This window comes from Bacillus sp. FSL L8-0199, from assembly GCF_038005705.1.
Classification (GTDB): Bacteria; Bacillota; Bacilli; order Bacillales; family Bacillaceae_G; genus Bacillus_A; species Bacillus_A cereus.
In genome coordinates, this window is sequence record NZ_JBBOTS010000001.1 from 3,773,086 (window position 1) to 3,830,756 (window position 57,671).

Consider the following 57,671-nt stretch of genomic DNA (forward strand, 5'->3'; position numbering starts at 1 on the left):
TCATTTCAAATCCTGTAAATTTATTTTGTATATCATATTCTTCACAGGTACCCATAAACGAATTAGACGGTACTTTAGTAATTAAATGGAAAAGTTCTACTTTGATATTGAGTTTACTACAGTAGCATATTTACATATATATCCTTTAATTGGTATGATTTACTTGTTCGCATAAAAGGGGGGAGATTTTTGAGTTTAAATATGTATTTAGGGGAAGTACATGCCCAAACACAAAGTATGAATGCTGTATGTACGGCTACCATTCAAGGTATGGAACAAGCGATTCAGTCGATTGACGCTTTTGCAATGGATACTGTGTTACAAGGGCAAACATATAGCAGTGCAAAATCATTTTTTGTACAAACCTTTCGTCCTTTAGCACAAGGAATCATTTATCTGTGTGAAGAGTTAATTCGTCAGAATGATGCTTTTCCAAGTCAATTCCAATCACAAGTCGCTTCCACGGATGTCGTTGAACAAGAGTTACTAGAACAAATTCGAGAAATTGACCGAATGAAAACAAGTATAGAAGCCATCAATCAAGCTGTGCCACTCCCGGGTATGGACGCTATGGCGAATCTTTTTACTGTCATGAGGAAAAAACTGCAAGAAAAATTAGAACATCTATATGAATTTAATTATACTTCTAGTAATAATTATGATACTGCACTCCAACTAGCCGCTAGCATTGCGATGGGTTTAGCGGAAGTTCAAAGTGGAAAAGGCTTTAGTCCTGCAAGTGGTACATTTAGTACGCAAGGGTTGAATATGGAGTGGATAACTTCTATCCAAGCGATTACAGAAGAAAAAAAACGTCATTCTGAAGGAAGTAATATTATAGAAGAATCGTTGTTCGATAAATTTAAAGATACTGTTGAAAATAACGTAGAAGCGATAGATCATTTGTACGAAAAGTTTATTCGACAGATAGAAAACACTCCTATTATCGGGCAATATTATAATTACAAAAAAGGGCAGAATGAAGCGGTGTTAGATGAACTTAAAGGAATATTAAACACAATTTTACATCCAATAGATAGTGTTGAGGGTGCTGTGTATGCTCTTTCTCATATCGACGAAACATTTGCTGCTGTAGAACAAGCTATTTCTGATTCGTGGAATCAAGATGTTGTAAATGGAGATTGGAATAGCAGAGCTAAATGGTATGGAAATGTAGAGATGCAAGTTAAATTAGCAATCGCTGAATTATTCGTAGGAACAAAAGGTGTAGATAAAGTTTCAACGTTAGGCAAAACCTCAAAACTTAGTGAAAGTGTAAATTTTATACACGGCACTAAAAACGTAATAACTTTAGATAAGTATAAGCAAAGCGTTGACATGTTGAATAATATTCTAATACCAAAAAATCAATTTGCTTATACAGGAAGAAATATTGTAGACTCTTTCTCAGATAGCAATGCCCTTAAACAATCTAAAGAAAAATTATTGACTCATCAGTTTGCTGAAAGTACAGCTGAAGTTAATAAGGCAACAAGCGGAGCTGACTTGGATTTTAGAAAAGTAAATATTCAAACCAATGAAATTGGAGAAACTTTAGCTACTAGAAAGGAAATTCGAGCGTATAAAAAGGAATGGGGAGAATTAGGTATAAAAGTTAATATAGATAAAAAAGGAACAATTCTTCCAAACAATGTAGAAGCAGCGTTTGATTTTGTTAATGGAGATATATATTTAAAGAAAAAACCATCCGTCATAAATATGCATCATGAGGGTTTTCATGCAGAGCAGTGGTTAGATATAGGAAAAGAGCAATATATGAATCTTAGTAGGTTAGAAAGAGAAGAATATGTATTTGAACAAGTAATGAAAAATAAACATTTATTTGATAAAGCTTCTATTGACCATTCAATAGAATATATCGAAAGATTAAGATTGAAATATAAATAAAAGGAGAATTTTATATGTCTTTAGATAAGTATAAAAATATGTCTGATGAAGAGTTTAAACAATTGTCTACTGAAGAATTTCAAAATTATATAAAATTAAAGCAAGAAGATTTTTCAAGACATTATAGGAAAATAAATGAAATTACTGTAGATGTAATGTTAAAGCCTCAGGAAGCAATAGAAATTGCTAAACATTATCATAAGAAAAATAAATTAGATGGAGTAGTTAATGAAGATATCAACCAGCTTTTCTTTGATGAGGCTTATACATTTAAAATTGTGAAAGAAAATAGAAACAATGATGATATAAGACCAGCTTGGAGAATATTAGTGGATTTACCAAAAAACCCTTTTCTTATGGAGGACTATACACTAATTGTGTCTGATAGAGATAAAAAAGTAATGGGTATGCTCGATCCAAATGGGCATCCAGTATTTAAAGGCAATGAATTTACAGATGAAGATATCGAATATATTATGAGCGATGAGGATTCTAAAGATTAATCAAGGTAATAATTTAGTGAATAGTTTTATAAATAGAATAATTGTCTTTTTTAATTAATTTTTATGCTATTTTGCTAGATTCTAAGGGCAAAGAAAGAAGAATTTAAAAGAACAAGATAAATGGAAGAAAAATTTTTATATCTCTATTTTTTATATAATGATACATTTATTAACATCAACTAGGAGGAACATTCCTTGAAAGTTGTACGCTCTATATTTAAAGGCTTTCGTTTAATAGGTTTAATTGTAAAGCCCGTACTTAAAGCATTATCTAAAAGTAAATTTTAAATCTCATAAATATTAAAATCCCCTTCTGCATATAGGTGCAAAAGGGGATTTTTTTCAAATTATTCTATTCGTTCTACAGACAGTACTCATAGATAAATAAGAAACGGTGTATATTTACCCTAACATTTATAAAGATGAAAATCAATATATAATTATCTACATATAGAACCAGATAATAATTTTGTTCATAAAACTATTCTTTTCTATGAAATATTTAGTCTATGCATAGACTTCACTTGCCGTTACATAGTATCCCTTTGCTATTGTGTAATTTATATGTGGCCTCATTATTAATATGCAACATTGCATATTAATACAATATATATAAATGTTGTATTTTACATTTAACCCCTGTAAAATTTAGGGTGTAAAAACCATTATAGGAGATGTGATTATGAAGAAAATTTTAACTTCACTTATGCTAATTGGATTAGTAGTATTTGGCTTTATTTTACCAAGCAATAATGCAAGTGCAGCTGAAAACACGCCACTTGTCGACAAAGTGCAAATTACTAACATCGGAAACAATGAGTATATCGACTATGGGCAAGGTAAAAAGTATCGAGTTTATGCATATAAAAACACAACATTCAAAGGATATGCATATGACGCAAATGGACAAGCAGTACCTGCTGGTACAACTTTTTACATTTACTTCGATGGCGCACTAAATTTTGCTAAAAAAGATATTTTATGTACTGTAGGAGCAAATGGCGCATTTGAAGGTTCAGTGGAAATGCCTAGTGGTAAGGGGAATTATTCTTTCTGGGCTTCAAGATCAACACACTACTACGATATTGTGACTCTTGGTTATTACAATGGTCCTAACAAAACTAATCCGATTTCAAAAGCAAATGAAAAAACAGTTTATCATTACGCTCAGGGAGTATATCATCCATAAAAAAGAGCCAGCCTATAAGCTGGCCTTTTTTTATTTTATAGAAATATAGACGTTATAAGTCGTAATGTAGTAAGTTTTTCCTTTTAAATCGTGTTCTTTATATTGCACGGATGCTTTCGGTTTAACTACTGATACGTTGTAATGCTCAATACCGTGCAATTCGCTAATAAAGAAGTGTGTCAACGCACTAATCAATCCGTTTTTACCAGCACCCCTTGCCATCATCCAGAAGTGTTGATCAAAATAAACATCCTCATATTCATCAAACAAAAACACAAATGCTATTAAAAATTTCTGAAAGGAATTTAATTTGAAATGCCACTTTTCTATGAAAGTTACACATTTATGAATTAAATCCACATCAAAATGTAAATCATTACGGGTTAATATATCTTGCTTTAAATAATGAATAAGCATGATACGTTCCTTATTTAATACTACTGTTCCTGTTTCATATAATTCTATATATTCACTTACATACTTATGGGAAATCATATTAAATCACTTGCCGAATACTTCTTAATTTCTTTTTTATTACTTCCTTCTGGCAATAAATCTGTTAGTTGTTTAATGACTCTTTGATATGATTGATCGCGGGTATTATATAATCGGGCAACAGGTCGCTCTCTTTCATACGGCTCTGTTTTATCAGATTGTGAGAACATTTCATAGTCACCATTCTCAGATATATCTATCCACATCTCATTTAATAAAACTCGTAGTCTTGCTGCCTGAATAATTAACCCCTCAACCACTTTCAACTTACTAGGTGGGATGTCTTTAAATAATCTTTTTAAACGATTTTTTTCTTTGTTAACTAGCACCTCACGTTCATCTATGTCCGCCATAATATCACCTCGATTCAATCATATTTTTATGTTGGGTAGGGGTCCTATGCGATACTGCTCAAAAATCTGGAAAAACGACCCCCTCCTCCGGTGCCCCTTAGAGCAATTTTTGATGAAATATTTTAAGGGGGGGTGTTATTACCGAATCATTTTTACCACTTTTCATCGTTTTCCCATTTGTTTATCTTTTTTACAAATACTCTGCCATGTTCTTTATTATGACAATCCACACAGACTGTTTCTAAGTTATCTATTTCTAATGCAAGTTCTGGATGATGTTCAAGCTCTTTGATATGATGGACAACCAACTGTATCTTCTTACGCTTTGCACTCTCACTGTATTCATTGGTGTCTGTTTGTAATCGACCGTTTCGTTTACATTCCTGGCACTCATAGTTATCACGCTTCTTTACTTGCTCACGTATACTCTTCCACTCACCACTGTCATAGAACTTACGCTTCTGTTGTTTGGTTTTATATTCTTTCATCATTCATCCGTTACTAAGAACTCCTCCATTGTTTTATCGAGCAAACTAATCATCGCTTCTCTTCTTTGCTTTAGCATTGTGTTGTCTTCCATTGTACTAAAGACTGGAATTACACTCTTTATTTTCTTTTTATCAATTCGTTCACAATATCCTGCCCGACCATCATCATAAATGCACCAATTACAAACACTCGTTCCCGTTCAGTTAATTTGGTTAGATCCATCCTTCATCCTCCTTCAAAATTAGAAAAAGCACCCGAATGGATGCTTTTTCTAATTTTGACCATAGAGCATTCTCTTAATTGATTCATTACGAAGTTTATCTTGATCATTGGAAATGTTACCGTTTAGCTGAATATTTTCTCCTAATAAAAGAGGATTAATAAGTCCCTCTGTTTTTTTCTTATTTTCTTGAATTTTATTCAGTTTTGCTTCAATATCTTCAATTTTACGTTGAAGTTCATCCTTATTTTCTTTTGGATTTTTCTCTGTTGTTCCTTTAAAATCTATCACTATATTTTCTAGTTCTTCAGTTGAATTATTAATCCATTCTGACTGTTCTTCAAGAATACTTCTTAATGAAGAAATTTCATCCTTAATTGTCACTAATTCAATAATTTTCCCATCAATTTTTTCTAAGCTACTGTTTACTTGGAGACTTTGCTGTGATGATTCTTTTGCCTGAAAAAACGCATAAACCATAGCCATTATTGCTAATAATATCGAAGCAAGGCTAGAAGCGAAAGAAATCTGATCAATAAGTACTTTCCCATTAGTCGTATATCCTGTAACAAAAATAGCTATCATTCCCATTAAAAGTAACAATAATATTATTATTCCATTCCCCATAATAACCTTTTGTATGAAATTACTCTTCTCTAATTCACTCATATCATTAAATTCCCTCTCTCTTTATAAGTCTATATTAAGATTATAAGAAATGACTATTTATTTCAATATATCATCTCTCCACTAAACCTCAACTTAACGAGAAACTCACACACTATAGCTTTATAAATTAAAGTGATATTTTCATCTTTAATTACTTCTCCAAACTAAAAAAGCAACTATATGTTTGCTTTTTTAATAAGTATTAATTTATAACTCAATTACGATACATGAGGTTTTATTCTTCTTCCAATCCCCTAACGCTACATCAATCTACTTGCTCATTATTAAGTAACTAGAAGAAGAGCAAAAGCTCTCCTTAATAACAGTAACATTCAATCAGTACCATCTGCTGGTTTCGGATTTTATGTGCCGTCATTATAAAACCGTTTAGACAACATAAAGAATATAAAAGGAATTTTTATGAGTTGTGTTTTCCGCCACTTCTCACAATACAAATATATCACGCTGATTCCAAAACAATCGGCACATTTCCTGCCAAAAAACGGTCACAACTCTGCCACTCTATTTGAGTCAAACGACTTTAATATCAGAGCAGATTTAAGTAGTTGAAACAATTTAAGTACCTCTGTCTTAGTAATAGAATCGTAATCATGATACCCATGTGCAATTGAATTACGATTAAGATTTCGACATAAGTCATCTGGTATTCTAACAAATGTGTTTTTATACGTCCTAAGTACAGATAGTGCAAAAATTGTATTCAATTCTTCTTTTTCTACATCATTATCATCGTTATAATTTTCAGGTTTTATTTTATGATATAGTCTCTTCACGTTTGGTTTATGATTAACTGATACCTCATCCTTTTTTATTTTCCCCATGTACCACAATGTAAAAATGTGCTCAAATGCTGCAAAAAGCGGCATTGTGCATAATTTATAAAATCCACCTTTATACACTTCATAAGTTTCTTCAATTAAAGTTGCATGAAGTTCATATATAGGATCTTGAACTATTTCTGCTATATACGATTCAAGATTTGCATCTATATATTCCGTTAAATCCTCAGTTGTTATTTCGCCATCCAATATATTAGACATAATATCTATATCTAAGCACCAAAAATTCTTTTCATGTTCAATTAGTATGCTTTCTATTTCTTTGATTTGCTCTGCTATTGCCTCACGTATAGAATCCCAATCAATATTGTTATACACTTCTATAATTGGTTGAATTTGCTCAGCCAACTTCCTTTGTGCTTCTAGCACTGGTCTTATTTGTTCATAAGCTTTTTTTTGCGATTCTGCTATTGCATTAGCCATTCCATACAATTCTGGTTGTATCTGTTCATACATGTTTTGTCTTGCTTCTAACACTGGTCTTATTTGTTCATAAGCTTTTTTTTGTGATTCTGCTATTGCATCAGCCATTCCATACAATTCTGGTTGTATCTGTTCATACATTTTCTGACTTGCTTCTAGCACTGGTCTTATTTGTTCATAAACGTTTTTTTGTAATTCTGCTATTACATTAGCTAATTCAGAGCCTTCAAGTGTTTTAGATAAATCAAAATCTTGATTTTTTGCTTTCTTTACACCATCTTCTTCATCAGATTTCTTTTTCTCTTCCATTAACTAACACCTCTCTTTATCTAAATATTCTATCATCAAAACAATAAAGATAATACTATCTCTATTAAGTTACCCATATCTTATATTGTGTGTAACTGACCTCTTCGCTGAATCCCTTGGTATCATTGATTTCATTTAATTTTCTCTTTTGAGTTACATAGTACGAAAATTATGAGTAACTGTATAGGGATACCACCAGCATTTTGCAAAATAACCTACGCTATGCGGAAAAATAAAATAAGCTGCCCATATGGACAGCTTATTTACATAATTATCGTTATCAAAAGTAAAATTCAACTCGAAAATAGCTAATTTTATCAGTTGTTGAATGTTTGAAAAAAATTAAACCAATGATATAGTTGAGATCCTTTGGCAATTTCTTGCTGTGATGACTATCATAGTGACTTTTTCTCCAGCAACAACTATTAGTAGCTAATTACTATAAGAACTTATTTTTGAAATTTGCTATTTTTTAGAAAGTGTGTTAATTTAAGAAAGACCTATTTTTGTTTGACTTGAGATTAAGAATAGATTTTGTTTTTCGTCTAAGGTATTTGAGCAAGGGTAGTAACATATGTGTGGGTATCCACACTAGGAGGCAACAATTATGGAACAAGGTAAAGTAAAATGGTTTAATGCAGAAAAAGGTTTTGGATTCATCGAGCGTGAAGGTGGAGAAGACGTATTCGTACATTTCTCAGCTATCCAAATCGACGGTTTCAAATCTTTAGACGAAGGACAACGTGTAACGTTTGAAGTAGAAAAAGGACAACGTGGCCTACAAGCTACTAATGTTCAAAAAGCTTAATATTAGCTGATGAAAGACCCTCTTGTAGGGTCTTTTTTTATTTTATTACAATATTCCGGATACAACTTTTTCAAGGGGATTTTGGGTGCTTAACTTTTAATAAAAAAGAAGATGTTAGAAATCATAGTTTTAGCATTATGGGCTTTTTCTTTTAGTTATCTTGCAATTATATTAGGAATACCCAAAAACAGATTGTATATCGTTGTAGGATTTTCAATCTTATTTGTTGGTGGAATTTTGATTGTGCATCTATTTCAAAATAAAAATAAAAATGGAAAATAATTTTGTTTGATTGTATATCTCATACATGTCTCATTATTGGTAGTTAATACATCTAGAAGTCTACAAAAATATCCTCCAGTCAATTACTCTGGAGGATATTCATATTTACATACTCACTCTTAAAAGAAGCCACACAAAATGAAACCTCTTTAGCTCCCAAAAGGCTTACTCTTATCTATTAATAACTGTACATCGTCTTGCTCCTCTACAGATTAAACGCTCGGCTTCTCTTAATGAAATTGGAACAAGTACAGCTTCATCAACATCGTCTTCTACATCAAAAACCGCAAATGCTTCCCCACCCACGATTAAAACACAAATGAATTCTACTTCTAAATCATCATGAGACCTAGGAATACAATTAGAAATAGTACAACGTTGAATACCCCCTGCTAACAATGTTCTAGCTTCTTGCTCAGATATTCGAATAAAAACAAATTCCTCTATGGCTACATTTCCAAATTCCACTTCAATTTCTACTAGAAGAAAGAATCTGTTTCTAATTCTCACTATACAATTTGCCCCAATTGAAATAATATCTTCATTCATTCTTTTCACCTCCTTTAATACTATATAATTCATAAAGAGGTGAAATGGTGTGGACAAGCAAACAAAAGAGTTGTTTTTTTTTGAAATGTGAGACATCAGTTAACAACTATCATCAAAAAAACAGAAAAAACAACCTACACAACTGGAAGTTTTTTCTGTTTTTAGTCTGTATACGATATTCAAATTTAGTTAACATAACGTCTCATTATTGGTAGCAAGAAACCTTCTTTTTTTGTTCTATGGATCTATGCATTTTTTATACATTCCTATCCTAGCGAGGTTTTAGGGTTCCTGTTTGTTACTGGAACTGTATAAAATCTTGCACACTCTTAACGTCGTTTTTTCCAAAATGCTGTGATACCCCTAGACTAAAAAAGAAATAAGCAATGATTAGATTTTAAACCTAGTCATTTCTTTATCCATTGCATCTTGGTTAACACCTATATAACGTAATGTGACCTTCTCTGAAGAGTGATTGAATATCTCCATGAGTAATGCTATGTTTTTCGTTTGCATGTACATGTGATACCCATATGTTTTTCTTAACGTATGTGTTCCTATTTCATCTAACCCGAACTCTGCCGCTGCTCCGCTTAATATCTTATATGCCATGCTACGACCAATTGGACGATTATTACCTTGTCTGCTTTGCAATAAATACTCATTGTCTTGTCTTTCTATAATAAACCATTTAAGTTCTCTTTTCAGTGCTGCAGTAATTTGTATTCGTTTCTGTTTCCCTGTTTTCTTTTCCCGCATAGATATATGACTGCCTTTAACATCCCCTACTTTCGATTTCAAAATATCTGAGATTCTAAGACCTGTATTAATACCCATAATGAAGAGAATGTAATTACGTAAGCTCTTTTCCTTAAAATACTCTTTTAACTGCTGTATTTGCTCTGGATTACGTATTGGTTGAACAAAATTCATTATTCATTACCTCCATTTTCTTCTGCCTCATATACTTCTAATCTAAGAGCAAAAGCTAAATTATAAAACGCTCTAGACTTCCAACGGCGATAAGTGCGTTCAGCCATTCCAATTTCGTTATAAATCATATAATCACACACATCTTCTTCTAAATAACGCTTATTAATAATATCCCTTTGAATCTTTCCCGATCGACCATTACCTAAACGAATTAAAAACTGATTGATACGGAATGACATATCTTTTAGGTACTGTTCGCGTTCGCTACGCTTTAAATGTTCTAAAGCTACATCTTCTAATCGATTTACTACCGTATTTGTAGGACCATGATATCGCACCTCATATGAAGGTGTTACTTTCATTTCTTCCCGAACCATACCAAACTGTTTATAAATCCTTACTTCTTCAAGTAATCGTTCTAGTTTTGATTGAGTAGCTGCACGATCTATTTTAGATAAGAAAGTTAATTGATCCATATATACAAACGCTCCTTGTCTATTTTTCAAATAAAAAAGCGGACACTAAACTACAGAGCAATCTCATTAATGCTCTTTGCAGTTCAGTGTCCGCTGGTTCTTCCAGTAGGACAAAATGTGTAATTGGGATTATGATATTATCTTTTCATATTTTAGTAACTTTTTATTAACAAAGGATTATTTTGTTTAAATTCTCATAAAACACTTTTTAAATTCCTCAACATTGGTAATAGCTATATAATAAAAAAGATTAAATGTTAGGAGTGCTATAAATGTCTGATATAATTAAGCTCTGTATTGTAATAGTCGTTGCCTTATTTTTAATGTTTTCCATAATATCAGAGTTTAAAAAACCTCAAAAAGATATGTTTTGGTTCTCGATTGACGTAATGTTTCTTCTTGTAGCTTTTTTATTAATAAAAGACTATATCGTCAAACATGTAACGTAATTACCTGAATAAAAATCAATATTTCGTCAATCCTATAAATACAGTTTCTTATTCCCTTCATATCCGAGGGTTTGGCTGTTAGCTTTTGTTAGCTGCTCTTTTTATGTTTTACACGAATAAAATTCTAAGTATTTTCCGATACTATGGAAGAATTTAAAAGGTAGTTTTAAATTCTTCCACTCTTGCTCTCTTGGTCGAGAGGCGAGCAGTTAGCTTTTGTGCTATCTGCTCTTTTGTTTCGTCCCTCCTCCTTTTTCTTAAAGACATCTTTACTCCTTCTAGAATAAAGTCAATAATTCAGCATATAATATCTATGCATCTAGATCATTACCTTTGTGTCGAGTAGTTAGACTGGGCTAGCTACTCTTTTATTTGTGACAAAATGAAAGTTTTTTAAATCATTATTATTTCCACATAATACTGTTAATTCTGCTTATACTATAGCTGTAACTTAAAGTTACATATCATTTACTTGTAGGGCCTAATTTTCTTTTGTACAACAAGTAGTTAGTTAACAAAACTAACTGCTTTGTTGTGTAAAATGTAGTTTTTATATAAAGTTTTCTCAATATCTATATTATGGAAATGAATTACCTTTTATGGTAGCGTATTGGTAATCCCATAGAGTTCTATTGTTCCATTAAAAAGGACCCATACCCCTTTTCGGGTCCTTTTTTAATGTTTTCTAATAAAATAGCGTTTTTATTAGAAATGTTTCACACTCATAAAAACATCACATATAATACCCTGTACCCCTTACCAACAAGAGGGATAGGCATTTTACCCAGAGCACTTCTATAAGTGCTCTTTTTATTTCACGATTAAATAACGATTTTATTTAAACTTGCACACACACACTAAAAACATACATACGATATAATCGTGGTCATCTTTTCAATCAATTCTTGGTCGTTGAGCGTCTTTCTTCCAAGGCGCTCTGTTTATATTCAGGATGTTATTGAGCTTACTTTACATCATTCTTTATCTCTTTCAGTTGCTCCATTTCTTTCTTTACCGATTCATCTATCATTCTTTTTTGCATGTCAGCTTTTTTGCTTTCTTCAGATCTAAACCCCAAATAGAATAGCCCACAAGTAATAACCGAACCTACAACGCATCCTAATAAGCCCCTCCAAACGGACTGATAAATACTCCTTAATACGAGGGATTTTAAAATCTTGCTCTTTTTCTAATTGCAAACAGGTTTCATAGAAATCAACTAGAAAATCCTGGTCCTTCACAGATTGAATCTCTTTTAAAACACACTTTTCAATGTTTACATTTTTAATTGGATTGAATTTCAACCAATTGATTAAGAACAATTCTTTTGTTTTTTGGTTGTAATTAATTTTTCCATACTCAGCAAAACGTTCTAATAGCTTCATAACAGTTTCACGGTTATATCCTGTATCAGTTTCAATGATACGAAGTGGAAGCTCATAGATTCCTGATTGAGACGTCTTACTGTTTGTCATCAAATATAAGTAGAAATACTTCTCCTCCGGTGTAAGATCTAAAACAAATGAATCCTGCCAAAATGAAACGTGTACTGGTCTATAAACTGCCATATTATTCATCCTCCCGTTTACATATCGCGAATCCGTCCTCTACACGTAATAAGCGATAATTCTTGTATCCTATTTTGAGATATTGTTTTACTAAGTAAATTAGGTGTTGCTCTGATGTTGCTTTTTGAAACACTTCAGGATTCAGCAACACTCTATGTAATGATTTGTCTAAAAGCATGTAGCACACTCCGTTGTTATACGAATGCTAATTTGATATAATTAATCCTAAGATCTTTGCAAGACCGTTTGTCTATCACTCTGCCAAGTGATAGATCTTTTTTATTTTCTACGTGTTACTAACGAAGCGTTAACTTCTCTTGCTCTTAAATCTTTAATTACTACACGATAACTCATAGACGCCTCATGTTCCTCTTTTGTATCACGAAGCATTTTAAATTCCCTTATACATCGCTCCAGCTCTTCTTCCCAGTGATTTGATTCTTCGGTTGATTCTGCATTAAACATGTTATAAATACATTCACTCATACAGTTACGAAGTTTATTAGCGAATGAGAAATCTCCTGGAAGAACTAGATCATGAAGATAATTGTTTTTATCATTCATAAATTACATCTCCTTTCTAATTAAATTAATGCTGTACGCATCGTTACAACCAGAAAGGAACATTGTAGAGGTATGGGAGGAACAATCCCTTTCTGGTCATAACGACAAGCACAGTGGCTTGTCCAAATGATTTATATAATGTTATAATTGCTTTACGATATTTTTCAGAGCTACTGTTGTCTAGACGGTAGCTTTTTTATTTACCCATTTATGCTTCAAAATAAATGATGCCTCTATAATTTTGATTCGAATCCCCAATAATTTCTTCTCTTGCTTTAACTCAACTGTTTTTGAATCTTCATTAAGTAATTCTGCTATTTTAATTTCACCAGTTAGTTTTGCATCATAACGAATTAATTCCTTATATTCTTTTAAACTAGGTTTCTTATAATCTACTGTCATTTTCCTTCCCCCTTTACAGCACCTTTGTTAAATTCATTAAGCTATCCACCGATTGAATAATAACGTTCTCCGCCATAGCCTTTTGCAACCAACTTCTTTGTATTTGTTCCATAATGCCAAAATGAACTTGTTCAAGAGCTTGAACTACACATTGAGTAGCTTGGATTGTATCGAAGATTTCTTTTGCATGAACTGCATATTCATGTTTCTTTTTTTCATCATGCTTCCATGACCTTGTTGTAACTTGTAAGTTCATGATTTCCTTTGCTGCCGCAATCCCCTCTTCGGCCTGTTTAATGTAGTTCATCAATTGTAGATTTAAATCTTGAGTTAAGCGTGGATCTGTAGGAGGTAACCCAACACCATAAATATGTTTGATTGCTTGTTGATTCAACTTTGCCCCTGTTGCATGGCACCAATCCATCGCAAGTTCAAATTCTGGTTTAGAAAGTCCAGATTCAATACGGGTTAATCTTTCATGTGTAATACCAAGGTACTTAGATAGCCCTTTCTTCGTTTTCAGCTGAACATTGTCACAACATTCTCTGGCATTCTGTAATAATTCTCCTATCGCTGAATTGCAGTATGTGCTTGTTCCCATATCTGTTCGCCTCCATATTTAGTTTTCAAATGGTTACAATGAACTTAGTACATATGTAACTTGTCTACTTTTCGTATAAAAAGAGAGGAACTATTCCTCAACGTTTGCTTTTACTTGTATCTCTTTGATGATGGCCCAACCAGCCTTGTAATATGCTTGACGGATTTTATCAATATCCTTTTGTGATTTTGGCTCAGGAGCCACAACATGGACTTTCGTTTTTCCAAATTCATAAGTCGCCGCATATTCTTCTTGTTGGCTCATGGTGTCACCTCTTGAAGTGCTTTCTATATTTGTATGCCACTAATTTGTTAGTACTGCCATATTAGTTGCTAACCATTTCAAAGCAGACCAATCATCGAAATATTAAAGCATCGGAAAACGACGAAGAATCTTAAATGCTTTCTTAAATCAAACATGTCATGACTTTCGCTACCTCAAATAGCCGTTTCTACTTCTTATATATACATTTCTCGTATATGAATTAACTATATAAGGAGGTCTAACCATGAAAACCGCAATCTACCTACGTAAGTCCCGTGCCGATCTCGAAGCTGAAGCTCGCGGCGAAGGCGAAACATTAGCAAAACACCGCACTACCCTGCTGAAAATAGCAAAGGAAATGAACTTAAATGTTCTAGCCGTCCGTGAGGAAATTGTTTCTGGTGAGAGCTTAGTGAAACGACCTGAGATGTTAGCATTGCTTGAAGAAATTGAAGATAACAAATATGATGTTGTTCTTTGTATGGATATGGACCGTTTAGGTCGTGGTGGTATGAAAGAGCAAGGAATCATTTTAGAGACGTTTAAACGCTCGAATACGAAGATTATGACACCTAGGAAGACTTATGACCTTAATGATGAGTGGGATGAAGAATATAGCGAATTTGAAGCGTTTATGGCTCGTAAGGAGTTAAAGATTATTACACGACGTATGCAACGAGGTCGTGTCGCCAGTGTAGAGGCTGGGAATTATCTAGGTACACATGCACCATTCGGATATGATATCCATCGCTTAAATAAGCGTGAACGTACTTTAACGATTAATCCAGAAGAAGCTTCAGTTGTAAGAATGATATTTGATTGGTATGCAAACGAGGATATGGGCGCTAACGCAATCCGAAGCAAATTAAATGATCTTGGCTACAAAAGTAAGCTAGGTAATGAATGGAACCCCTACAGCATCTTGGATATATTAAAAAACAATGTGTACATCGGAAAAGTGACTTGGCAAAAGAGAAAAGAAGTAAAACAGCCTGATGCCGTAAAAAGAAGTTGTGCTCGTCAAGATAAATCAGATTGGATTATTGCTGATGGCAAACATGAGCCAATCATACCGGAAAGTTTATTTGAACAAGTACAAGAAAAATTAAACTCAAGATATCACGTTCCTTACAATACGAACGGAATTAAAAATCCTCTAGCTGGCATTATTAAATGTAGTAAATGTGGTTATAGCATGGTCCAACGTTATCCGAAGAACCGAAAAGAAATGATGGATTGTAAACACCGTGGCTGTGAAAACAAATCAAGTTACACTGAATTAATTGAGAAGCGTTTACTCGAGGCATTAAAAGAATGGTACATCAATTATAAAGCTGATTTTGAAAAACATAAGCAAGATGACAAATTAAAAGAAACACAAGTTATTCAAATGAATGAAGCTGCATTACGCAAGCTTGAAAAAGAATTAGTGGATGTCCAGAAACAAAAAAATAATTTACATGATTTATTAGAACGTGGCGTTTACACAGTCGATATGTTTTTAGAACGCTCGAATGTAGTTTCTGACCGTATAACTGAAATTACTTCCACTATGGAAAACTTAAAGAAAGAAATTAAAACCGAAATTAAGAAGGAAAAAGTCAAGAAAGATACAATACCTCAAGTGGAGCATGTTCTTGATTTGTACTTTAAAACAGATGATCCCAAAAAGAAAAACAGCCTCCTAAAGTCGGTTTTAGAAAAGGCTGTTTATAAAAAGGAAAAGTGGCAAAGGCTCGATGATTTCGAACTTGTGCTTTACCCTAAGCTCCCTCAAGATGGCGACATATAAGCGTTTATGCTTTGTCGTCACCTTGTTGGTGTAATTAGATTTACTCCATTAAGCCCTAGAGCATCATTCGTCGAAACAGCCAATACGACAGGCTTGCCATTTCTTAACGTCGCTTTCGCTGCCATTAATACTGGAGAGTCTGTCATTGCATTTGCAAATTTACTCATAGAATTCCCTGTTAGTGGTGCAATTACCATACAATCTAGTGGAATTTTAGGTCCTAGTGGTTCTGCACCAACGATTGAATTAATTGCTTTAAAACCTGTTATTTCTTCAATCTTCTTAATCCACTCTGCTCCCTCTCCAAATCTAGTATTTGTTGATTGAACAGTGTAAGAAACAACAGGACGTACTTCTGCTCCCTCAGCAATTAATTTTTCTAAATGAGGCATTACTTCTTCGTACGTACAATGTGAACCTGTAAATCCGAAACCAATTCGTTTCCCCTTCAAACTCATTTCTTTTCCTCCTCCTTTGCAATTGCATCTGCTGCTAATAACTGAGAAAGAACATTTGCTAAAATTTGCCCAGCCGTTTTTGGGGCAACAATACCTGGTAATCCAGGTGCTAGCAATGCTTTGACTCCTCTTTTTTCCGCATATCTAAAGTCAGTACCGCCTGGTTTAGAAGCTAAATCAATCACTAACGTATGAGCTGGCATTTTTGCAATAACATTCGCTGTTACAACGAGATGCGGAATCGTATTAATTACAATATCGATATTTCCTACTTCTTTCTCTATGTCTTGCATATGAAAAGGAGAAAACATCATTTCTGTAATACGTGCAATATGTTCAGATCGTCTTGCTCCAACTTTGACATGGGCTCCTAATGATTGAAATGCTCTCGCAACACTCATTCCTGTTCTCCCAAATCCTAGAACCATTACATTGGACCCATGAATTGTATAGTCGGTATGTTGAATTACCATCATTAATGTACCTTCTACCGTTGGAATAGAATTGTATATTGCTACATCATCACGATCAAATAATTTAACAAGTTTTCGATTCGTAGTAGATACGAGATTTTCCAAGTAAGGTGTACCAATACCTGAATATATAGTAAAGTGTTCTGGTGTATTTTCAATTTGTTCTTTCGTTATTGAAACTTTTTCATTTGAAAAAATAGTATCTACTTCTCCTTTGGCATTTGTACCGGCAACCGGCAAAATAATTGCGTCTACAGAAGTGAAATCTAAATTTTGTATACTTTCTTTTGCTGCCCCTGTGAAACCATGATCTAACTGATCAAAACCTATCAAAGAAAGTTTCGCATCCAATTCAACTAGCTTACGAATTACTTCTAGCTGCCTTGCATCTCCTCCTATGACAGCAATATGCATCTCAGTCAACATTCCCTAATTCACCTTCTTTTTCTGTCATTTATAAGAAAAGTGCCTACTTTTTCTTTTTCCTCCACATCATATGTAATGTACGAGTTTATGGTGATTGAAAATCCAAATGCACATATGATTTATCAGGTTTCTATGTAGATACAAAAAAAGATGACCAAAATGGCCATCCTTCACTCCGAATTTGAACGATCTATACTATCACAAAGAAGCATATCGTGTCCGACTTTCTTTATTTGACTCCATGCCACTCTTACTTCTTGTGGTTCCTTTTTAAAACCTCCCCACTTCCCTACAGGTATTATAAGTGTTTGTATTTGTCCGTCTTTCTCATTAATCTCTAAATCCATATAACCTAGGGCTCCCATTTTTTCCGCTTTTTCTATATCTACAACCTCTTTACCGCTTAATTCACTTAATCGCATACTCACTCCACTCCCCTACTAAATTTTTCATTTGCATTGTCTATAATTAGTACCTATTCTATATGTATAAAAAAAATAACCTTCTCTCATTTAAAAAGAGAGAAGGTTATTTTCAGATACATCGTAAAAGTTGATTATAGTTTTATTCCTTTTGGAAGTTTTCCATCTGGACTAATTAATGCTGCAGAGAATTCATCTGTAAACATGTTACGAATTAACCCATCTACATTTTCTTTTGTTACAGTGTTTACACTTTCGATAATCTCATCAAGTGAACGATGCTTACGAAGTAGCAATTCATTTTTACCATTACGGCTCATACGACTATTCGTACTTTCTAAACTTAACATTAAGTTTCCTTTTAATTGCTCTTTACTATTAATAAGCTCTTTTTCTGTAATACCTGTATTTTTCAATGTTTCTAATGTTTCTTGCATTGTTTCATACAGTGTATCTAATTGTTGACTACCTGTTCCACCATACAGTGTTAACATACCTGTATCTTCATAAGAAGAATGGTAAGAAAATACTGAGTAAGCTAACCCACGTTGCTCACGTACTTCTTGGAATAAACGGCTACTCATACTACCGCCTAAAACGTTATTTAATACAATTAAGTTATAAATATCTTCGTGTCCCATTTGTAAGCCTTTATATCCTAAACATAAATGAGCTTGTTCTGTTTCCTTTTTACGTGCTACTTTGTTAAAATGGAAAATTGGACTATGTACTTGTTCACGGTTTGTTGTTCCTTCATAACTACCGAAATATTGCTCTACCGTTTGTAAGAAGGCTTCATCAATATTTCCTGCAACTGAAACAACTACATTTTCAGGTGTATAATGATCCTTAATATATTGGCGTAGCGTATCACCTGTAAACGTATCAAGTGTTTCTTCTGTTCCTAAAATAGGATATCCAAGCGGATGCGTTTCATATGTTGCTTTCGTTAACATATCATGCACAATATCGTCTGGAGCATCTTCGTACATTTTAATTTCTTCACATACGACATTCTTCTCTTTTTTCAATTCTTCTTCATCAAATGTTGAATTAAAGAACATGTCAGCTAATACATCTAAAGCATATTTAGCATGTTCATCTAGCACTTTTGCATAGTAACAAGTGTACTCTTTTGAAGTAAAAGCATTCACTTGCCCACCAATACTATCAAATGATTCTGCAATTTCGCGTGCACTACGTGTTTCTGTCCCTTTAAAGAACATATGCTCTAAAAAGTGAGAAATCCCGTTATTTTTTTCATTTTCATTTCTTGATCCCGCATGGATCCAAATACCAATCGCAACCGATCTTACAGTTGGTATATTCTCCATAACTATTCTTACACCATTTTTACAAGTATATTTTTTAATCAAAAACTTTCCTCCTACTGCCAGTTTCTCTAAATAAGTGCTATTATTTAATGATAACAAGTTTAAGGATGAATGTCATGCAAATGTATTTAATCCACACGTTTTTCATCCAGTAATTCTGTTATATTCCCTACTTTATATCCTTGTTCCTTCAATTTTTTAATCATTGTATCTAATGCTTCTGCCGTTGACGAAGTAGGATGCATTAATACGATAGCACCTGGGTGTATTTTTCTCATTACTCTCTGCAATAGTACATCTGGCTCAGGTCGCTTCCAATCGATTGTATCGACAGTCCACATAATCGTTCCCATTTGGAAATCATCAGCGATTTTCACGACTTCATCCCGAAAACTTCCACTCGGCGGGGCAAACCATCTCACCTTTTGATTCGTAGCAGCTTCAATCATTCGATTTGTTTTTTGTAACTGCTCTCGTATTTCATCAGACGATAGCGTTTTCATATTAGGGTGCGTATAAGAATGATTTCCGACTTCTTGATTTGCATCGACAATCATTTTTGCAAATCGTAAATTTTCTTTCACCCAACGTCCTTCTAAAAAGAAAGTCGCCTTCACATCATGCTTTTTCAATATTTCTAATATACGAGGCAAATACTCGTTTCCCCATGCCACATTTATTGTTAATCCCACCATCTTTTTATTCGGATGCCCCCTATAAATTGGAGCAGGTGATAAATCTTCTAAGTGGACACTCGGTGATACTTCCTTAAATTCAAGGTGTTTTTGATCAAATTCCTTTAGCTTCTTCATATTGTTATAGGATGCTTCCATATCAACTTGTCTTCCATTATATCCTGGTGTTGCTTTCCATATCTTATCAATCATCGCATTTTGAGGTGCAATCTCATATTGTTTTGCATGCTTTTGAATTTCTTCATATAAGTTATCCTGTGCAAAAACAGAATAAGAGCCTAAACTGACATATAAAGAAAATATACATATGTATGCCAATATACGAACTTTCATATAAACCCTCCCAAATTAACTATATAAAAAAACATTTTTCTTCTTATCTTTGTTAATTTGAGCGTTATAATGAAAACTATACCTATACTGACATAAAAATATATATAAATCATATTTTTACATAACAAAAAAAGCCAGTTAAACTGGCTTTCGCTTATTGCTGCTCTTGTTTGTTTTCTTCTTTAGCAGCTTCTTTTTCTTGCTCTTCTTTTAGCAATACTTTTCTAGATAGATTAACACGACCTTGCTTGTCAATCTCGATAACTTTAACCGTAATTACGTCACCGATTTTTACAACGTCTTCTACTTTACCTACACGCTCAAGTGCAAGTTCAGAAATGTGAACTAATCCATCTTTACCGCTGAATAATTCAACGAAAGCACCGAATTTCTCAACACGTTTCACTTTTCCTTCGTAGATTTCACCTACTTGTACTTCGCGAACGATATCTTCGATAATTTTCTTAGCTTTGTCGTTCATTTCTTGGTTTATTGAAGAAATGAATACTGTGCCATCTTGCTCGATGTCAATTTTAACGCCAGTTTCTTCAATAATTTTATTGATTTGTTTACCGCTCGGTCCGATAACGTCACGGATTTTATCTGGATTAATTGTCATTGTAATAATCTTTGGAGCGTACGCTGATAATTCAGTGCGTGGCTCTGGAATAACAGATAACATATGATTTAGAATGTGCACACGACCAACTTTCGCTTGTTGTAATGCCTCTTCTAAAATCTCACGAGATAGACCATCGATTTTAATGTCCATTTGTAGTGCAGTTACACCTTGTGCTGTACCTGCTACTTTAAAGTCCATATCACCTAAATGATCTTCCATACCTTGAATATCAGATAAAATTGTGTAATGCTCACCAGTTTTAACTAGACCCATTGCAATACCTGCAACTGGAGCTTTAAGTGGAACACCAGCATCCATCATTGCTAAAGTACTACCACAAATACTTGCTTGTGAAGTAGAACCATTTGATTCTAAAACTTCAGATACAAGACGTACTGTGTATGGGAAATCTTTTTCAGATGGAATTACAGGCTCAAGTGCGCGTTCTCCTAGTGCACCGTGACCGATTTCACGACGACCTGGTCCACGCATTGGTCTAGTTTCACCAACACTAAATGATGGGAAATTGTAATGGTGCATAAAGCGTTTTGATTCTTCTACACCAAGACCATCTAAAATTTGCACATCGCCTAATGCACCTAATGTACAAATACTTAATGCTTGTGTTTGTCCACGAGTGAACAAACCAGAACCGTGTGTACGAGATAAAATGCCAACCTCTGATGCTAATGGACGGATTTCGTCACCTTTACGGCCATCTGGGCGGATTTTTTCAACTGTAATAAGACGACGTACTTCTTCTTTTACAATTTTATATAAAATCTCATTTACTTGTCCTAATGTATCAGCGTCAGCTTCCTGCGCTTCGTAATGCTCAATAACACGCTTTTTCACTTCGTTAATTGCATCTTCACGTGCATGTTTCTCATGTACTTGAATTGCTGAATGCATATCTTCTTCAGCCATTTCACGTACAGCTTGGTTAAGATCAGCGTCAACTTCATAAAGTTTCACTTCTGATTTCTCTTTACCTACAGCTTGTACAATCTCTTCTTGGAATGCAATTAGACGTTTAATTTCGTCATGACCAAACATAATTGCTTCTAACATTGTTTCCTCAGGCACTTGATCTGCTCCTGCTTCAACCATGTTAATTGCATCTTTCGTACCAGCTACAACAAGGTGAATATCACTTTGTTCTTGCTGTTCTACTGTTGGGTTGATAACGAATTCGCCGTTAATACGACCAACTGTTGCACCCGCGATTGGACCTTCAAATGGAATATCTGAAATCGATAACGCTAATGAAGAACCAAGCATAGCTGCCATTTCAGAAGAACAATCTTGATCAACACTCATTACGATGCTGACAACTTGTACTTCGTTACGGAAACCATCTGCGAAAAGTGGACGGATTGGACGGTCGATTAAACGACTTGCCAAAATTGCTTTTTCACTTGGACGACCTTCACGTTTAATGAAACCGCCAGGAATTTTTCCGACTGCATATAAACGCTCTTCATAGTTTACTGTAAGTGGGAAGAAATCTACATTTTTTGCTTCTTTTGATGCAGTTGCTGTAGATAGAACCGCTGTATCGCCATATCTTACTAATACTGCTCCGTTCGCTTGTTTTGCAAGCTGACCAGTTTCAACTGTTAGCTGGCGACCAGCTAAATCTATCGAGAAGACTTGCTTTTCTTGACTCATTTAAGTACCCCTCTCAATTTAAAGTATTCAATTCTTCTATGTAAATGGATAGTATATCACAATATTCTACCTCTAGTATTGCCTAAAATTAAGTAAGCTATAAAGCGTAGAAGATATATTTTTACCTAACAAAAAAGCGGGAATATTCCCGCTTCTTTGACTATCGACGTAAGCCAAGCTTTGTGATTAATTCACGGTAACGTGTGATATCGCTATTACGAAGGTAAGTTAGTAAGTTACGACGTTTACCAACCATCTTTAATAGACCACGACGTGAATGATGATCTTTCTTGTGAGTACGTAAGTGCTCGTTTAGAGTGTTAATTTGCTCCGTTAGGACAGCAATTTGAACCTCTGGAGAACCAGTATCAGTCTCATGAGTTCTAAATTGTGCAATGATTTCATTTTTACGCTCTTGTGTTAAAGCCATCCTATTTCACCTCCTATTAATTAAACCCCCAATTACCTAGCAAGCGTCGGTGAGTCGCAATGCCAAGCAATGGTTGTCATAAAGTACATAACATAGAATACTACTTTTCATTTGAAAAAGCAAGTATATTCTTTTCGCTCACAAAATATTCTTGGGCTGTTTTCTTATCTTTTGCGATTTGTTCAACTAACTCATCAATACCGTTGAATTTCTTTTCTGCTCTTATACGCATATGCCACTCTACTGTAACATTTTGATCGTATATATCTTTGTTAAATTCAAATAAATGCACTTCAATTGATAATTGACGCTCATCTTCTTTAAAAGTCGGTTTATATCCAATATTACATACACCATCGTACCATTCATCGTGAACTTTTAATCTCACTGCATAAACACCTACAGGTGGCAATAAATACTCATCACTTAAACCTACATTAGCTGTTGGAAAACCAATTTGACGTCCACGTTTGTCGCCGTGTATAACTGTTCCCGCTACAGTATAGGCTCTACCTAAAATAGATGGAATTTGCTCCATTTCGCCATTTCGAATTAACTTTCGTAATGCTGTAGAACTTACTTTCTCTTCTTGAAATTCAACTTTTTCAATCACAGTCTGTGTAAACTCCCCTCTTGCATGAAATGGTAAAGTCTCCATCTTTCCTTTTCCTAAACGTCCATATGAATAATCAAACCCTGCTACTACATGCTTTACATTTAAACCAATAATATAATCATCTACAAATTGTTGCGGTAATAACCCTGCAAATGATTCATCAAATTTAATTACATATAATATATCGATTCCTAAGCTTTCGACTATTTTTTCTTTATCGCGCATCGGTGTAATATACTCCACATGCGCATCCTTTTTTCCTAAAACAACAGATGGATGAGGATGAAATGTCATAACTGCACTTTTATATCCTCGGTCGTCCGCTATTTTTTTCGCAGTTCGAATTACACATTGATGTCCTAAATGAATGCCATCAAAAAATCCTAATGCCATTACAGTAGGTGGTAATTCTAATTTATTTTGTTCATGTGGATGAGTTAAATGAATAAGTTTCACGCTTGAATTCACCTTTTTCTGTAATAATCCTTCCAATAATTCATTATAGCTTTAGTTCTTGATTATTCACAAGTACTTTCATCGGCTTTAACATACCAGGATGTTTCGGATGATGTTCATAAATTGCTAAGCAACGATCATTTTTATCAAACACTGTAATAAATGGTGCTGTTATTTCTAATTCATTTTTTAAGAACATACCATTCTTTATTTTCTCTGCTTGCTTTTCATCTACAACCATTTTTGGAAACTTACTTAATGCTTCATCAATTGAAATGAAGATAGACTCTACTGTTCCATTTTGCACGTTTTCTTCAATTTCTTCAAATGATATGCAATCTTCTAATAAAAATTCACCAGATGCCGTTCTTATAAGGTGCGACATATGTGATGGGAAACCAAGTTTTTCCCCGATCATTACAGCTAACGTTCTTACATATGTTCCTTTACTACACGTTACACGGAAACGGAATGAAATATTTTCTCCTTCAAAAACTTCACGATCATCAAGTAATATGAATTCATGAATTGTAATTGTACGAACTGGACGTTCCACCTCTTGCCCTGCTCTTGCATATTCGTATAATTTTTTCCCGTTTACTTTTACAGCCGAGAACATTGGTGGCATTTGTTCAATCGTGCCTGTTAATTCCGCAAGGACTTTCTCTACTTCCTTACGAGTAATAGTACGATCTACATTTTTCGTTTCAACAACCTCACCAGAAGCATCTTCAGTTGTCGTTGAAAACCCTAATGTTACTTCACCTTCATATGTTTTCGTTTCACTTGTTAAAAATTGTGCAATTTTCGTTGCTCTTCCAACGCAAATTGGTAATACTCCTGTTACATCAGGGTCTAATGTTCCCGTATGACCAATTCTCTTTTCTCGCAATATCTTTCTTAATTTAAATACACAATCATGTGATGTCATGCCTTTTGGCTTATGTAATAATACTACACCTTCCATATATGTTCACCTCATCATAATTCTCTCGTAGTAAATATCCAAAACTTATTTTGCATTGAAAAAATGGATAGACAAATGTCTATCCATTATTCTTCACGTTTACCGTCTTTATTAATTTCATGTAAAAGTGTATCAATTCGATGACCATATCCGATAGACTCATCAAACTCAAAGGTAATTTCTGGTGTTTTACGAAGACGAATACGTTGGCCAATTTCTGAACGAATAAAGCCTTTTGCCTTCGCTAAACCTTTTAAAGTATTTTCTTTCTGTTCTTCATCACCTAAAACAGAAATATATACTTTAGCAATTTGTAAATCACCACTCACTTGTACATCAGTTACTGTAACAAATCCAATACGTGGGTCTTTAATTTTACGACTGATAATGTCGCCTAATTCTTTTTTCATTTGCTCGCCCACACGGTTCGCACGTAATTTCATAACTCTTCACCTCATTCAATACCATTCCAAATGTGTTATTGTACGTTCAATTTCAGGAAATGAATCGATGTACTCAAGTACACGATTCATTTCTTTCTCACAGATAACACGATTTGAGGATACGGAAACAATTGCAATTTCTGTACGTTGCCATACATCTTGGTGCCCAACTTCAGAAACAGCTACATTATAGCGCTGTTTTACACGAGTTAACACACGTTGTAAAATTGCACGTTTCTCTTTTAAAGAATGCACATCGTAAATCATACACTCGAATGAGAGTGAAGCGATAATCATCGCTTCACTTCTTCCATAATGTACGCTTCAATGATGTCCCCTTCTTTAAGATCATTATATCTCTCAATTGTAATACCACACTCATAGTTTTGTGCAACTTCTTTTACGTCGTCTTTGAAACGTTTTAACGTATCAAGTTGTCCTTCGAAAATTACTACGCCGTCACGGATAATACGTACGCCACTATCACGCGTAATTTTACCGTCTGTTACGTAACAACCTGCGATTGTTCCAACTTTTGTTACTTTAAACGTTTGACGAACTTCTGCTTGACCGATTACTTTTTCTTCGAATTCTGGATCAAGCATACCTTGCATAGCTGCTTCAATCTCTTCGATTACTTTATAAATAATACGGTGTAAACGAATATCAACGTTCTCTAATTCAGCTGTACGCTTCGCGTTCACATCTGGACGTACGTTAAATCCAATTACAATTGCATTAGATGCAGAAGCTAAAATGATATCAGATTCTGTAATCGCACCTACACCAGTGTGAATGATTTTAACTTTTACGCCTTCAACATCAATTTTACGAAGTGATGCTGCCATCGCTTCAACAGAACCTTGTACGTCTGCTTTTACGATTAAGTTAATTTCTTTTACATCGCCCTCTTGGATTTGTTGGAATAAATCTTCAAGGCTTAATTTAGATTTCTCACCACGTTGTGCAACTAACGCTTCTTGTGCACGTGATTCACCAATTTGACGAGCTTTCTTCTCATCAGCAAATGCCATGAAACGATCTCCAGCCTGTGGTACTTCGTTTAAACCAGTAATTTCAACAGGAGTTGATGGACCAGCAACTTTTACACGACGACCAATATCACTTACCATTGCACGAACACGTCCGAATGAAGTTCCAACAACGATTGGATCTCCAACTCGAAGCGTACCATTTTGAACAAGTAATGTCGCGATAGTTCCTTTACCTTTATCAAGCTGTGCTTCGATTACTGTACCAGTTGCATAGCGGTTTGGATTTGCTTTATATTCTTCTACTTCACTTACAAGAAGGATCATTTCTAGTAAGTTGTCAATGCCTTCGCCTTGAATTGCAGAAATTGGTACGAAAATAGTATCTCCGCCCCAAGCTTCTGGAACTAATTCATATTCAGTTAGTTCTTGCATTACGCGATCAGGGTTTGCAGCTGGTTTATCCATTTTATTCACAGCAACAATAATTGGTACTCCTGCTGCCTTCGCATGGTTAATTGCTTCAACCGTTTGTGGCATAACACCGTCATCCGCTGCAACAACAAGGATTGTAATATCCGTTACTTGTGCCCCACGAGCACGCATCGTTGTAAATGCTGCGTGACCAGGTGTATCTAAGAATGTAATCTTCTTATCGTTTACTTCAACTTGATATGCACCGATATGCTGAGTAATTCCACCCGCTTCGCCTGCAGTTACTTTTGAGTTACGAATAGAATCCAGTAATGTTGTTTTACCATGGTCAACGTGTCCCATGATTGTAACTACAGCTGGACGTTCTTTTAAGTTCTCTTCATCATCTTGCTCATCAATGAATGTTTCAAACTCAGTCTCGCTTACAATTACTTCTTCTTCTACTTCAATACCGTAGTCGTTAGCAATTAACTCAATTGTATCTTTATCCAAGTCTTGGTTAATTGTTGCCATAATTCCAAGCATGAAGAGCTTCTTAATAATTTCAGATGGCTCTTTGCTTAATTTTTTAGCAAGATCTCCTACTGTAAGGCTTCCAGAGAAAGTAATTTTATCTGGTGTTTCTACAATTTGAGTTTGTTGTCTACCAGCAAAGTTCTCTTGACGTTTGTCTTCGTTTCCTTTGCCTTTTTTCTTTTTCTTATTGCTGTTCTTTTTACTGCGAACAACTTTTTCTTCTACTTCAAACTCATCTGCAACAGAAGGTTTTTCAGTTTGATATTCATTATCTAATTTATTTACTACTTCATCGTCTAACATTGTCATATGATTCGAAACCTCGATATTCATTTCTTTTAGTTTTGTCATAAGATCTTTACTTGAGATATTATGTTTTTTTGCATATTCATGCACTCGAATTTTACTCATACCTTCACCCCCGGTAATTTGTATCGAGCATGCTACGCAGCTTTTTCGCAAAGCCTACATCTAACACAGCTACAACGACTCGCTCATCTCTCCCAATCGCATGCCCTAATTGTTGTCGATTTTCGACCTTTCTCATTGGTACGTTGTAGTACGTAGTTTTATCTGTGATGCGTTTTGTAGTATTTACTGACGCATCTTCAGATAGCAATACAAGTTTTGCTTTGCCACTTCGTACTTCTTTTAAAACGAGTTCTTCACCCGAAATAATTTTCCGAGCCCGGTTTGCTAGTCCTAAAAACGATTTCCAATCGGACACTTATTTCGACTCCTTCTCAACAAGCTCAAGAAGCTCTTCATATAAAGAACCGTCGATTTTCGCTTTTAGATGATGTTCCAAAACATTTTTCTTTTGAGCTTGAAGAATGCTCTCCTTGTCCTTCGACAAGTAAGCACCTCGTCCTGATTTTTTCCCAGTTAAATCAATGGACACTTCTCCCTCTTTGGAACGAACAATGCGAACGAGCTCTCGTTTTGATTTCATTTCTTGCGTTGCAACACATTTTCGTAACGGAACTTTTCGATTGCTCATACTCATCACCTCTATTCGATTTCGTCTTCCACTGAATCGAATCCAAATGCGATTACCCTATCTTCTTCTGTTACAATACCAAGTTGTTTCGCATCAGACTCACTCTTAATATCAATTTTCCAGCCTGTTAATTTAGCTGCAAGACGTGCATTTTGTCCACGCTTACCGATAGCTAATGATAACTGGTGGTCTGGAACAACTACTGTTGTCGCTTTTTCTTCTTCATCTACAAGTACTTTAACAACTTGTGATGGGCTTAATGCATTTGCAACATATTCAACTGGATCATTTGACCAGCGGACGATGTCAATTTTTTCACCTTTTAATTCGTCTACAATGCGTTGTACACGTTGTCCTTTTGGTCCTACACAAGAACCAACTGGATCAACATCAGTGTTCTCTGCATATACAGAGATCTTAGAGCGATCGCCAGCTTCACGTGCTACAGAACGAATTTCTACAGTTCCATCATAGATTTCAGGAACTTCCATTTCGAATAAACGTTTTAAAAGACCAGGATGTGTACGTGATACGTAAATTTGTGGTCCTTTTGTCGTTTTTTCTACTTTCGTAATGAATACGCGAATACGATCATGTGGTTTGTATTGCTCATTAGGCATTTGCTCACTTACAGGTAATAAAGCTTCTACTTTTCCTAAGCTTACATAGATGAAACGAGCATCTTGACGTTGTACAATACCTACCATAATATCTTCTTCACGGTCACTAAACTCAGAGTAAATAACACCGCGCTCTGCTTCACGCACTCGTTGTGTGACAACTTGTTTTGCAGTTTGTGCTGCAATACGACCAAAGTCTTTTGGTGTTACTTCAATTTCTAGTACGTCACCATCTTGGTAGTTTGGATTAATTTGTCTTGCTTCCTCTACAGAAATTTCAAGACGTGGATCAAACACATTGTCTACTACGTCTTTACGTGCTAAAACTTGAATTGTTCCCACTTCTGGGTTAAAGCTCACACGAACGTTTTGTGCTTGATTAAAATTGCGCTTATAAGCAGAGATTAAAGCTGCTTCAATCGCATCAATAATAATGTCTTTGCTAATGCCTTTTTCAGATTCTAATACGAGCAAAGCATCTAATAACTCAGTGCTCATGAAGATCCCCCTTCTAACTAAAACGTAACAGCAAGTCGCGCATTTGCGACTTTATCCATCGAAATTTGGATTTCTTTTTTACGTGTTTTAATTGTTAATAATAATGTTATTGTTGTACCATCGTAAGAAAGCAGTTTTCCTTCAAACATCTTTTCACCATCAATCGGCTCATATGTTTTAATTGCCACTTGTTTTCCTACCGCTTGCTGGAAGTCTTTTTCTTTCTTTAATGGGCGTTCCGCTCCAGGAGATGATACATCCAAAAAGTAAAGATGAGGAATTGGATCCTCTTTATCTAAAGCTTCGCTTAAACGTTCACTTACCGCACCGCATTCTTCAATGTCGACTCCCTTTTCAGAATCGATGAATACGCGTAAGAACCAGTCTTGTCCTTCTTTCACATACTCTACATCTACAAGTTCAAGATTTAACTCTTCAACGATCGGCTGCGCAAATGCTTCTACAACTTCTGTGACTTTCTTATCCATAAACAGCCTCCTTCCTGCCGTCATGTACCATTTAAAAGAAGAAGACCCCGCCACTTTAAAAACGGTCTATCTTATTCTTTCTCGTTAGCTAACAAAAGCCCCTGCTGTTCAGCAGGGATTATCTGTCTTAGTATTACCAAATTTAAGAAGTAAAACTTGTAACAAAATATGTATATACGACAGAAATCTTTTACCTATCTACGTAGAGAAAACATAGATAGTAACACGAAAGAGTGGGTTTCCCCACTCTTTTCTTTACACAATATACATGACATGGTTATCTCGGTTAATAGTATATCATAGGAAATGTTGATTTGCAAAGACTTTTCCTACCTACTAGAACAGTGATAACTGGTTTTGATCCGGTAAATCTCCTAAACAACCTTGACTATCTAAATACTCAATAATTGTTTTCGAGACCTTACTACGCTGCTGCAAGTCCTCTTTTGATAAGAAGTCTCCATTTTTACGTGCTTCCACAATACTTAAAGCTGCGTTTGTACCAAGACCAGGTACCGCATTAAATGGAGGAATTAATGTGTCTCCATCAATAATAAATTCTGTTGCATGTGAGCGGTATAAATCCACCTTTTGGAATGAGTATCCTCGCTCACACATTTCAAGTGTCATTTCTAGTACTGTTAATAAACTTTTCTCTTTCGGCGCTGCATCCAATCCTTTTTGAGCAATTTCATCAATTCTTGCACGTATAGATGCTGAACCTTTCGCCATTGCCTCTACATCAAAATCATCTGCACGAACTGTAAAATATGCGGCATAGAATAACAGTGCAAAATGTACTTTAAAATATGCGATACGTACAGCCATAAGTACGTAAGCAGCCGCATGGGCTTTAGGGAACATGTATTTAATCTTCTTACATGAATCAATATACCAACCTGGTACATTATTATTTTTCATGTCTTCTTCCCATTCTTCCGGTACACCTTTACCTTTACGAACCGACTCCATGATTTTGAAGGCTAATGATGGATCTAGACCTTGATAGATTAAATATACCATGATGTCATCACGACAACCGATAACTTCGCTCAGCGTACATGTACCGTTATAAATTAACTCGTTTGCATTACCAAGCCATACGTCAGTACCATGTGATAGTCCAGAAATTTGGACTAACTCTGAGAATGTCGTCGGTTTTGTCTCTTCTAACATCTGTCTTACGAATTTTGTACCAAACTCTGGTATACCAAGTGTACCTGTTTTACAGTTAATTTGCTCTTCTGTTACCCCTAACGATTCTGGACCAGAGAAAATTTTCATTACTTCTGGATCATCCGTTGGGATTGTTTTCGGATCAATACCACTTAAATCTTGTAACATACGAATAACGGTCGGATCATCGTGTCCTAGTATATCAAGTTTTAATAAATTATCATGAATCGAGTGGAAATCAAAATGCGTTGTTCTCCATTCAGCACCAATTGAATCAGCTGGGTACTGTATTGGTGAGAAATCAAAGATATCCATGTAATCTGGCACAACGATAATACCGCCTGGATGCTGTCCTGTTGTACGTTTTACACCGGTACACCCTGCTACTAAGCGATCAATCTCTGCATTTCGAATCGTTAAGTTATGATCATTTGCATAACCTTTTACATATCCGTAAGCAGTTTTTTCCGCAACTGTACCAATCGTTCCTGCACGATATACATAGTCTTCACCGAACAGTACTTTCGTATAGTTATGGGCACGTGGTTGGTATTCCCCGGAGAAGTTCAAATCGATATCGGGCACCTTATCTCCTTTAAATCCAAGGAACGTTTCGAAAGGAATGTCATGTCCATCTTTTACATATGGAATATTACAAGCAGGACATTCTTTATCTGGTAAGTCAAAACCAGAACCTACAGAACCATCATTAAAGAATTCTGATTGCTTACACTTCGGACATACATAGTGTGGTGGTAATGGGTTTACTTCTGTAATTTCCATCATCGTTGCAACAAATGATGACCCTACCGATCCACGCGAACCTACTAGATATCCGTCTACTAACGATTTTTTCACAAGCTTATGTGAAATTAAATAAATTACGGCGAATCCATGCCCAATAATACTTTTTAATTCTTTTTCTAAACGTGCTTCTACAATTTCCGGTAGCTCTTCACCATAAATGCTACGCGCCATTTTATAACTCATATCACGCGTTTCATCATCAGCACCTTCAATTTTCGGTGTGTATAGATCGTCTTTTACTGGATGCACATCACCAATTAATGACGCAATCTTTTGTGTATTTGTTACAACAACTTCTTTCGCTTTGTCTTCACCTAAGAATGAAAAACATTCTAACATTTCATCAGTTGTACGGAAATGTACTGGCGGTAATGAATGTCGATTTAACGGATTGGCTCCGCCCTGCGAACTGACTAAAATTTTACGATACATCGCATCCTCAGGGTCTAAATAATGCACGTTTCCTGTAGCAACAACTGGTTTATCTAACGTCTCACCTAGTTTTACTAAGTTAGAAATAATTGTTTTTAATTGACCTTCGTCTCGAACAAGCTCACGTTCTACTAAATGACGCAACACCTCTGGAGGCATTACTTCAATGTAATCATAGAACTGGGCAATTTCTTCTACCTCTTCAGGTGCCTTTTGCATCATTGCCTCGAACACTTCACCTTTATCACAAGCCGTTCCTACTAAAATCCCTTCACGATATTTTTTTAATAGTGATCTCGGCACACGTGGTACACGGTAAAAGTAATTAAGGTGAGAATATGAAACAAGTTTATATAAATTTTTCAATCCAACATCTGATGTGGCAAGTAACGTCATATGACTTGGACGGCCACGCTTATACGCATCCCCTTGTCCCATGCTATCATTTAATTGATCGTGATATTCAAATCCCTTTTCAATTACGTCTTTCAACATTTTCACAAGTAAATATCCCGTCGCTTCTGTATCATAAATCGCACGGTGATGTTGTGTTAATTCAATATCAAGTTTTTTACACATCGTATTTAATCGATGATTTTTCATTTCTGGGAATAAAAATCGTGCAAGTTCTAACGTATCAATAACTGGATTATTCGTTTTTTCTAGTCCAGCCTTTTTAAAACCTACGTTAATAAAGCCCATATCAAAGCTCGCGTTATGGGCAACAAGTGTATGGTCGCCCATCCATTCCTCAAACTTTTTAAACACTTCGTCCACTTCAGGTGCATCAGTTAACATATCATCCGTAATACCTGTCAATTCAATAATCGTCGCTGATAATGGTTGATGTGGATTTGCGAAAGATTCAAAGCGATCAATAATTTCGCCACCCTTTACTTTTACGGCAGCCAACTCAATGACTGTATCGTATACAGCTGATAAACCTGTCGTCTCAACGTCGAAAACAACATACGTTTCCTCTGCAAGTAAACGATGCGCTTCGTTATACGCTATCGGTACACCATCATTAACTAGATTTGCTTCTACACCATATATAACTTTAACACCAGCCTTCTTCCCTGCAGAATACGCCTCTGGGAAGGACTGAGCCACGGCATGATCTGTAACCGCAATAGCCTCATGTCCCCATTTACCAGCTTGAGCAACAAGCTTAGAAACTGGAGTGACAGCGTCCATTTGACTCATCGGAGTATGGAGATGCAGCTCTACTCGTTTTTCGCCTTCTGGTGCTTTATCTTTACGAGACGGTCCTGTTATTTCATTAATATCATTTGCAATCATTACTAAATCTCGAACGAATGTATCATTTTGAACAGAACCACGCGCTTTCACCCACATTCCTTTTTTCAAGGACTGCAGCATTGGAATATCTTCTTTGTCACGTGAGAACATTTTGATCATAATAGAATCCGTATAATCCGTTATTTTTAAAGTTAATAACGTACGCCCACTACGAAGCTCTTTTGTTTCTACATGGAAGACATATCCTTGAACCGTTTTTCTTCTTTCTTCATCTTGAATTTCTCGCATCGGTGTAATCTCTTCATCTGGCTTAATAAGATACCCGAGTGTAATCGGTCCTTCATACACAACGCTGCTTTCTTCAGCTTGCTTCTTCGCCATTTCTTCCATAGCTTGTATAACACGCTCACGGTCTTCTTGCTGCGTTTGTTCACGAAACTTTTGCATTTCTTCTGTATTTTGCTGTATATGTGTGTCTAACTGAAAACGCGGGAATCCAAAAACTTCGTATTGATCCCCTACTGGTTTCGCAACGTTTTTCTTTAAAGCCGTAGACTCCAGCTCGTTATTTACATTTATTAGCAACTTCACTCCATTCACCTGTGGAAGCTGCTTCTTTAAGTATGCGAACATAGGTGAAAATGTAATTCGTTCCGTACAAAGCGGCCAATACGCCCTCACTTCTTCTTCTGTAAATTGTTTATTCTCTGTTTCTAATGCAAATGTTGTTCTTGCAATATGAGAAAATGATTGCTTAAGCTTTGTTTCTAGCAATTCATATAATTCTGTAGGCAAAATACGTGGCACTTGTAAATCAAAATGCCAACTTTTATTCGCTTTATCAATAACGAGCCTTTCAATACCACCGCCTTGTAAATATTGATTTATAAGGTCGTCTGGTATTTGCAACTGCTGGAGCAAAATTTGAAATCGCTCTTGTTGTTCATTTGTTAAAGACATAAGCACTCTCCTTCCATTTGCTATTATAAATTGAAACGTACCACAAAGAAAGATTTCTCACCTCTTCTTTTACAAAATACGTTTACAAAGAAAGAGAAGGTACCCCATTACGAGGTACCTCTTCTTATTTTAAAATATTTGCAATATATGTTTGAAGTTCTTCTACTTTTACTTCTTCAGACTCACCTGTAGCACGTACTTTCACTTCTACAATACCTTCGTCTGCTTTTTTACCAACTGTAACACGAACTGGAAGACCGAATAAATCTGCATCTGCAAATTTAACACCTGCACGTTCTGCACGATCGTCTAATAACACTTCATAGCCTTGTTCTTGTAATGAGTTGTAAATATTTTCACCCATTTCACGTTGTGCATCAGATTTCATATTTACTGGAATTACATGCACATGGAACGGTGCTACCGCTTTTGGCCAAACTAAGCCGTTCTCATCGTTAAATTGCTCTGCAATTGCTGCTACTGTACGAGATACACCGATACCGTAACAACCCATAATAAGTGGTTGTGTTTTTCCATTTTCATCTAGGAATGTTGCGTTCATTGCTTCACTATAACGAGTTCCTAATTTGAATACATGACCAACTTCAATTCCGCGTGCGAAAAGAATTGTTCCGTTTCCATCTGGAGATTGGTCTCCTTCTTGAATAAAGCGTAAATCTGTATATTGACTTACTTTAAAGTCACGTTCTGGATTTACATTTACATAATGGAACCCTTCTTCATTCGCTCCTGAACATCCGTTAACAATTGATGCTACAGCGTGATCAGCAATAATTTCGATATCACCTGTTACATTAATCGGTCCTAATGAACCAACTTCACAATTTAATAATGCTTTTACTTCTTCATGAGAAGCAAGCTCAACAACTGAAGCGCCGTATACATTTTTCACTTTCACATCGTTTACTTCGTGATCACCACGAACAAGTACAACTACTAATTTCTCATCTACTTTAAACACCATAGACTTAATGCACTTGTCAGCTGCAATGTTTAAGAATGCAGATACTTCTTCAATTGCTTTTTGGTCTGGTGTTGCTACTTTTTCAAGTGCTTTTTCTGCTTCGTCACTCTTCGTATACGTAGCTACAACAGGAGCCATTTCGATGTTTGCTGCATAATCAGATGTGTCAGAGTATGCAATTGTATCTTCACCAACATCAGATAATACCATAAATTCATGTGTATCTTTTCCGCCCATTGCTCCAGAATCAGCAATAACTGCACGGAAATTCAAGCCACAGCGAGCAAAAATGTTAGAGTATGCTTTATATAAGCGATCGTATACTTCATCTAAGCTCTCTTGTGTAGCATGGAAAGAGTATGCATCTTTCATTAGAAACTCTCTTCCACGTAATAAGCCGAAACGAGGTCTTTGCTCATCACGGAATTTTGTTTGAATTTGGTATAATGTTAACGGTAATTTTTTATATGATTTCACTTCATCACGCACAAGATCCGTAATTACTTCCTCATGTGTCGCTCCTAATGCGAATTCACGAGCGTTACGATCTTTCATACGCATTAATTCAGATCCGTAAGAATACCAACGACCTGATTCTTGCCATAATTCTGCAGCTTGCATAGCTGGCATTAATAATTCTACAGCTCCTGCGCGCTCCATTTCTTCTCGAACGATACGTTCTACTTTGTGTAATACTTTTAATCCAAATGGTAGAAAGCTATAAATACCAGAAGCATTTTGACGCATAAAACCTGCACGAAGTAATAGCTGATGACTCTTAATTTCAGCATCAGCTGGAACTTCACGTAATGTAGGACTGAATACCATACTTTGTTTCATTTATTTGCACCTCTTCATTTTACTCTTACACGCAGTAAAACCCCTCACCTCGAGTTAGGTGAGGGATTTTATTCTACGAGCTCTATTTCATTATAAGTTTCACTTTATTTTACAAGAAAAACTTACGAATGTCATTCCAAGTTACAACTAACATAAGTAACATTAATAATGCAAAACCAATAAAGTGAACCATTCCTTCTTTTTGGCGATCAATTGGTTTCCCTCGTAACGCTTCAATTAAGAAGAAGAATAAACGGCCACCATCTAAAGCAGGAACTGGTAATAAATTAAATAAACCAAGATTAATGCTTAGAACTGCAGCTAAACTTAGTACACGCGTAAACCCATAATCTACAACTTGATCTGTTAGATTATAAATTCCTACTGGACCTGACAACTCATTAATAGAAAATTGACCAGTTACTAATTTCACAAGAGACTCAAAAATTAGTTTCGTCCATTGGTACGTTTGTTCAAAACCTGATTTAATAGAACCCATCACTGTTTTCTCTACAGGAGAATAAACACCGATCCTACCAACTTCGTCTTTTCCTTCTTTATCGAGTGTTGGCGTTACTTTCACATTAAACTGTTCATTATCACGCTTTACTTGTAACGTAATTTCTTTATTTGGGTTTTCACGTACAATAGTAACAACATCTTTCCATGTACTTGTGTTTTTCCCATCAATAGCTTGAATTGTATCATTCTCTTTCAATCCAGCTTGCTGTGCTGCACTGTTATCCATCACTTTTCCGACCATTGGTTTGTCAATAGGGACCCCTTGTACAAATCCAAGAATCACAAAAATAACAAATGCTAAAATGAAGTTCATTGCAGGACCCGCAAAGATTGTTAAAGCGCGTTGCCCTAGTTTTTTCGAGCCAAATTGTCTATTATACGGGGCAATTTGAATTTCTTCCCCCGCAGTAATAATACGAGCCTTTTCATTCACTCGGAATGTTTGAAGCTCTTCCTCGTACTCTTCATAGCCCGAAATTGTTAAATTATGCTCCAAATCAGCTTGTTCGACTTCAATAACACGAACATTTGGATACTTTTCATATCCATCAAAAACTAATTTCACAACTTCGTCTTTTTCATTTAATACAAGGCCAACCTTTTTCCCAGGCTTTAACTCAACTGTGTCCGCATCCTCGCCAGCCATTCTTACATAGCCACCAAGGGGCAGTAATCGAATCGTATACACCGTTTCATTCTTTTCAAATGAGAATATTTTCGGACCAAAACCAATCGCAAACTCGCGGCATAAAATACCTGCTCTTTTTGCGAAATATAGATGCCCTAGCTCATGGAAAAATACGAGTGCACCGAAAATTAATATAAAGGCAATCGCTGTATTCAATTCCATAACCACCTTTGCTAAATTTGTTCCATCACAAACCGTCTTGTGGCCGCATCAATTTCCAAAATTTCCTCTAAGCTCGGTCGTGCAATGACATTGTGATGGTTCATTGCTTTTTCAATGAGGTCTTCCACTGTTAAGAAATCAATTCTCTTTTGTAAAAAGGCTTCAACAGCTACTTCATTCGCTGCGTTCATTACAGCTGGCATACTTCCACCTGCTTTTCCAGCTTCATACGCAAAACGTAAACAACGGAATCGTTCTTGGTCCATTTTCTCAAAATGCAACGCCCCTATTTCCCATAAGTTTAACTGTTTTGTGTCTGAAAGAGGCAATCTATCAGGATATGTAAGTGCGTATTGAATTGGTACTCGCATATCAGGTGAACCAAGCTGCGCCATTACACTACGATCTTCAAATTCAACCATAGAATGGATAATACTTTCTTTATGTAAAACAACATCGATTTGCTCATAAGGGATACCAAAAAGCCAATGTGCTTCAATTACTTCTAGTCCCTTATTCATCATTGTAGCAGAATCAATTGTAATTTTCGAACCCATTGACCAGTTTGGATGTCGAAGCGCATCTTCTACGGTCACACGATGCAATTCATCCCTCGTTTTATCGCGGAAACTTCCACCAGAAGCCGTTATAATAAGACGAGAAATTCTTTTTTCATTTTCACCATTCAAGCATTGAAAAATAGCCGAATGTTCACTATCAACTGGAAGTAACGAAACATTATGTTTTCGTGCTGCTTCCATTACAAGATGTCCTGCAGTTACTAACGTTTCTTTATTTGCAATTCCAATTGTTTTTTTCGCCTCAATTGCACGAAGTGTTGGTAACAACCCTACGCTACCTACAACAGCATTTACTACAATCTCCGCATCTGGATGTAATGCTACTTCTAAAAGTCCTTCACTACCATATACAATTTTTGTATTACCAGAAACAGATTGTAATTTTAAAACATCTTCCTCTCTTTGCACAGAGACGATTTGCGGAGAAAATTCTTGAATTACCTTTACTGCGTAGTCAATATTTTTCCCTACAGAAAAAGCAACGAGACGGAATTGGTCTGGGTGCGAGCGTAATACATCTAAAGTTTGTGTACCAATTGATCCGCTTGCACCTAATAAACTAATGTTTTTCATGACTCCAACCCCTCGTTCATTTATTAATTGTATTGTAATAAGAAGTAGAGAATTGGTAAAACGAATAACCAACTATCTGTTCGGTCTAATATACCACCATGCCCAGGTAAAATTGTACCTGAATCCTTTACGCCATAATGACGTTTAAAAGCAGATTGTACTAAATCACCAATTTGTCCAAAAATAGAAATGATAATTGTCAGCACAATTAAAATTACTACATTCGATTCGACTGGGAAGAACACGTTGTAAACAAGTGCCACAATAATTCCACAAACGATGCCCCCTAATGAACCTTCAATCGTTTTATTTGGACTGATTTCTGGCCACAATTTTCTCTTGCCCAATGCTTTTCCTACGAAATATGCGCCTGAATCAGTAGCCCATATAACAAATAATGCGCAAAATACATATTTAATTCCTAATATTCTCGTTTCATTTAAATATAAGAATCCCATTGCCACATATGTCGTTGCCATCAGTAAAAATGAAGCATTATCAAAAGTAAATGTATTCTTAGAAAGGACTGTATATGATAAAAGTAATAAAACAATCACAAATGTGATTTCCAATTTACCTAATCCAATCCATGTAAACAGTTCTGATGCACTACTTGGAATTAAAAGAATCCACAATAATACTGCAGCTAAAACTGTCGGTACTGAAATAAGCGTAAGCTTATTCATACGAATTAATTCATATAAACCTATAGAAGCAAGTGCATACACTAAAACCGTAAAAGGCACGCCACCGTATATTACGATGGGAATGAATAGCGCGGCAGCAACCACTCCAGTAATAATTCTCTGTTTCACTACCAAACCCTCTCTTTCTACACGCCTCCGAATCTGCGCCCTCTATGTTGAAAGTCAGTAATCGCATTTAGCAAATGTTCTTCTTTGAAGTCTGGCCAATACACGTCTGTAAACCAAAACTCCGAATATGCAATTTGCCATAACATGAAATTACTAATACGTAGCTCTCCACTTGTTCGGATTAACAACTCTGGATCAGGTAAAGAACTCGTCATTAAGTAGGAGGAAAGCATTTCTTCACTTACCTCTTCAGAACGAATTTTTCCTTCCTCATTATCTTTCATCATATGTTGCACAGCAGAAACGATTTCATCTCGACTTCCATAGTTTAACGCGAAATTAAGAATTAATCCCGTATTCTCTTTCGTATCTTCCATGGCTTTCTCCATCGCTCTGCGTGTATGCGTAGGAAGACGATCTTTTTGCCCTATTACTCGGACTTGTACGTTTTCTTCAATCAATTCTGGTAAAAATGTACCTAGAAATTCTTCTGGAAGCTTCATTAAATAATCAACTTCCTTTTTCGGTCTTTTCCAGTTCTCAGTTGAAAAAGCATAAAGAGTTAACACTTTCACATTAAGTTTACTTGCAAATTTTGTAATTTTCTTTACAACTTGCATACCTTCATGATGTCCCGCAATACGAGGCATTGCTCTCCTCTTTGCCCATCTTCCATTCCCATCCATAATGATGGCAATATGTTCTGGGATATATCCTTTTTTCACTTCTTCAACGAGATGATCAAACGATGTGTCCTTTTTACCTTTAAAAAAAGGAAAGTTTTTAAACATCATTCATACCCTCCAGCAAGCAGACGTATGCCTAAAAGTGTAAAAAGACCCCCTTAAGAAGAGGGTCATAATTGCGAAGTTATCGCTATTACACTTCCATGATTTCTTTTTCTTTGTTTTTTGCGATTTCGTCAACTTTTGCAATATATTTATCTGTTTCTTTTTGGATATCTTCAGTATATCCTCTTAAATCATCTTCTGTAATCTCGCCAGCTTTTTCAAGCTTCTTAAGATCATCATTTCCGTCACGACGTACGTTACGAACAGCAACTTTAGCTTCTTCAGCATATTTTTTCACAACTTTTACAAGATCACGACGACGTTCTTCTGTTAATGCAGGGAATGCAATACGAATTACAGTTCCATCATTAGAAGGATTTAAGCCTAAATCTGCTTTTAAAATTGCTTTTTCAATATCACCGATAGAAGTTTTATCATAAGGTTGAATTACTAGTAAACGCGCTTCTGGAACTGTAATGTTCGCTAATTGCACAACTGGTGTTGGTGCACCATAGTAATCAACTTGTACCTTATCTAATACAGACGCGTTTGCACGGCCAGCACGAACTGTTGCTAATTCACGAGAATAAGCAGCAACTGCTTTTTCCATTTTTTCATTTGAAGACTTCAATACTTGTTGTCCCATATTTATTTCCCCCTTACCACTGTTCCGATATTTTCGCCTAAAACGGCACGTTTAATATTACCTTTTTCCATAACTGAGAATACAATTAATGGAATATCATTATCCATACATAGAGAAGAAGCTGTAGAATCCATTACACCTAAACCTTCTTTTAATACGTCTAAGTAAGTAAGCGTTTCATATTTCGTAGCTGTTGGATCAATAGATGGATCCGCATTATATACACCATCTACATTGTTTTTCGCCATTAAAATTACATCTGCTTCAATTTCTGCCGCACGTAATGCTGCTGTTGTATCTGTAGAGAAGTATGGGTTACCTGTACCTGCTGCAAAGATAACAACACGTTTTTTCTCTAAGTGACGAACTGCTTTACGACGAATGTAAGGTTCTGCAACTTGACGCATCTCAATTGAAGTTTGTACACGAGTTTGAATTCCGATATTCTCCAAGCTATCTTGAAGAGCTAATGAATTCATAACTGTCGCTAACATGCCCATGTAATCTGCCCCTGCACGATCCATGCCCATTTCACTTCCAATTTTCCCACGCCAAATGTTACCGCCACCAACAACAACAGCAACCTCTACATCAAGTTCTGCAATTTCTTTTACTTGTTCCGCAACTGACTTAATAACAGTTGGGTTAATTCCAAATCCTTGCTCTCCAGCTAAAGCTTCTCCACTTAGCTTTAAAACGACACGATTATATTTCGGTTTACTCATAATGAACCTCCAATTGCTTACATCTTTATTTTAAAAAAGGGAACACAATGTGTTCCCTAATCTGTATTAGTTGCTACCTTTTACTTGGTTCATTACTTCTTCAGCAAAGTTGTCTTCGCGTTTTTCGATACCTTCACCAACAGCGTAGCGAACGAATCCTTTTAATGTTCCGCCTTTAGACTCAACGAACTGACGAACTTTCATATCAGGGTTTTTAACGAATGCTTGGTCAAGTAAGCAAATCTCTTCGAAGAATTTGCCTAAACGGCCTTCAACCATTTTTGCAACGATTTTCTCAGGCTTGCCTTCGTTTAATGCTTGTTGTGTTAATACTTGACGCTCATGCTCAACTTCTTCAGCTGTTACAGCATCGCGGTCGATGTATTTAGGGTTAACTGCAGCGATGTGCATTGCAACATCTTTAGCAGCAGCTTCATCAGTAGAACCTTCAAGAACTGTTAATACACCAATGCGTCCACCCATGTGTAGGTAAGCGCCGAATGCATCTGCATCAGTTTTTGATACGATTTCGAAACGACGAAGTGTAAGTTTTTCACCAATTTTAGCGATTGCTTCGTTGATGTGCTCTTCAACTTTTTTACCGTTTTCCATTGTTTGAGCCATAGCTTCTTCAACGTTAGCTGGTTTGTTAGTTAATAAGTGAGCAGCTAATTCTTTAATTAGTGTTTGGAAACCTTCGTTTTTCGCAACGAAATCAGTTTCAGAGTTTAATTCTAAGATTAAAGCGTCGTTACCGTTTGTTTCGATGAAAGTTAAACCTTCAGCAGCAATGCGGTCAGCTTTTTTAGCAGCTTTCGCAATACCTTTTTCACGTAAGAAGTCAATTGCCTTCTCCATGTCGCCGTTAGTTTCTGTTAAAGCTTTTTTGCAGTCCATCATACCTGCGCCAGTTTTTTCACGTAATTCTTTTACCATTTGAGCAGTGATTGCCATACTTTTCATCCTCCTAAAATATGTATTTATACCTTTTATAAAGGTGTTTATACCTTAAAAAAGGTGATAAAAGGCCGAACCCCTTATCACCTTTCCAACTTTGTTACGCAGTAACAGTTTCTTCACCTTGTTTTGCTTCAAGGATCGCGTCTGCCATTTTAGATGTAAGAAGTTTTACAGCACGAATTGCATCATCGTTTGCTGGGATAACGTGATCGATTTCGTCTGGATCACAGTTTGTATCAACGATACCGATGATTGGAATGTGTAATTTGCGTGCTTCAGCAACTGCAATACGCTCTTTACGAGGGTCTACTACGAATAATGCACTTGGAAGACCTTTCATATCTTTAATACCGCCTAAGAATTTCTCAAGACGCTCTAACTCTTTTTTAAGTTGAACAACTTCTTTCTTAGGAAGTACTTCGAAAGTACCATCTTCTTGCATTCTTTCGATGTCTTTAAGACGCTTGATACGCTTTTGGATTGTTTGGAAGTTTGTTAAAGTTCCGCCTAACCAACGTTGGTTAACGAAGTACATACCAGCACGAGTTGCTTCTTCTTTAATAGCTTCTTGTGCTTGTTTTTTAGTACCTACGAATAAGATGTCTCCGCCTTCAGCAGCGATGTCGCGCATCGTTCTGTAAGCTTCCTCAACTTTTTTCACAGTTTTTTGTAAGTCGATGATGTAGATACCGTTACGCTCTGTGAAAATGTAACGCTTCATTTTTGGGTTCCAACGACGAGTTTGATGTCCGAAATGAACACCAGCTTCAAGCAATTGCTTCATAGAAATTACTGACATAATATAGTTCCTCCTAAATGGTTTTTGATATCCTCCGTTTACTTCATCTCTAAGCGAAACTACAAACGTAGCACCAACACTTAAATCAGTAAACGTGTGTACTTTGTACTGACACCACTGCTTACTATATCATACTGAAATATTACAATCAAGTCGAAAATGCGAACAATGTAAAACTTTCTTTGTTCATACTCGAATTCTAGTATTACCAACCTTCATTTCTTTTAAGCAAAAAAATAAATACAATTAATAGTTTTCTCAGAAAACACGCTTATGACACTTTTCACAAGCACCATCTATCCATTGCACATAAAAAAACTCTCCTCGATTGAGGAGAGTTTTTTACAAATTAGTTTGTTTTTAATTTAGCAAGTTCCTGTAGAAACTTGTCGTTTAGCACTTTAATGTATGTTCCTTTCATACCTAAAGAACGAGACTCAATAACACCAGCACTTTCTAATTTACGTAGTGCATTTACGATTACAGAACGAGTAATTCCTACGCGATCAGCAATTTTACTTGCAACAAGTAAACCTTCTGTTCCATTTAATTCTTCGAAGATGTGCTCAATCGCTTCTAACTCACTGTAAGATAATGAGCTGATCGCCATTTGAACAACAGCTTTACTACGTGCTTCCTCTTCGATTTCTTCTGCTTTTTCACGTAAGATTTCCATACCTACAACAGTTGAGCTGTACTCAGCAAGGATTAAATCATCATCTAAGAACTCTTGACCAAGACGAGCTAATACTAATGTCCCTAGACGCTCACCGCCACCAACGATTGGTACGATTGTAGTTAAACCTTGACCAAATAATTCTCTGTTTTCTACTGGGAATGCTGTGTAAGCACTGTTCACATCTAAGTTTGAAGATGTTTCTGTAATGTTGAATAAGCTTTGTGTATATTCTTCTGGGAATTGACGTTCTGCAAGCATTTGCTTCATGCGTTCGTTTTCGATTTGTTGGTGAATTGCATAACCTAGTAATTTACCACGACGGCTAACTACGAATACGTTTGCTTCGATTACTTCACACATTGTGTCAGACATTTCTCTAAAGTTTACAGGCTTCCCTGCTGCGCTCTGTAATAACGCATTTAATTTTCTCGTTTTTGCTAATAATTCCATTTCAAAAGTTCCTCCTACATGTTACTCACATATTTTTTCATCACTTGGAAACTAGGGCGAGTCACCTGATGACACTATTACAAAATAAACTGGCTCACATCTTTATTTTTAGCAATTGTTGCTAATTTCTCCTCAACGTATTGAGGTGTTATCGTTATTTTCTCTAACGTAATTTCAGATGCTTCAAACGATAAATCTTCAAGGAGCTTCTCCATAATTGTATGAAGTCTTCTTGCTCCAATATTATCTGTATCCTGATTAACTTGATAAGCAATCTCAGCAATCTTACGAATAGCTTCGTCTGAAAATTCAATTTCTATACCTTCAGTCGCTAATAATGCCATATATTGTTTAATTAACGCATTGTCAGGCTCGATTAGTATTTTAACAAAATCGTCTGTCGATAATTTTGTTAATTCTACTCGAATCGGAAATCTCCCTTGCAATTCCGGAATTAAATCCGACGGTTTAGACATATGGAACGCTCCAGCTGCAACGAATAAAATATAATCCGTTTTTACTGATCCGTATTTTGTCGCAACATTCGACCCTTCTACAATCGGCAAAATGTCACGTTGCACACCTTCACGTGATACATCTACGCTATTCGACTGCTTACCAGCAATTTTGTCAATTTCATCGATAAAAATAATCCCGAGCTGTTCAGCACGATAAACAGCCTCTTGTGTAACTTCATCCATATCAATTAAGCGCTGTGCCTCTTCATTTGTCAAGAGTTTTCTTGCTTCTTTTACAGAAAGTTTACGTTTTTTCGTTTTTTTCGGCATAAAACTTCCTAGCGCATCTTGGAAATTCATTCCCATTTGCTCCATGCCAGTTCCTTGTAACATATCAAACATGGAAGACTGTTGTTCAGTCACTTCAATCGATACAATTTCGTCTTCAAGAAGCCCTGCAGCAAGCTTTCTCTCCACATCATGACGCTTCTTTTCGATTTCAACATCTTCTTGTGTATCAGACGTTTGATTCGAATTTTGAGTACCTCCAAAAAGCATCTCTAATGGATTTTTGAATCCAGATTGTTTCTCTGGACTCGGTACTAAAATTTCAACAAGACGTTGATTCGCTTGCTCTTCGGCTTTATCTTGAACTTTCACTACCATTTCTTCTTTTACGATACGAACCGATGTTTCCACCAGGTCACGTACCATTGACTCTACATCTCTACCCACATATCCAACTTCTGTGAATTTTGTAGCCTCAACCTTAATAAAAGGTGCTCCAACGAGTTTCGCCATTCGTCGTGCTACCTCTGTTTTCCCAACACCTGTCGGTCCAATCATTAAGATATTTTTAGGTGCAATTTCGTCACGTAAATTTTCAGCTAATTTACTGCGACGATATCGATTTCTCAACGCTACAGCAACCGCTTTCTTTGCGTCTTTTTGACCGATGATGTATTGATCTAATTTTTCCACAATTTGGCGCGGAGTAAAATGTAAATGCATATAAAATGCCTCCCTTACGATTCTACAATTCTTCAACAATTATGTTGTGATTCGTATAAACACAAATATCGCCAGCAATCTCTAAACTCGCTTTCGCAATTTGCTTCGCTGTTAAGTGTTCACTTGCATATTGCTTTAAAGCACGACCTGCAGAAAGTGCATAATTCCCACCAGATCCAATTGCTAAAATACCATCATCCGGTTCAATCACTTCTCCTGTACCTGAAACAAGGAGCATAGTTGTTTTATCCATGACAATGAGCATTGCTTCTAGCTGACGTAACATTTTATCGCCACGCCATTGTTTAGCCATTTCAACAGCAGCACGCTGCAAGTTGCCATTATACTCTTCTAATTTCCCTTCAAACATTTCAAAAAGAGTAAATGCGTCAGCAACTGATCCTGCGAAACCAGCTAAAACTTTACCTTGGAAAAGTTTACGAACTTTACGAGCTGTATGTTTCATTACAACAGCATTTCCCATTGTCACTTGGCCATCTCCAGCCATTGCACATTCTCCATTATGATGAACTGCAAATATCGTTGTAGCGTGGAAATTTCCCATAGAAAAAACTCCTTTATTTGTTTTTATAGCTTTTAAAGCAATTTATGCCCGCGGGTGATGCTTCATGTAAACAGAACGCAATCTTTCTTTAGAGACATGCGTATAAATTTGTGTCGTCGACAAATTTTCATGGCCTAATAACTCCTGTACAGTACGTAAATCCGCCCCTTCATCTAGCATATGTGTAGCAAATGTATGCCTTAACATATGGGGACTTATCCGCATTGTCAGCGAAGCCTTTTTAATGAGTTCATTTAAAACATAACGAACTCCACGACTTGTTAGCGGTTTACCTTTCGCATTTAAAAATACCATATGAGAGTCTTCGTCAGTCTTATTAACTAACTGTTTTCTCCCATTCTCTATATAAGTAATTAAAGAATCTTGCGCATAGCTTCCGAACGGAATATACCTTTGTTTTTTTCCTTTTCCCATTACTAAAATTGTTCCCACCGCAAAGTCAATATCGGTAAGTTGTAAATTGACACATTCACTCACACGGATCCCAGTCGCATACATCAACTCTAACAAAGCTTGATTCCTTTGACCTAATGGTGTTTCCGTGTCAGAAACTTCAAATAATTCCTCTAACTCTTCAGCATATAAAAACTTTGGGATTGACAATTCTTTTTTGGGGAGTGACGCAAGTGCAAACGGATTATCCTTTCGATAACCTTCACGCATCAAAAAACGATATAAACTTCGTAAGCTTGATACTTTTCTTGCGACAGATTTACGGGCTAACTTCTCATCGTGCAACGTCGTTAAGTACAAACGAACATCCGCGTATGTAACGTCTAAAAAAGAGGATATGCCTTCTCGTTCCATAAATTGCACAAAATGTTCTAAATCATTTTGATAACTTGCAATTGTATATTTTGAATAATTTCTTTCAATTTGTAAATATCCAACGAATAATTGTAACAATTTCTTCACATTCACACAACTCACCTCAATAAAGGCTACTAAATCGTATCACAACTTAGTAGCCTTTGCAAGAAATTTAACTAAATATTTACAAAATTTCGAATCGTTTCTAAAGCGCGTGCTGCGTACGCTTCATTTCGTTCTGCTTTCTTTTTAATCTTCTTCTCTAACGGTGCAAATAGACCGAAGTTCGCATTCATCGGTTGGAAGTTTTTAGCGTTCGTTGCCGTAATGTAATTTGCCATGCTACCCATCGCAGTTACTGGCGGTAATACAACTGGCTCTTCACCTTGCACAAGACGCGCAGCATTAATTCCTGCTAATAATCCTGATGCTGCTGATTCAACATATCCCTCTACTCCAGTCATTTGACCAGCGAAGAATAAATCATCCCGTTGTTTATATTGATATGTTGGACGAAGCAAATTAGGTGAATTAATAAACGTATTACGATGCATTACACCATAACGTACAATCTCTGCATTTTCCAATCCTGGAATTAACTGTAGCACTTCTTTTTGCGGTCCCCACTTTAAATGTGTTTGGAAACCTACGATATTGTATAAAGTTCCCGCTGCATCATCTTGACGTAACTGAACAACAGCATATGGCGTTTTCCCTGTTTTTGGATCTTCCAATCCAACAGGTTTCATAGGTCCAAATACTAACGTCTGTCTCCCTCTACTTGCCATAACCTCTACTGGCATACAACCTTCAAAGAAAATTTCTTTTTCAAACTCTTTTAAAGGCACTGTCTCAGCAGCAATTAGAGCCTCATAAAAACGATCAAACTCTTCTTCTGTCATTGGGCAATTTAAATATGCAGCTTCACCTTTGTCATAACGCGATTTTAAATATACTTTATTCATGTCAATGCTGTCTTTTTCTACGATTGGGGCTGCAGCATCATAGAAGTAGAAATAATCTTCTCCTGTTAATTCTTTCAATTTTGCAGAAAGATCAGGAGATGTTAATGGACCTGTAGCAATAATTGTCGGTCCCTCTGGAATATCTGTAATTTCTTCATTCATTACAGTTACATTTGGATGGTTCTTTACGTATTCTGTTACTTTAGCTGCGAACTCATGACGGTCTACAGCTAAAGCGCCTCCAGCTGGTACAGAGCACTCATCCGCCGCACGAATAATTACAGAATCCATTAAGCGCATTTCCTCTTTAATAACTCCAACCGCATTTGTTAAAGTGTTTGCACGAAGTGAGTTACTACATACTAATTCAGCGAATTTATCTGTGTGATGAGCTGGCGTTTGCCTTACCGGTCTCATTTCATATAATCTAACTTGGACACCACGTTTTGCAATTTGGTAAGCTGCTTCACTTCCTGCAAGACCTGCGCCAATGACGTTTACTACTTGTGTTGTCATTTATATCACCTTTCCTTTTCTTCCCGAAAAAAATGTGAGCAGTTACGCTCACATTTGTTGTTCTTCTTCATAATCGCACGAAATACATTGTACTTGCACGCCTTTTTTCAACTTTTTCTCTACAAGCATGCCTTCGCACTTCGGACACTTACGACCAATTGGCTTATCCCAAGATACAAAGTCGCATTCCGGATACGTACCGCACCCATAGAAAAGACGTTTCTTTTTATTACTACGGCGTTCAATAATTTGACCCTTATCACACTTTGGACAAGTAACACCGATTTCTTTCACAATCGGCTTTGTATTACGACAATCTGGGAAATTCGAGCAAGCCATAAATTTCCCGTATTTACCCATTTTAAAGACCATTGGGTGATTACATAGTTCACAATCTTCCCCAGCTGGTTCATCTTTAATTTCCACTTCACGCATTTCTTTTTCCGCTTTTTCTAAACGCGGTTCAAAACCTACGTAGAAATCATCAACAATTTTTACCCAATTCGCATTTCCTTCTTCTACTTCATCAAGGCTTTGCTCCATATTGGCAGTAAATTCAATGTTAATAATTTCTGGGAAAAACTCTAAAATAAGTTCAATTACTATTTCACCAAGTTCAGTCGGAACGAAGCGTTTATTATCCAAGCCTACATACCCACGCTTTTGAATCGTTTCAAGTGTAGGTACATATGTCGACGGTCTTCCAATTCCAAGTTCTTCAAGTGTTCTTACTAGGCGAGCCTCTGTATAGCGCGGAGGAGGTTGTGTAAAATGTTGCTTTGGTTCTAAATCCTTTGAAAATACAGTTTCCCCTACTTCTAAAGGCGGCAACATCTTATCCTTTTCTTCTGCACCATCATCTTTTGACTCTACATACACTTTCATAAATCCTGGGAACTTTACAACCGATCCACTTGCACGGAACTGAACATTGTTATTAATGAGTCTCGCTGTCACAGTATCCATTATAGCAGACGCCATTTGACTTGCAACAAATCGCTCCCAAATCAATTTATATAATCGAAGTTGATCACGACCTAAGAAACTTTTTAGTTCCTCTGGCTTTCTCATTACCGAAGTAGGACGAATTGCCTCATGCGCATCTTGTGCATTTGACTTTTTCGTTTCTTTCTTCTTTTCTGTTCCTATGTATTCCGTACCATACGCTTCAGTGATGTAAGTACGAGCCTCTGTTTGAGCTGTTTCTGAGATACGTGTTGAATCAGTTCTCATATACGTAATAAGACCTACAGTTCCTTGTTTTCCAAGATCTATCCCTTCATACAATTGCTGTGCAAGCATCATTGTTTTCTTTGCTCGCATGTTTAACTTACGGGCTGCTTCTTGTTGCAAGGAAGATGTTGTAAACGGTAATGCAGGGTTACGTTTTCGCTCTTTGCGCGTTACATTTTCAACTGAAAACGCATTCTCTTTCATCTGTTCAATTATTTCATTCACTTGCGTTTCATTTGTTAATTGAACTTTTTCACCATCTACACCGTAAAAGCTTGCTTCAAATGTGTCTTTTCCTTTTACAAATTCTGTTTTAATTGTCCAGAATTCTTCAGGTTCAAAGTTTTGAATTTCCCTTTCACGCTCGATGATTAAACGAACTGCTACAGATTGTACACGTCCTGCACTTAATCCTTTTTTTACTTTCTTCCATAATAAAGGACTAATATTGTAACCAACAAGACGATCAAGTATACGTCTTGCTTGTTGTGCATCCACTAAATCCATATTAATTGCACGAGGATGTTTAAATGATTCTTTGATTGCATCTTTCGTAATCTCATTAAACACAACCCGACAATCTGATTCAACGTCCACATTTAACGTATTCGCTAAATGCCAAGCAATCGCTTCCCCTTCACGGTCTGGATCGGCCGCGAGATAGACTTTCTTTGCTTTTTTGGCCGCTGATTTTAAATCTTTTAAGACGGGACCTTTACCACGAATGGTAATATACTTCGGGGTGAAGTTGTTCTTTACTTCTATCCCCATTTGACTTTTTGGCAAATCGCGAACATGTCCCATAGACGCGACAACTTTGTATTTTTTCCCTAAATATTTCTCAATGGTCTTCGCCTTAGAAGGCGACTCCACGATTACGAGGTAATCTGACATGCTAGTGCCTCCTTAAGAGGTGGATTCAAGTCTTCATTAATCTTATTGATTTCTCTTGTTTTTGTCAATCAAGAATGAATATACCATACAGTGCCAATCTACCATTTGTCAATAATTGTTTAATAAAAACATAAAAATATAAGGTTAATTTAAAATCTCTTCCAAGATATCTTCTGCATTTCTTACTAGTTTTGCTCCTTGCTGAATAAGATGATTCGTTCCCGATGCCCCCTCTATAAATATAGGTCCAGGAAGCGCAAATACCTCTCTACTTTGCTCTAACGCAAGGTCCGCAGTAATAAGTGTTCCACTTCTCGATTTCGCTTCTACAACTAAAACACCTTTACTTATACCACTAATAATCCGGTTTCTTTTTGGAAAATACCATTTTTTCGGTGCATAGTGCGGCGGATACTCTGTCAATAACAATATATATTCCTTCCACATTTCATATAAAGGTCTATTTTCTTTCGGATACATAAAAGACAATCCATGCCCTAATATCGCAATAGTCGGGCAATGATGCCTTACTGTAATCTCATGAGACATTGTATCTATCCCTTTTGCAAACCCACTGACAATAAGCCACTCTCTTTCTAATAAAGGGTGTAAAATAAACTTCAAACTCTCATGACCATATAATGATGGTTCTCTCGTTCCAACAACTGCTAATTTATTTACTTTATTCAGGAAATCTTTCTCTCCTTTTCCATATAAAACGAAGGGAGGATCTTGTATTTCACGTAATAATTGCGGATAATTTTCATCCCATATCGTTATATAAAAAATACGATTTTTCTCTAAATAAGATATATATTGCGGAAGATTTGAACTTTGAAGAAATTTTACTAGTTCTGAAGATTTTTTCGAGGATATTCCAGTGTAGTGTTCCATTTGTTTTTCGTTAAAATTATATATGTTCTCTAATTCTGGATCGACATATAGTAGCCTCTCCATCGCTTTCCAATAATCTGCTAGCAAGTAATGAAGATGTAATAATCTCTCTCTTTTCATCTTGATTCTCCTTACCCATAATTTTTATTATGTAAACAGAAAAAGTCTAAAAAGACACCCTCAAGTAAGAAGGTGTCTTTCAACAGATTAATAGTTTTTACAAGTCTCAAATAAACCTTTTTCTTTTAAAACAGAGATTAGCGTTTCTCCCATAACTGCTGGAGTTTCAGCTACTTTAATGCCACAAGCTTCCATTGTTTTAATCTTTTCAGCAGCAGTTCCTTTACCGCCAGAAATGATTGCACCAGCATGGCCCATACGTTTGCCAGCAGGCGCTGTTTGACCACCAATGAAGCCTACAACAGGTTTTGTCATATTAGCTTTTACCCATTCAGCTGCCTCTTCTTCTGCTGTACCGCCGATTTCACCAATCATAATTACAGCATGTGTTTCTTCATCTTCATTAAATGCTTTTAAAGCATCAATAAAGTCTGTACCGTTAACAGGGTCTCCGCCGATACCTACAGCAGTAGATTGGCCAATACCTTCTTGTGTTAACTGATGTACAGCTTCATACGTTAATGTACCAGAGCGAGATACGATACCAACATGACCTTTTTTATGAATATATCCTGGCATAATACCAATCTTACATTCATCCGGTGTGATTACACCTGGGCAGTTTGGTCCAAGTAAACGTGTATGTTTACCCGCCATATATCTCTTTACGTTTACCATATCTAATACAGGAATCCCTTCAGTAATACATACTACTAAATCAATTTCTGCATCAACAGCTTCCATAATTGCATCTGCCGCAAAAGCGGGTGGAACGTATACAACTGAAGCGTTTGCCCCTGTTGCTTTCACTGCATCTTCTACTGTATCAAATACTGGTACACCTTCAATATCAGTGCCGCCCTTACCTGGTGTTACACCACCGACAATTTTCGTACCGTATTCAATCATTTGTTTTGTATGGAATAAACCTTGAGAACCTGTAATACCTTGAACAATAACTTTTGTATCTTTATTAACTAATACGCTCATTTTTCTCCCCCGCTTTCTATTAGCCCACTAGTGAAACAATTTTTTGTGCACCGTCTGCCATAGATTCTGCTGCAACAATATTTAAGCCAGACTCATTTAAAATTTTCTTACCTAGTTCTACGTTTGTACCTTCAAGACGTACAACTAAAGGTAACTCAAGACCTACTTGTTTCGTTGCTTCAATAACACCTTCTGCAATAACATCACACTTCATAATGCCACCAAAAATGTTAACGAAGATACCTTTTACATTTTTGTCAGAAAGGATAATTTTGAATGCTTCTGTAACTTTTTCTGCAGTTGCACCGCCACCAACATCTAAGAAGTTAGCTGGGTCACCGTGGTAATGTTTAATGATATCCATTGTAGCCATCGCTAAACCTGCACCATTAACCATACAACCGATATTTCCATCTAAAGGAATGTAGTTTAAGTCGTATTTTGAAGCTTCAATTTCTTTTGAATCCTCTTCATCAAGATCACGAAGCTCTAAAATGTCTTTATGGCGATATAATGCATTAGAATCAAAGTTTAATTTTGCATCTAATGCCATAACTTTACCTTCACCTGTTGTAACAAGTGGGTTAATCTCAGCGATAGAGCAATCTTTTTCGATAAACGCACGGTATAAGCCCATCATAAACTTCACAGCTTGTCCTACAAGCTCTTTTGGAATATTGATGTTAAATGCGATTCGGCGCGCTTGGAAACCTTGTAAGCCTACTGCTGGATCAATATATTCTTTAAAGATTTTTTCAGGTGTTTTTTCTGCTACTTCTTCAATTTCTGTTCCGCCTTCTTCAGACGCCATTAAAACAACTTGAGAAGTTGCACGATCTAAAACTAGACCTACATAATATTCTTTTTTAATATCGCAACCTTCTTCGATAAGTAAGCGTTTTACTTCCTTACCTTCAGGACCTGTTTGATGTGTCACAAGTGTAGTTCCTAAAATGCTTTCTGCATATGTACGAACTTCATCTAAATTTTTTGCAACTTTTACTCCGCCAGCTTTGCCGCGTCCACCAGCGTGAATTTGTGCTTTCACTACACATACATCTGTTCCTAATTCTTTCGCCGCTTCTACAGCTTCTTCTACTGTAAATGCAACCTTCCCGTTCGGAACGCTAACCCCATAGCTTCTAAGGACTGCCTTACCTTGGTACTCATGGATATTCATGGTCCCATCCTCCCCTGTTTTCCTGTTTTACTCGAAAAGTTTTTTAATGTTTAAAAAACATTACATTGCCATTGTATAAGATGATTGGCACGCTGTCTACAATAAAGTGTCAGAAAACTGAAATCGCTTTATTCTTTTTCGGAAATAGTAATGTTTATATGCCAAAATAAAAAAATAAGCTGTATATTTACAGCTTATTTTTGAATCATATCTTTAATTGGCGCGAATGACTTTCGGTGTTCATCTAATACTCCATGCACTTGAATTGCCTCTAAATGTTGCTTTGTGCCATATCCCATATGTTGCTCAAATCCATATTGAGGATACTTCTCTCCCAGTTCTTTCATCATACGATCTCTCGTTACTTTTGCGATAATGGATGCGGCTGAAATCGAAACACTTTTCGCATCACCTTTAATAATTGATGTTTGCGGAATTGGTGTAGGAAGTTTCATCGCATCAATTAATAAATGTTGGGGTGTACAAGATAAATTCGCAACTGCATCTAACATCGCTTGTTTCGTTGCTTGGTAAATATTAATGTCATCAATAACTTCTGGTGATACAATTCCTACTCCAATTGCAATTGCTTGTACTTTTATTTCATCATAAAAACGCTCACGTTTCGCTTCACTCAACTTTTTCGAATCATTTAACCCTGGAATATAAAAATCCTCAGGAAGAACGACAGCTGCCGTCACAACAGGCCCAGCCAATGGCCCGCGCCCTACTTCATCAATACCCGCGATATATGTGACCCCTTTTTCACGCAAAGCATTTTCATACTTGGACATTTCAAAAAACTTCTCTTTTTCTTTCTGTTCTAACTCTTTTTGTTTATACCACTTCAAAACGAGCTTTTGAACACCTTTTCGATCATCTTTCATTAACAGTTGAAAGCGATCATCTTCTTCATTCATAATTTCTTTCAATACATTTTCCGCTTCTTTTATCGTCATAGTTTGCATTTATACAAGCTCCTTTTTAAACATATCCAAAAAGAAAAGACGCACAAACGCACGTCTTATACTTCTTCTATTTTTTCCACATCTTCTACTTGCTCTGCAAACTCTTCCGGTGTTTCAAACGTCATTTTTCCAAGTTTGCCACCACGAAGCTCACGAAGCACAAGCTCAGATGTCTTATCATAATCAATCATTCCGCCGCCCATTAAGCAGCCTCTATTTTTTCCAATTGCATCGAATAATTCCACAATATCTTCTGGAATCTCATTTAAATTATAGCGTTCTTTCAAGCGTTCTGGATAATGTTTCTCCATAAAACGTAATGCGTAAACAGCTACATCTTGTAAATTTAAAATTGAATCTTTAATTGCACCCGTTGTCGCTAAGCGAAGACCCACTAATTGATCTTCAAATTTAGGCCACAGAATACCTGGTGTATCTAACAATTCCATTTCCTTCCCAACTTTAATCCATTGTTGAGCTGTTGTCACACCTGGACGATCTCCTGTTTTAGCAATATTTTTCTTTGCCAATTTATTAATCAATGTAGATTTACCAACATTTGGTATACCTACAATTAATGCACGAATCGCTCTCGGTCTAATACCTTTTGCAACCATTTTATCAAATTTTTCTTTAACAAGCACTTTACAAGCTGCTGCAATTTCCTTCATACCTTGTCCAGCTTGTGCGTTAATCGAAATTGCCATATGGCCTTTTTCTTTAAAATATGCGATCCATTGTTTTGTTAAACGATCATCCGCCATATCCGCTTTATTTAAAACAACAAGCCTTGGCTTATGTGTAATGATTTCATCAATCATTGGGTTTCGAGATGATAATGGTAATCGAGCATCTACAAGTTCAATTACAACATCAATTAATTTTAATTTCTCCGTTACTTGGCGTCTAGCCTTCGCCATATGCCCTGGAAACCATTGAATTACCATGTTGCCACCTTCTTTTTCATTTATTTCACAATACGTGCGTCTTCTAACGGCCAATATAACATATTAGCTTTACCAATTACTTGATCCATTGAAATCGTACCGATTGAACGGCTATCTTTACTAAAACGACGATTATCACCTAAAACAAATAATTGATCTTTTGGAACGGTTTTCTTGCCTGTCATTTCTTCAAGATTAAAATCATATGTAAGCGGTCCGTCAGCAATTTGCTTTTTCTGCTTGTCTAAATACGGCTCCTCATAAGCCTTTCCGTTAACATACAGTTTATCATTACGATACTCTATTTCATCGCCTGGCAGGCCTATAATGCGCTTAATGTAATCTTTATCTTCTGTTGCTCGAAATACGATAATATCAAAGCGTTTTGGATCTCCAATGTGATAACCAATTTTATTCACAATCATTCGATCACGATCATGTAAAGTAGGTGCCATCGATACCCCGTCTACGAGAATTGGCGCAAAGAAAAACTGTCTAATAACACCAGCTAATACAACAGCAATCAAAATTGCTTTAATCCATTCCCAAAGTGAACTCTTCTCTTTTTTCATGCATTTCCCCTCCACGGTTATGTAAACTGCTCGTATTATACCAAAATTTCATATAGATTGGAAAAAGGGAGCTTGTGCATTTACAAGCTCCCATACATGTCTTATCGAATTTCTTTAATACGTGCTTTTTTACCGCGAAGGTTACGTAAGTAGTATAACTTAGCACGACGTACTTTACCACGGCGAAGTACTTCGATTTTCGCGATTCTTGGCGTGTGAACTGGGAATGTACGCTCAACACCTACACCGTAAGAAATCTTACGAACTGTGAATGTTTCACTGATTCCGCCACCACGACGTTTAATTACAACACCTTCGAAAAGCTGAATTCTTTCACGAGTTCCCTCAACAACTTTTACGTGTACACGTAAAGTGTCACCAGGACGGAATGAAGGAAGGTCAGTTTTTAATTGGCCTTTTGTAATTTCTGCGATTAATTGTTGCATATTAAATTCTCTCCTTTAAACAGATGCTCTTATAAAGTCTTAATAAATTACAGCGGAACATCGTTAATACGGCTACTGATTTCAGTAGCACAAATGTTATAATAGCATATTACTAGGCCTGTTGCAATAGCAAATATATGAAGTTATTACTGCTCTCGCTTTATTTCCTCAAGCCATTTTTTCTCTTGTTTAGATAACTCTCTCTCATCTAATAAATCAGGTCTAC

The 57,671-nt window shown here is 36.1% G+C and carries 56 protein-coding genes and 4 pseudogenes (1 of these 60 running past the window's edge); 5 read left to right on the forward strand and 55 right to left on the reverse strand.

Going from position 1 to position 57,671, the window contains the following annotated elements:
• Window positions 1–189 precede the first annotated feature (189 nt).
• The 3 genes from NST86_RS19220 to NST86_RS19230 all read left to right on the forward strand — a co-directional run bounded on the left by NST86_RS19220 (window position 190) and on the right by NST86_RS19230 (window position 3,600).
• On the forward strand, window positions 190–1,908 hold the full coding sequence (locus NST86_RS19220) for a zincin-like metallopeptidase toxin domain-containing protein (protein ID WP_193533113.1): 1,719 nt from the start codon (window positions 190–192) through the stop codon (window positions 1,906–1,908).
• A gap of 14 nt (window positions 1,909–1,922) precedes the next feature.
• Window positions 1,923–2,411, forward strand: a complete 489-nt coding sequence (locus tag NST86_RS19225) for a hypothetical protein (RefSeq protein ID WP_000050864.1) — start codon at window positions 1,923–1,925, stop codon at window positions 2,409–2,411.
• Between the two features lie 682 nt (window positions 2,412–3,093).
• Window positions 3,094–3,600 (forward strand): hypothetical protein, encoded by a 507-nt coding sequence (locus NST86_RS19230; RefSeq protein ID WP_016118526.1) that lies wholly within the window; start codon window positions 3,094–3,096, stop codon window positions 3,598–3,600.
• 123 nt (window positions 3,601–3,723) lie between these two features.
• Here NST86_RS19230 and NST86_RS19235 read toward each other — a convergent pair.
• The 6 genes and pseudogenes from NST86_RS19235 to NST86_RS19260 form a co-directional block, all read right to left on the reverse strand.
• Window positions 3,724–4,095 (reverse strand): annotated as a pseudogene (locus tag NST86_RS19235) (terminase large subunit); the annotation flags it as partial.
• Window positions 4,092–4,448, reverse strand: coding sequence for a hypothetical protein (locus tag NST86_RS19240; protein WP_000763335.1), 357 nt, complete (start codon window positions 4,446–4,448; stop codon window positions 4,092–4,094). The pseudogene NST86_RS19235 and the gene NST86_RS19240, both read right to left, overlap by 4 nt.
• A 152-nt stretch (window positions 4,449–4,600) precedes the next feature.
• Entirely contained in the window at window positions 4,601–4,936 is a 336-nt protein-coding gene (locus NST86_RS19245; RefSeq protein ID WP_016118528.1) for an HNH endonuclease, read from the reverse strand.
• Window positions 4,936–5,159: pseudogene (locus tag NST86_RS19250) on the reverse strand (hypothetical protein). Before NST86_RS19250 ends, NST86_RS19245 begins: the two are co-directional and overlap by 1 nt.
• 49 nt (window positions 5,160–5,208) lie before the next feature.
• Window positions 5,209–5,826, reverse strand: a complete 618-nt coding sequence (locus tag NST86_RS19255; RefSeq protein WP_016118529.1) for a hypothetical protein — start codon at window positions 5,824–5,826, stop codon at window positions 5,209–5,211.
• A 506-nt stretch (window positions 5,827–6,332) separates the two neighbouring features.
• Window positions 6,333–7,418 (reverse strand): hypothetical protein, encoded by a 1,086-nt coding sequence (locus NST86_RS19260; protein ID WP_016118530.1) that lies wholly within the window; start codon window positions 7,416–7,418, stop codon window positions 6,333–6,335.
• Between the two features lie 607 nt (window positions 7,419–8,025).
• On the opposite strand from NST86_RS19260, the gene NST86_RS19265 reads away from it, so the two are divergent.
• A complete protein-coding gene (locus NST86_RS19265; RefSeq protein ID WP_016118531.1) occupies window positions 8,026–8,226 on the forward strand; it encodes a cold-shock protein in 201 nt (66 codons plus the stop codon).
• Window positions 8,227–8,679: 453 nt separating this feature from the next.
• On the opposite strand, the gene NST86_RS19270 is transcribed toward NST86_RS19265, so the two are convergent.
• From NST86_RS19270 to NST86_RS19315, 9 genes and pseudogenes are all read right to left on the reverse strand, one after another.
• Window positions 8,680–9,057 (reverse strand): hypothetical protein, encoded by a 378-nt coding sequence (locus NST86_RS19270; RefSeq protein ID WP_001001282.1) that lies wholly within the window; start codon window positions 9,055–9,057, stop codon window positions 8,680–8,682.
• 390 nt (window positions 9,058–9,447) lie between these two features.
• Window positions 9,448–9,990 (reverse strand): site-specific integrase, encoded by a 543-nt coding sequence (locus tag NST86_RS19275; protein WP_016118532.1) that lies wholly within the window; start codon window positions 9,988–9,990, stop codon window positions 9,448–9,450.
• Entirely contained in the window at window positions 9,990–10,466 is a 477-nt protein-coding gene (locus NST86_RS19280; RefSeq protein WP_016118533.1) for an ArpU family phage packaging/lysis transcriptional regulator, read from the reverse strand. The genes NST86_RS19275 and NST86_RS19280 overlap by 1 nt, the downstream gene beginning before the upstream one ends.
• Window positions 10,467–12,033: 1,567 nt before the next feature.
• Window positions 12,034–12,483, reverse strand: a pseudogene (locus NST86_RS19290) (DnaD domain-containing protein); the annotation flags it as partial.
• A gap of 1 nt (window position 12,484) precedes the next feature.
• The gene (locus NST86_RS19295; RefSeq protein ID WP_170964273.1) at window positions 12,485–12,661 is read right to left on the reverse strand and encodes a hypothetical protein; all 177 of its coding nucleotides are present in this window, start codon (window positions 12,659–12,661) and stop codon (window positions 12,485–12,487) included.
• Between the two features lie 101 nt (window positions 12,662–12,762).
• A complete protein-coding gene (locus tag NST86_RS19300; protein ID WP_016118537.1) occupies window positions 12,763–13,047 on the reverse strand; it encodes a hypothetical protein in 285 nt (94 codons plus the stop codon).
• 180 nt (window positions 13,048–13,227) lie between these two features.
• Window positions 13,228–13,449 (reverse strand): hypothetical protein, encoded by a 222-nt coding sequence (locus tag NST86_RS19305; protein ID WP_016118538.1) that lies wholly within the window; start codon window positions 13,447–13,449, stop codon window positions 13,228–13,230.
• A gap of 13 nt (window positions 13,450–13,462) precedes the next feature.
• A complete protein-coding gene (locus NST86_RS19310; RefSeq protein WP_016118539.1) occupies window positions 13,463–14,050 on the reverse strand; it encodes a hypothetical protein in 588 nt (195 codons plus the stop codon).
• Between the two features lie 90 nt (window positions 14,051–14,140).
• Window positions 14,141–14,314 carry a hypothetical protein gene (locus tag NST86_RS19315; RefSeq protein WP_000082592.1) on the reverse strand — a complete coding sequence of 58 codons (174 nt, stop codon included), beginning with the start codon at window positions 14,312–14,314 and terminating at the stop codon, window positions 14,141–14,143.
• Between the two features lie 244 nt (window positions 14,315–14,558).
• Between NST86_RS19315 and NST86_RS19320 the strand changes: the two genes are divergently transcribed.
• The gene (locus tag NST86_RS19320; protein WP_227593084.1) at window positions 14,559–16,106 is read left to right on the forward strand and encodes a recombinase family protein; all 1,548 of its coding nucleotides are present in this window, start codon (window positions 14,559–14,561) and stop codon (window positions 16,104–16,106) included.
• Between the two features lie 32 nt (window positions 16,107–16,138).
• Here NST86_RS19320 and dpaB read toward each other — a convergent pair.
• From dpaB to trmD, 40 genes and pseudogenes are all read right to left on the reverse strand, one after another.
• Window positions 16,139–16,564: pseudogene (dpaB, locus tag NST86_RS19325) on the reverse strand (dipicolinate synthase subunit B); the annotation flags it as partial.
• Window positions 16,561–17,463: a dipicolinic acid synthetase subunit A gene (gene dpaA / locus NST86_RS19330; protein ID WP_000954735.1), complete on the reverse strand. Its 903-nt coding sequence runs from the start codon at window positions 17,461–17,463 to the stop codon at window positions 16,561–16,563. The gene dpaA and the pseudogene dpaB, both read right to left, overlap by 4 nt.
• A gap of 170 nt (window positions 17,464–17,633) precedes the next feature.
• Complete coding sequence (locus tag NST86_RS19335) at window positions 17,634–17,885, reverse strand: YlmC/YmxH family sporulation protein (protein WP_001239756.1); 252 nt, start codon at window positions 17,883–17,885, stop codon at window positions 17,634–17,636.
• A gap of 134 nt (window positions 17,886–18,019) precedes the next feature.
• The gene (locus NST86_RS19340; protein ID WP_000592989.1) at window positions 18,020–19,261 is read right to left on the reverse strand and encodes a M16 family metallopeptidase; all 1,242 of its coding nucleotides are present in this window, start codon (window positions 19,259–19,261) and stop codon (window positions 18,020–18,022) included.
• An 86-nt stretch (window positions 19,262–19,347) separates the two neighbouring features.
• Window positions 19,348–20,247 carry a polysaccharide deacetylase family protein gene (locus tag NST86_RS19345; RefSeq protein WP_000868232.1) on the reverse strand — a complete coding sequence of 300 codons (900 nt, stop codon included), beginning with the start codon at window positions 20,245–20,247 and terminating at the stop codon, window positions 19,348–19,350.
• A gap of 154 nt (window positions 20,248–20,401) precedes the next feature.
• Window positions 20,402–22,540, reverse strand: coding sequence for a polyribonucleotide nucleotidyltransferase (pnp, locus tag NST86_RS19350; protein WP_000076737.1), 2,139 nt, complete (start codon window positions 22,538–22,540; stop codon window positions 20,402–20,404).
• 160 nt (window positions 22,541–22,700) lie between these two features.
• Entirely contained in the window at window positions 22,701–22,970 is a 270-nt protein-coding gene (gene rpsO, locus NST86_RS19355) for a 30S ribosomal protein S15 (RefSeq protein WP_001229392.1), read from the reverse strand.
• Between the two features lie 100 nt (window positions 22,971–23,070).
• Window positions 23,071–24,042: a bifunctional riboflavin kinase/FAD synthetase gene (gene ribF, locus NST86_RS19360; RefSeq protein WP_000766702.1), complete on the reverse strand. Its 972-nt coding sequence runs from the start codon at window positions 24,040–24,042 to the stop codon at window positions 23,071–23,073.
• A gap of 43 nt (window positions 24,043–24,085) precedes the next feature.
• On the reverse strand, window positions 24,086–25,009 hold the full coding sequence (gene truB, locus NST86_RS19365) for a tRNA pseudouridine(55) synthase TruB (protein WP_000399348.1): 924 nt from the start codon (window positions 25,007–25,009) through the stop codon (window positions 24,086–24,088).
• 86 nt (window positions 25,010–25,095) lie between these two features.
• Window positions 25,096–25,452 (reverse strand): 30S ribosome-binding factor RbfA, encoded by a 357-nt coding sequence (rbfA, locus tag NST86_RS19370; protein WP_000776437.1) that lies wholly within the window; start codon window positions 25,450–25,452, stop codon window positions 25,096–25,098.
• A gap of 15 nt (window positions 25,453–25,467) precedes the next feature.
• On the reverse strand, window positions 25,468–25,749 hold the full coding sequence (locus NST86_RS19375) for a DUF503 domain-containing protein (RefSeq protein ID WP_000582363.1): 282 nt from the start codon (window positions 25,747–25,749) through the stop codon (window positions 25,468–25,470).
• Window positions 25,746–27,806 carry a translation initiation factor IF-2 gene (gene infB / locus NST86_RS19380; protein WP_000036343.1) on the reverse strand — a complete coding sequence of 687 codons (2,061 nt, stop codon included), beginning with the start codon at window positions 27,804–27,806 and terminating at the stop codon, window positions 25,746–25,748. The genes NST86_RS19375 and infB overlap by 4 nt, the downstream gene beginning before the upstream one ends.
• 4 nt (window positions 27,807–27,810) lie before the next feature.
• Entirely contained in the window at window positions 27,811–28,122 is a 312-nt protein-coding gene (locus NST86_RS19385) for a YlxQ family RNA-binding protein (RefSeq protein WP_001286524.1), read from the reverse strand.
• On the reverse strand, window positions 28,123–28,395 hold the full coding sequence (rnpM, locus tag NST86_RS19390) for an RNase P modulator RnpM (RefSeq protein ID WP_000071127.1): 273 nt from the start codon (window positions 28,393–28,395) through the stop codon (window positions 28,123–28,125).
• 11 nt (window positions 28,396–28,406) lie between these two features.
• On the reverse strand, window positions 28,407–29,513 hold the full coding sequence (gene nusA / locus NST86_RS19395) for a transcription termination factor NusA (protein WP_000102603.1): 1,107 nt from the start codon (window positions 29,511–29,513) through the stop codon (window positions 28,407–28,409).
• Window positions 29,514–29,530: 17 nt separating this feature from the next.
• Entirely contained in the window at window positions 29,531–30,001 is a 471-nt protein-coding gene (rimP, locus tag NST86_RS19400; protein WP_000359096.1) for a ribosome maturation factor RimP, read from the reverse strand.
• A gap of 336 nt (window positions 30,002–30,337) precedes the next feature.
• Complete coding sequence (locus tag NST86_RS19405) at window positions 30,338–34,639, reverse strand: PolC-type DNA polymerase III (RefSeq protein WP_000060005.1); 4,302 nt, start codon at window positions 34,637–34,639, stop codon at window positions 30,338–30,340.
• 124 nt (window positions 34,640–34,763) lie between these two features.
• Window positions 34,764–36,464, reverse strand: a complete 1,701-nt coding sequence (locus NST86_RS19410) for a proline--tRNA ligase (RefSeq protein WP_000814299.1) — start codon at window positions 36,462–36,464, stop codon at window positions 34,764–34,766.
• 109 nt (window positions 36,465–36,573) lie between these two features.
• A complete protein-coding gene (gene rseP, locus NST86_RS19415; protein WP_001090243.1) occupies window positions 36,574–37,830 on the reverse strand; it encodes an RIP metalloprotease RseP in 1,257 nt (418 codons plus the stop codon).
• A 17-nt stretch (window positions 37,831–37,847) separates the two neighbouring features.
• Window positions 37,848–38,990: a 1-deoxy-D-xylulose-5-phosphate reductoisomerase gene (gene dxr, locus NST86_RS19420; protein WP_000790374.1), complete on the reverse strand. Its 1,143-nt coding sequence runs from the start codon at window positions 38,988–38,990 to the stop codon at window positions 37,848–37,850.
• A gap of 23 nt (window positions 38,991–39,013) precedes the next feature.
• Window positions 39,014–39,805 carry a phosphatidate cytidylyltransferase gene (gene cdsA, locus NST86_RS19425; protein WP_000813592.1) on the reverse strand — a complete coding sequence of 264 codons (792 nt, stop codon included), beginning with the start codon at window positions 39,803–39,805 and terminating at the stop codon, window positions 39,014–39,016.
• 17 nt (window positions 39,806–39,822) lie between these two features.
• Window positions 39,823–40,599 (reverse strand): isoprenyl transferase, encoded by a 777-nt coding sequence (gene uppS, locus NST86_RS19430; protein WP_000971296.1) that lies wholly within the window; start codon window positions 40,597–40,599, stop codon window positions 39,823–39,825.
• A gap of 85 nt (window positions 40,600–40,684) precedes the next feature.
• Window positions 40,685–41,242: a ribosome recycling factor gene (gene frr, locus NST86_RS19435; RefSeq protein WP_000531501.1), complete on the reverse strand. Its 558-nt coding sequence runs from the start codon at window positions 41,240–41,242 to the stop codon at window positions 40,685–40,687.
• 2 nt (window positions 41,243–41,244) lie between these two features.
• A complete protein-coding gene (gene pyrH, locus NST86_RS19440) occupies window positions 41,245–41,967 on the reverse strand; it encodes a UMP kinase (protein WP_000042668.1) in 723 nt (240 codons plus the stop codon).
• Window positions 41,968–42,033: 66 nt separating this feature from the next.
• The gene (gene tsf / locus NST86_RS19445) at window positions 42,034–42,921 is read right to left on the reverse strand and encodes a translation elongation factor Ts (RefSeq protein WP_001018578.1); all 888 of its coding nucleotides are present in this window, start codon (window positions 42,919–42,921) and stop codon (window positions 42,034–42,036) included.
• A gap of 103 nt (window positions 42,922–43,024) precedes the next feature.
• Window positions 43,025–43,726: a 30S ribosomal protein S2 gene (gene rpsB, locus NST86_RS19450; RefSeq protein WP_000111485.1), complete on the reverse strand. Its 702-nt coding sequence runs from the start codon at window positions 43,724–43,726 to the stop codon at window positions 43,025–43,027.
• Window positions 43,727–44,075: 349 nt separating this feature from the next.
• On the reverse strand, window positions 44,076–44,855 hold the full coding sequence (codY, locus tag NST86_RS19455) for a GTP-sensing pleiotropic transcriptional regulator CodY (RefSeq protein WP_000421290.1): 780 nt from the start codon (window positions 44,853–44,855) through the stop codon (window positions 44,076–44,078).
• Between the two features lie 77 nt (window positions 44,856–44,932).
• Window positions 44,933–46,324, reverse strand: a complete 1,392-nt coding sequence (gene hslU, locus NST86_RS19460) for an ATP-dependent protease ATPase subunit HslU (protein ID WP_016118541.1) — start codon at window positions 46,322–46,324, stop codon at window positions 44,933–44,935.
• Window positions 46,325–46,346: 22 nt separating this feature from the next.
• The gene (gene hslV, locus NST86_RS19465; RefSeq protein ID WP_000526272.1) at window positions 46,347–46,889 is read right to left on the reverse strand and encodes an ATP-dependent protease proteolytic subunit HslV; all 543 of its coding nucleotides are present in this window, start codon (window positions 46,887–46,889) and stop codon (window positions 46,347–46,349) included.
• A gap of 42 nt (window positions 46,890–46,931) precedes the next feature.
• Window positions 46,932–47,831: a tyrosine recombinase XerC gene (gene xerC / locus NST86_RS19470; protein ID WP_001101241.1), complete on the reverse strand. Its 900-nt coding sequence runs from the start codon at window positions 47,829–47,831 to the stop codon at window positions 46,932–46,934.
• A gap of 65 nt (window positions 47,832–47,896) precedes the next feature.
• Window positions 47,897–49,201, reverse strand: coding sequence for an FADH(2)-oxidizing methylenetetrahydrofolate--tRNA-(uracil(54)-C(5))-methyltransferase TrmFO (gene trmFO / locus NST86_RS19475; RefSeq protein ID WP_000213002.1), 1,305 nt, complete (start codon window positions 49,199–49,201; stop codon window positions 47,897–47,899).
• Window positions 49,202–49,249: 48 nt separating this feature from the next.
• Complete coding sequence (topA, locus tag NST86_RS19480) at window positions 49,250–51,328, reverse strand: type I DNA topoisomerase (RefSeq protein WP_001286964.1); 2,079 nt, start codon at window positions 51,326–51,328, stop codon at window positions 49,250–49,252.
• Window positions 51,329–51,472: 144 nt separating this feature from the next.
• Entirely contained in the window at window positions 51,473–52,342 is an 870-nt protein-coding gene (gene dprA / locus NST86_RS19485) for a DNA-processing protein DprA (RefSeq protein ID WP_000818039.1), read from the reverse strand.
• Between the two features lie 87 nt (window positions 52,343–52,429).
• Window positions 52,430–53,332: a succinate--CoA ligase subunit alpha gene (sucD, locus tag NST86_RS19490; protein ID WP_000115178.1), complete on the reverse strand. Its 903-nt coding sequence runs from the start codon at window positions 53,330–53,332 to the stop codon at window positions 52,430–52,432.
• 19 nt (window positions 53,333–53,351) lie between these two features.
• Window positions 53,352–54,512 carry an ADP-forming succinate--CoA ligase subunit beta gene (gene sucC / locus NST86_RS19495; RefSeq protein WP_001020791.1) on the reverse strand — a complete coding sequence of 387 codons (1,161 nt, stop codon included), beginning with the start codon at window positions 54,510–54,512 and terminating at the stop codon, window positions 53,352–53,354.
• A 194-nt stretch (window positions 54,513–54,706) separates the two neighbouring features.
• The gene (locus NST86_RS19500) at window positions 54,707–55,480 is read right to left on the reverse strand and encodes a ribonuclease HII (RefSeq protein WP_001194262.1); all 774 of its coding nucleotides are present in this window, start codon (window positions 55,478–55,480) and stop codon (window positions 54,707–54,709) included.
• Between the two features lie 56 nt (window positions 55,481–55,536).
• Window positions 55,537–56,427, reverse strand: coding sequence for a ribosome biogenesis GTPase YlqF (gene ylqF / locus NST86_RS19505; protein WP_000236702.1), 891 nt, complete (start codon window positions 56,425–56,427; stop codon window positions 55,537–55,539).
• A gap of 20 nt (window positions 56,428–56,447) precedes the next feature.
• Window positions 56,448–56,999 (reverse strand): signal peptidase I, encoded by a 552-nt coding sequence (gene lepB, locus NST86_RS19510; protein ID WP_000711853.1) that lies wholly within the window; start codon window positions 56,997–56,999, stop codon window positions 56,448–56,450.
• Window positions 57,000–57,100: 101 nt separating this feature from the next.
• Complete coding sequence (gene rplS / locus NST86_RS19515) at window positions 57,101–57,445, reverse strand: 50S ribosomal protein L19 (protein ID WP_001186516.1); 345 nt, start codon at window positions 57,443–57,445, stop codon at window positions 57,101–57,103.
• 146 nt (window positions 57,446–57,591) lie between these two features.
• Window positions 57,592–57,671: the end of a tRNA (guanosine(37)-N1)-methyltransferase TrmD gene (gene trmD, locus NST86_RS19520; RefSeq protein WP_000686903.1), read on the reverse strand. 655 nt of this gene lie beyond the right edge of the window; only the last 80 of its 735 coding nucleotides appear in the window; its start codon lies beyond the right edge, outside the window; the stop codon is at window positions 57,592–57,594.

Bases quoted from the DNA above. Each gene is read 5' to 3' on its own strand.
- NST86_RS19225 (WP_000050864.1), top strand. From the start codon at position 1,923: ATGTCTTTAGATAAGTATAAAAATATGTCTGATGAAGAGTTTAAACAA.
- NST86_RS19230 (WP_016118526.1), top strand. From the start codon at position 3,094: ATGAAGAAAATTTTAACTTCACTTATGCTAATTGGATTAGTAGTATTT.
- NST86_RS19240 (WP_000763335.1), bottom strand. From the start codon at position 4,448: ATGGCGGACATAGATGAACGTGAGGTGCTAGTTAACAAAGAAAAAAAT.
- NST86_RS19245 (WP_016118528.1), bottom strand. From the start codon at position 4,936: ATGAAAGAATATAAAACCAAACAACAGAAGCGTAAGTTCTATGACAGT.
- NST86_RS19255 (WP_016118529.1), bottom strand. From the start codon at position 5,826: ATGAGTGAATTAGAGAAGAGTAATTTCATACAAAAGGTTATTATGGGG.
- NST86_RS19260 (WP_016118530.1), bottom strand. From the start codon at position 7,418: ATGGAAGAGAAAAAGAAATCTGATGAAGAAGATGGTGTAAAGAAAGCA.
- NST86_RS19265 (WP_016118531.1), top strand. From the start codon at position 8,026: ATGGAACAAGGTAAAGTAAAATGGTTTAATGCAGAAAAAGGTTTTGGA.
- NST86_RS19270 (WP_001001282.1), bottom strand. From the start codon at position 9,057: ATGAATGAAGATATTATTTCAATTGGGGCAAATTGTATAGTGAGAATT.
- NST86_RS19275 (WP_016118532.1), bottom strand. From the start codon at position 9,990: ATGAATTTTGTTCAACCAATACGTAATCCAGAGCAAATACAGCAGTTA.
- NST86_RS19280 (WP_016118533.1), bottom strand. From the start codon at position 10,466: ATGGATCAATTAACTTTCTTATCTAAAATAGATCGTGCAGCTACTCAA.
- NST86_RS19295 (WP_170964273.1), bottom strand. From the start codon at position 12,661: ATGCTTTTAGACAAATCATTACATAGAGTGTTGCTGAATCCTGAAGTG.
- NST86_RS19300 (WP_016118537.1), bottom strand. From the start codon at position 13,047: ATGAATGATAAAAACAATTATCTTCATGATCTAGTTCTTCCAGGAGAT.
- NST86_RS19305 (WP_016118538.1), bottom strand. From the start codon at position 13,449: ATGACAGTAGATTATAAGAAACCTAGTTTAAAAGAATATAAGGAATTA.
- NST86_RS19310 (WP_016118539.1), bottom strand. From the start codon at position 14,050: ATGGGAACAAGCACATACTGCAATTCAGCGATAGGAGAATTATTACAG.
- NST86_RS19315 (WP_000082592.1), bottom strand. From the start codon at position 14,314: ATGAGCCAACAAGAAGAATATGCGGCGACTTATGAATTTGGAAAAACG.
- NST86_RS19320 (WP_227593084.1), top strand. From the start codon at position 14,559: ATGAAAACCGCAATCTACCTACGTAAGTCCCGTGCCGATCTCGAAGCT.
- dpaA (WP_000954735.1), bottom strand. From the start codon at position 17,463: ATGTTGACTGAGATGCATATTGCTGTCATAGGAGGAGATGCAAGGCAG.
- NST86_RS19335 (WP_001239756.1), bottom strand. From the start codon at position 17,885: ATGCGATTAAGTGAATTAAGCGGTAAAGAGGTTGTAGATATAGAAAAA.
- NST86_RS19345 (WP_000868232.1), bottom strand. From the start codon at position 20,247: ATGAAAGTTCGTATATTGGCATACATATGTATATTTTCTTTATATGTC.
- pnp (WP_000076737.1), bottom strand. From the start codon at position 22,540: ATGAGTCAAGAAAAGCAAGTCTTCTCGATAGATTTAGCTGGTCGCCAG.
- rpsO (WP_001229392.1), bottom strand. From the start codon at position 22,970: ATGGCTTTAACACAAGAGCGTAAAAATGAAATCATTGCACAATTTAGA.
- truB (WP_000399348.1), bottom strand. From the start codon at position 25,009: ATGGAAGGTGTAGTATTATTACATAAGCCAAAAGGCATGACATCACAT.
- rbfA (WP_000776437.1), bottom strand. From the start codon at position 25,452: ATGAAATTACGTGCGAACCGTGTGGGCGAGCAAATGAAAAAAGAATTA.
- NST86_RS19375 (WP_000582363.1), bottom strand. From the start codon at position 25,749: ATGATTATCGCTTCACTCTCATTCGAGTGTATGATTTACGATGTGCAT.
- infB (WP_000036343.1), bottom strand. From the start codon at position 27,806: ATGAGTAAAATTCGAGTGCATGAATATGCAAAAAAACATAATATCTCA.
- rnpM (WP_000071127.1), bottom strand. From the start codon at position 28,395: ATGAGCAATCGAAAAGTTCCGTTACGAAAATGTGTTGCAACGCAAGAA.
- nusA (WP_000102603.1), bottom strand. From the start codon at position 29,513: ATGAGCACTGAGTTATTAGATGCTTTGCTCGTATTAGAATCTGAAAAA.
- rimP (WP_000359096.1), bottom strand. From the start codon at position 30,001: ATGGATAAGAAAGTCACAGAAGTTGTAGAAGCATTTGCGCAGCCGATC.
- NST86_RS19405 (WP_000060005.1), bottom strand. From the start codon at position 34,639: ATGTCTTTAACAAATGAACAACAAGAGCGATTTCAAATTTTGCTCCAG.
- NST86_RS19410 (WP_000814299.1), bottom strand. From the start codon at position 36,464: ATGAAACAAAGTATGGTATTCAGTCCTACATTACGTGAAGTTCCAGCT.
- dxr (WP_000790374.1), bottom strand. From the start codon at position 38,990: ATGAAAAACATTAGTTTATTAGGTGCAAGCGGATCAATTGGTACACAA.
- uppS (WP_000971296.1), bottom strand. From the start codon at position 40,599: ATGATGTTTAAAAACTTTCCTTTTTTTAAAGGTAAAAAGGACACATCG.
- frr (WP_000531501.1), bottom strand. From the start codon at position 41,242: ATGGGACAACAAGTATTGAAGTCTTCAAATGAAAAAATGGAAAAAGCA.
- pyrH (WP_000042668.1), bottom strand. From the start codon at position 41,967: ATGAGTAAACCGAAATATAATCGTGTCGTTTTAAAGCTAAGTGGAGAA.
- tsf (WP_001018578.1), bottom strand. From the start codon at position 42,921: ATGGCAATCACTGCTCAAATGGTAAAAGAATTACGTGAAAAAACTGGC.
- rpsB (WP_000111485.1), bottom strand. From the start codon at position 43,726: ATGTCAGTAATTTCTATGAAGCAATTGCTTGAAGCTGGTGTTCATTTC.
- codY (WP_000421290.1), bottom strand. From the start codon at position 44,855: ATGGAATTATTAGCAAAAACGAGAAAATTAAATGCGTTATTACAGAGC.
- hslU (WP_016118541.1), bottom strand. From the start codon at position 46,324: ATGCATTTACATTTTACTCCGCGCCAAATTGTGGAAAAATTAGATCAA.
- hslV (WP_000526272.1), bottom strand. From the start codon at position 46,889: ATGGGAAATTTCCACGCTACAACGATATTTGCAGTTCATCATAATGGA.
- trmFO (WP_000213002.1), bottom strand. From the start codon at position 49,201: ATGACAACACAAGTAGTAAACGTCATTGGCGCAGGTCTTGCAGGAAGT.
- topA (WP_001286964.1), bottom strand. From the start codon at position 51,328: ATGTCAGATTACCTCGTAATCGTGGAGTCGCCTTCTAAGGCGAAGACC.
- dprA (WP_000818039.1), bottom strand. From the start codon at position 52,342: ATGAAAAGAGAGAGATTATTACATCTTCATTACTTGCTAGCAGATTAT.
- sucD (WP_000115178.1), bottom strand. From the start codon at position 53,332: ATGAGCGTATTAGTTAATAAAGATACAAAAGTTATTGTTCAAGGTATT.
- sucC (WP_001020791.1), bottom strand. From the start codon at position 54,512: ATGAATATCCATGAGTACCAAGGTAAGGCAGTCCTTAGAAGCTATGGG.
- NST86_RS19500 (WP_001194262.1), bottom strand. From the start codon at position 55,480: ATGCAAACTATGACGATAAAAGAAGCGGAAAATGTATTGAAAGAAATT.
- ylqF (WP_000236702.1), bottom strand. From the start codon at position 56,427: ATGGTAATTCAATGGTTTCCAGGGCATATGGCGAAGGCTAGACGCCAA.
- lepB (WP_000711853.1), bottom strand. From the start codon at position 56,999: ATGAAAAAAGAGAAGAGTTCACTTTGGGAATGGATTAAAGCAATTTTG.
- rplS (WP_001186516.1), bottom strand. From the start codon at position 57,445: ATGCAACAATTAATCGCAGAAATTACAAAAGGCCAATTAAAAACTGAC.